At 37.8% G+C, this 49,574-nt stretch carries 47 protein-coding genes; 37 read left to right on the plus strand and 10 right to left on the minus strand.

From position 1 onward, the window contains the following. The first annotated feature begins 369 nt into the window (after positions 1-369). The 15 genes from HYG93_RS14925 (at position 370) to HYG93_RS14995 (ending at position 22,045) form a co-directional block, all read left to right on the plus strand. Positions 370-738 carry a hypothetical protein gene (locus tag HYG93_RS14925; RefSeq protein ID WP_117008174.1) on the plus strand — a complete coding sequence of 123 codons (369 nt, stop codon included), beginning with the start codon at positions 370-372 and terminating at the stop codon, positions 736-738. Between the two features lie 71 nt (positions 739-809). Continuing rightward, a complete protein-coding gene (locus HYG93_RS14930; protein ID WP_178962590.1) occupies positions 810-1,856 on the plus strand; it encodes a DUF932 domain-containing protein in 1,047 nt (348 codons plus the stop codon). A gap of 151 nt (positions 1,857-2,007) precedes the next feature. Beyond that, entirely contained in the window at positions 2,008-3,051 is a 1,044-nt protein-coding gene (locus HYG93_RS14935; RefSeq protein WP_178962591.1) for a YqaJ viral recombinase family protein, read from the plus strand. 112 nt (positions 3,052-3,163) lie between these two features. Beyond that, positions 3,164-4,057, plus strand: coding sequence for a hydrolase or metal-binding protein (locus HYG93_RS14940; RefSeq protein WP_117008171.1), 894 nt, complete (start codon positions 3,164-3,166; stop codon positions 4,055-4,057). 92 nt (positions 4,058-4,149) lie between these two features. Continuing rightward, the gene (locus HYG93_RS14945; RefSeq protein ID WP_117008170.1) at positions 4,150-4,380 is read left to right on the plus strand and encodes an AlpA family transcriptional regulator; all 231 of its coding nucleotides are present in this window, start codon (positions 4,150-4,152) and stop codon (positions 4,378-4,380) included. Between the two features lie 227 nt (positions 4,381-4,607). Then, positions 4,608-6,974, plus strand: coding sequence for a class I SAM-dependent DNA methyltransferase (locus tag HYG93_RS14950; RefSeq protein ID WP_178962592.1), 2,367 nt, complete (start codon positions 4,608-4,610; stop codon positions 6,972-6,974). Between the two features lie 8 nt (positions 6,975-6,982). Next, a complete protein-coding gene (locus tag HYG93_RS14955; protein WP_178962593.1) occupies positions 6,983-8,338 on the plus strand; it encodes a restriction endonuclease subunit S in 1,356 nt (451 codons plus the stop codon). 56 nt (positions 8,339-8,394) lie between these two features. Continuing rightward, entirely contained in the window at positions 8,395-9,573 is a 1,179-nt protein-coding gene (locus HYG93_RS14960; RefSeq protein WP_178962594.1) for a DUF4268 domain-containing protein, read from the plus strand. Between the two features lie 39 nt (positions 9,574-9,612). Then, complete coding sequence (locus HYG93_RS14965) at positions 9,613-11,010, plus strand: DUF262 domain-containing protein (RefSeq protein ID WP_178962595.1); 1,398 nt, start codon at positions 9,613-9,615, stop codon at positions 11,008-11,010. A 3-nt stretch (positions 11,011-11,013) separates the two neighbouring features. Beyond that, positions 11,014-13,056, plus strand: a complete 2,043-nt coding sequence (locus HYG93_RS14970) for a DUF262 domain-containing protein (protein ID WP_178962596.1) — start codon at positions 11,014-11,016, stop codon at positions 13,054-13,056. After that, on the plus strand, positions 13,044-16,106 hold the full coding sequence (locus HYG93_RS14975; protein WP_178962597.1) for a type I restriction endonuclease subunit R: 3,063 nt from the start codon (positions 13,044-13,046) through the stop codon (positions 16,104-16,106). Before HYG93_RS14970 ends, HYG93_RS14975 begins: the two co-directional genes overlap by 13 nt. Positions 16,107-16,717: 611 nt before the next feature. Next, positions 16,718-16,882, plus strand: a complete 165-nt coding sequence (locus HYG93_RS14980) for a hypothetical protein (protein ID WP_178962598.1) — start codon at positions 16,718-16,720, stop codon at positions 16,880-16,882. A gap of 123 nt (positions 16,883-17,005) precedes the next feature. After that, complete coding sequence (locus HYG93_RS14985; RefSeq protein ID WP_178962599.1) at positions 17,006-17,908, plus strand: YafY family protein; 903 nt, start codon at positions 17,006-17,008, stop codon at positions 17,906-17,908. Positions 17,909-17,965: 57 nt separating this feature from the next. After that, complete coding sequence (locus HYG93_RS14990) at positions 17,966-20,341, plus strand: GTPase (protein WP_178962600.1); 2,376 nt, start codon at positions 17,966-17,968, stop codon at positions 20,339-20,341. After that, positions 20,342-22,045 carry a LeoA/HP0731 family dynamin-like GTPase gene (locus tag HYG93_RS14995; protein WP_178962601.1) on the plus strand — a complete coding sequence of 568 codons (1,704 nt, stop codon included), beginning with the start codon at positions 20,342-20,344 and terminating at the stop codon, positions 22,043-22,045. It begins immediately after the preceding gene. 612 nt (positions 22,046-22,657) lie between these two features. On the opposite strand, the gene HYG93_RS15005 is transcribed toward HYG93_RS14995, so the two are convergent. Next, the gene (locus tag HYG93_RS15005) at positions 22,658-23,389 is read right to left on the minus strand and encodes a Fic family protein (protein WP_178962602.1); all 732 of its coding nucleotides are present in this window, start codon (positions 23,387-23,389) and stop codon (positions 22,658-22,660) included. 562 nt (positions 23,390-23,951) lie between these two features. On the opposite strand from HYG93_RS15005, the gene HYG93_RS15010 reads away from it, so the two are divergent. Genes HYG93_RS15010 through HYG93_RS15020 form a run of 3 tightly spaced genes read left to right on the plus strand, consistent with a single transcriptional unit; the run spans position 23,952 to position 27,104 of the window. Then, a complete protein-coding gene (locus tag HYG93_RS15010; protein ID WP_178962608.1) occupies positions 23,952-25,178 on the plus strand; it encodes an efflux RND transporter periplasmic adaptor subunit in 1,227 nt (408 codons plus the stop codon). Continuing rightward, positions 25,175-26,398: an ABC transporter permease gene (locus tag HYG93_RS15015; protein WP_178962603.1), complete on the plus strand. Its 1,224-nt coding sequence runs from the start codon at positions 25,175-25,177 to the stop codon at positions 26,396-26,398. Before HYG93_RS15010 ends, HYG93_RS15015 begins: the two co-directional genes overlap by 4 nt. Then, positions 26,391-27,104, plus strand: coding sequence for an ABC transporter ATP-binding protein (locus HYG93_RS15020; protein WP_004984479.1), 714 nt, complete (start codon positions 26,391-26,393; stop codon positions 27,102-27,104). Before HYG93_RS15015 ends, HYG93_RS15020 begins: the two co-directional genes overlap by 8 nt. 256 nt (positions 27,105-27,360) lie before the next feature. On the opposite strand, the gene HYG93_RS15025 is transcribed toward HYG93_RS15020, so the two are convergent. Beyond that, positions 27,361-27,672 carry a metalloregulator ArsR/SmtB family transcription factor gene (locus HYG93_RS15025; RefSeq protein ID WP_004984482.1) on the minus strand — a complete coding sequence of 104 codons (312 nt, stop codon included), beginning with the start codon at positions 27,670-27,672 and terminating at the stop codon, positions 27,361-27,363. Positions 27,673-27,792: 120 nt separating this feature from the next. On the opposite strand from HYG93_RS15025, the gene HYG93_RS15030 reads away from it, so the two are divergent. The 13 genes from HYG93_RS15030 (at position 27,793) to arsH (ending at position 36,177) form a co-directional block, all read left to right on the plus strand. Beyond that, positions 27,793-28,209, plus strand: a complete 417-nt coding sequence (locus HYG93_RS15030) for a YeeE/YedE family protein (RefSeq protein ID WP_106986401.1) — start codon at positions 27,793-27,795, stop codon at positions 28,207-28,209. Position 28,210: 1 nt separating this feature from the next. Further along, positions 28,211-28,627 carry a DUF6691 family protein gene (locus HYG93_RS15035; protein ID WP_178962604.1) on the plus strand — a complete coding sequence of 139 codons (417 nt, stop codon included), beginning with the start codon at positions 28,211-28,213 and terminating at the stop codon, positions 28,625-28,627. A 2-nt stretch (positions 28,628-28,629) separates the two neighbouring features. Next, a complete protein-coding gene (locus HYG93_RS15040) occupies positions 28,630-29,502 on the plus strand; it encodes an MBL fold metallo-hydrolase (RefSeq protein ID WP_130132622.1) in 873 nt (290 codons plus the stop codon). Positions 29,503-29,567: 65 nt separating this feature from the next. Next, complete coding sequence (locus HYG93_RS15045) at positions 29,568-30,350, plus strand: sulfite exporter TauE/SafE family protein (RefSeq protein ID WP_017395158.1); 783 nt, start codon at positions 29,568-29,570, stop codon at positions 30,348-30,350. Between the two features lie 100 nt (positions 30,351-30,450). Further along, positions 30,451-30,846 carry a rhodanese-like domain-containing protein gene (locus HYG93_RS15050; protein ID WP_004988491.1) on the plus strand — a complete coding sequence of 132 codons (396 nt, stop codon included), beginning with the start codon at positions 30,451-30,453 and terminating at the stop codon, positions 30,844-30,846. Positions 30,847-30,901: 55 nt separating this feature from the next. Beyond that, complete coding sequence (locus tag HYG93_RS15055; protein WP_004988488.1) at positions 30,902-31,237, plus strand: carboxymuconolactone decarboxylase family protein; 336 nt, start codon at positions 30,902-30,904, stop codon at positions 31,235-31,237. Positions 31,238-31,646: 409 nt separating this feature from the next. Continuing rightward, a complete protein-coding gene (arsC, locus tag HYG93_RS15060; protein ID WP_004988483.1) occupies positions 31,647-32,081 on the plus strand; it encodes an arsenate reductase (glutaredoxin) in 435 nt (144 codons plus the stop codon). Positions 32,082-32,137: 56 nt separating this feature from the next. After that, positions 32,138-33,160: a permease gene (locus HYG93_RS15065; RefSeq protein ID WP_121594788.1), complete on the plus strand. Its 1,023-nt coding sequence runs from the start codon at positions 32,138-32,140 to the stop codon at positions 33,158-33,160. 18 nt (positions 33,161-33,178) lie between these two features. Then, entirely contained in the window at positions 33,179-33,418 is a 240-nt protein-coding gene (locus HYG93_RS15070) for a thioredoxin family protein (protein ID WP_004988479.1), read from the plus strand. Positions 33,419-33,613: 195 nt separating this feature from the next. Continuing rightward, positions 33,614-33,934, plus strand: coding sequence for a metalloregulator ArsR/SmtB family transcription factor (locus tag HYG93_RS15075; protein ID WP_004988477.1), 321 nt, complete (start codon positions 33,614-33,616; stop codon positions 33,932-33,934). A 6-nt stretch (positions 33,935-33,940) separates the two neighbouring features. Then, positions 33,941-34,411: an arsenate reductase ArsC gene (locus tag HYG93_RS15080; protein WP_004988474.1), complete on the plus strand. Its 471-nt coding sequence runs from the start codon at positions 33,941-33,943 to the stop codon at positions 34,409-34,411. A gap of 11 nt (positions 34,412-34,422) precedes the next feature. Further along, positions 34,423-35,463, plus strand: coding sequence for an ACR3 family arsenite efflux transporter (gene arsB, locus HYG93_RS15085; RefSeq protein WP_004988470.1), 1,041 nt, complete (start codon positions 34,423-34,425; stop codon positions 35,461-35,463). 9 nt (positions 35,464-35,472) lie between these two features. After that, positions 35,473-36,177: an arsenical resistance protein ArsH gene (gene arsH, locus HYG93_RS15090; RefSeq protein ID WP_016659428.1), complete on the plus strand. Its 705-nt coding sequence runs from the start codon at positions 35,473-35,475 to the stop codon at positions 36,175-36,177. Between the two features lie 334 nt (positions 36,178-36,511). Here arsH and HYG93_RS15095 read toward each other — a convergent pair whose 3' ends face one another. From HYG93_RS15095 to HYG93_RS15105, 3 genes are all read right to left on the minus strand, one after another. Beyond that, positions 36,512-36,754 (minus strand): hypothetical protein, encoded by a 243-nt coding sequence (locus HYG93_RS15095; protein WP_125625057.1) that lies wholly within the window; start codon positions 36,752-36,754, stop codon positions 36,512-36,514. 430 nt (positions 36,755-37,184) lie between these two features. Continuing rightward, positions 37,185-37,916, minus strand: coding sequence for a Fic family protein (locus HYG93_RS15100; protein ID WP_178962605.1), 732 nt, complete (start codon positions 37,914-37,916; stop codon positions 37,185-37,187). 375 nt (positions 37,917-38,291) lie between these two features. Continuing rightward, complete coding sequence (locus HYG93_RS15105) at positions 38,292-38,828, minus strand: serine O-acetyltransferase (RefSeq protein WP_120366216.1); 537 nt, start codon at positions 38,826-38,828, stop codon at positions 38,292-38,294. A gap of 549 nt (positions 38,829-39,377) precedes the next feature. Here HYG93_RS15105 and HYG93_RS15110 point away from each other — a divergent pair. Next, positions 39,378-39,599 (plus strand): hypothetical protein, encoded by a 222-nt coding sequence (locus HYG93_RS15110; RefSeq protein ID WP_106986391.1) that lies wholly within the window; start codon positions 39,378-39,380, stop codon positions 39,597-39,599. 85 nt (positions 39,600-39,684) lie between these two features. Here HYG93_RS15110 and HYG93_RS15115 read toward each other — a convergent pair whose 3' ends face one another. The 3 genes from HYG93_RS15115 to HYG93_RS15125 form a co-directional block, all read right to left on the minus strand. Next, on the minus strand, positions 39,685-40,035 hold the full coding sequence (locus tag HYG93_RS15115) for a hypothetical protein (protein ID WP_106986390.1): 351 nt from the start codon (positions 40,033-40,035) through the stop codon (positions 39,685-39,687). 229 nt (positions 40,036-40,264) lie between these two features. Continuing rightward, complete coding sequence (locus HYG93_RS15120; protein WP_178962606.1) at positions 40,265-40,888, minus strand: hypothetical protein; 624 nt, start codon at positions 40,886-40,888, stop codon at positions 40,265-40,267. A gap of 99 nt (positions 40,889-40,987) precedes the next feature. Continuing rightward, a complete protein-coding gene (locus tag HYG93_RS15125; RefSeq protein WP_106986412.1) occupies positions 40,988-41,686 on the minus strand; it encodes an exonuclease domain-containing protein in 699 nt (232 codons plus the stop codon). Between the two features lie 468 nt (positions 41,687-42,154). On the opposite strand from HYG93_RS15125, the gene HYG93_RS15130 reads away from it, so the two are divergent. The 3 genes from HYG93_RS15130 to rnk all read left to right on the plus strand — a co-directional run bounded on the left by HYG93_RS15130 (position 42,155) and on the right by rnk (position 45,391). Next, positions 42,155-43,411 carry a S9 family peptidase gene (locus HYG93_RS15130; protein WP_178962607.1) on the plus strand — a complete coding sequence of 419 codons (1,257 nt, stop codon included), beginning with the start codon at positions 42,155-42,157 and terminating at the stop codon, positions 43,409-43,411. A 155-nt stretch (positions 43,412-43,566) separates the two neighbouring features. Then, positions 43,567-44,823, plus strand: a complete 1,257-nt coding sequence (gene glyA / locus HYG93_RS15135; protein WP_106986388.1) for a serine hydroxymethyltransferase — start codon at positions 43,567-43,569, stop codon at positions 44,821-44,823. A gap of 163 nt (positions 44,824-44,986) precedes the next feature. Next, on the plus strand, positions 44,987-45,391 hold the full coding sequence (rnk, locus tag HYG93_RS15140) for a nucleoside diphosphate kinase regulator (RefSeq protein ID WP_106986387.1): 405 nt from the start codon (positions 44,987-44,989) through the stop codon (positions 45,389-45,391). A gap of 61 nt (positions 45,392-45,452) precedes the next feature. Here the strand turns inward: rnk and HYG93_RS15145 are convergent, their stop codons facing one another. Continuing rightward, positions 45,453-46,799, minus strand: a complete 1,347-nt coding sequence (locus HYG93_RS15145) for a hypothetical protein (protein WP_256733482.1) — start codon at positions 46,797-46,799, stop codon at positions 45,453-45,455. Continuing rightward, positions 46,766-47,056: a hypothetical protein gene (locus HYG93_RS19510; RefSeq protein ID WP_227865882.1), complete on the minus strand. Its 291-nt coding sequence runs from the start codon at positions 47,054-47,056 to the stop codon at positions 46,766-46,768. Before HYG93_RS19510 ends, HYG93_RS15145 begins: the two co-directional genes overlap by 34 nt. A gap of 295 nt (positions 47,057-47,351) precedes the next feature. Here HYG93_RS19510 and HYG93_RS15150 point away from each other — a divergent pair, with 295 nt between their 5' ends. Further along, positions 47,352-48,143 carry a tellurium resistance protein gene (locus HYG93_RS15150; protein WP_106986386.1) on the plus strand — a complete coding sequence of 264 codons (792 nt, stop codon included), beginning with the start codon at positions 47,352-47,354 and terminating at the stop codon, positions 48,141-48,143. Positions 48,144-48,158: 15 nt separating this feature from the next. Then, the gene (locus tag HYG93_RS15155; RefSeq protein WP_106986385.1) at positions 48,159-49,307 is read left to right on the plus strand and encodes a toxic anion resistance protein; all 1,149 of its coding nucleotides are present in this window, start codon (positions 48,159-48,161) and stop codon (positions 49,305-49,307) included. Positions 49,308-49,574: the final 267 nt, after the last annotated feature.

The raw sequence follows: 49,574 nt of genomic DNA on the forward strand, positions 1-49,574 counted from the left end.
TGTACACAGCGCATTGGGTTATGTATCGCCTTTTGAGTTTGAAGCAATGTACTATGATAAGATTAACCCGTTAGGTCACGTGGCCTAACTTAAATAAAAATGTCTCCGACAAACCCGGTACGGTTCATTTCCATTACATTTCAAAATGGGACAGGTATTTCGTCTTCGATTACGAGGTTGCAGTTTTGAAAATGTAGTACAAGTGGACATTGAAACGAACAAGGGTAATGGAAGTTATCAGTTCAACTAAATCTGAAACTTGAGACCCTACCTTAGTAATTAAGTACTGAATCAAAGATAAGCTCATCAAAAACCATGCCCTTTGGGGGCATGGTTTTTTTATGCCTGAAATTTTATGGAGTTATCGATATGCCTCGAATTTATTGTCCGATGTGTGCCAGCGATGAAATAGAAATTGCTGCACCACACATACCCAATCCCAACCCTTCATTGGGTCAAACCCTACTTAAACCACCGATGCAGAGCCTGATGCAATATATCGTCAATTATGCAGCAATGGGTATTTCAGGTGCCCGTCTGATCAAAGGGCAACGTCCGATGGTCTATGTGGTCGGTGCTGTTATTGGTGGAGCAGTCGGCTGTGCTGCATGTTTCCTCAATTATGTCCAAGAACAGCAACCCAATCCCATGCTGAAAGAAACCGCGCAAGCACAAATTCTGTATGAGTGTCTGGAATGTGGTCATCACTTTGCCCAGAGCTTTACAGATCGAGCTTAGCCCCCACAAAACACCTCGCAACTTTAAAACACACAAAAAACCAAAATTTACATTCAATAGGAAAAAGAACGATGGCACATCAAATTGAACAAATGGCCTATGTCGGTGAAACCCCTTGGCATGGCTTAGGTAACCAACTCACCCAAAACCAACCAATTGAAGTCTGGGCACAGCAGGCAGGCATGGACTGGCGTATAGAATCATCCAACGTCAGTTATATGTCTCAAAATCAACGTGGGCAAAACATCATCATGCCTTATGAAGAACAGAGAGTACTTTATCGTTCTGATACGCATGCCCCTTTATCTGTGGTGAGTCAGCGTTATCAGGAAGTTCAACCTAAAGAAATTCTGCATTTCTACAAAGACCTGACTGAACAATCGGGCTTTGAACTGGAAACTGCTGGGGTACTTAAAGGAGGAAAGAAATTTTGGGCATTAGCTAAAACAGGGCAGACTTCTGCATTAAAGGGTAAAGATGTCAGTAATGGTTACATTCTCTTGGCTACGGCGTGTGATGGTACATTGGCAACAACAGCACAATTCACCAGTATTCGTGTGGTGTGTAATAACACCTTAGCGATTGCCTTAAAAGGTCAGAACGCTAGTTCAGGCGTAGTTAAAGTGCCACACAGCACCAAGTTTGATGCTGAGAAAATTAAACAGCAACTCGGTATATCCGTCCGTGTATGGAATGAGCACATGTATGAAATGAAACAACTGAGTCAACGTAAAGTCACTCAACAGGAAGCGGCTACTTATTTCGATGCTGTGTTTAATAACACGAGCCTCAGTCCAACCGAACAGGATGACAGTATTATTCAGTTTTATCGTAATGTGGCAGCGCAAGGAAGCCAATCCAATAAAGCTGAAAACAAGACTGAACCTAATGGACGCGCCATGTCTAAAGTCATGAGCATGTTTAATGGACATGGTCGTGGGGCAGAACTCAGTTCAGCCAAAGATACTGCTTATGGCTTGCTATGCAGTATTACAGAATTTGCCGATCATGAACGCCGGGCTATGAGTCAAGATCACCGACTCGATTCAGCTTGGTTTGGCGCAGGTGCTGGGTTGAAGCAACGTGGACTCGAACAAGCGCTGCGTATGCTTGCTTAAGCTCAATAGTTCTCTTTTTATAAATTAGCCTAAGTATCACAGAACAAGGGCAAATATTTTTCTTCACTAATGACCCAAATACCAAGCTCTTAAAGCCGTGTCTTTAGGCACGGCTTTTTTATGCCCAAAATCTAAAATAGAGGAATTCACAATGAATCATTTATCAAATCTGTCAGTAGCTTCTGCACAGCCTAAAGTATTCAGTCCCCCTAAACTTTTCAATGCGAAACGTTTTGTGGAGACTAAGAAACTCAGTCAGGCTGAATGGCTAGAAGTGCGCAGGCAAGGCATCGGTAGCAGTGACTGTGCTGCAGCCTGTGGGCTCAACCCTTATATGTCGATGCTGGAACTCTGGATGATCAAGACTGGACGGATCAAGCAATTGATTGAAGATGAAAGTGAAGGCCATGCACCACTGTATTGGGGCAAGCGTTTGGAACCCTTGGTCGCTGAGTATTACAGCATGCATACCAACTATAAAGTCCGCCGGGTTAATGCTGTGCTGCAGCATCCTGACCCAGACAAGCATTTCATGTTAGCCAACTTAGATTATTCAGTAGTGGGTGACGTAGATGTGCAGATTCTAGAATGTAAAACCGCAGGGGAATATGGCGCTAAGCTTTGGCGGGATGGTGTGCCTCTATATGTACTGTGTCAGGTTCAGCATCAATTGGCTGTGACTGGAAAGAAGGCAGCACATATCTGTGTACTGATTTGCGGACATGAAACCCGCATATTTAAAGTGACCCGTTCAGAATCGGTGATTCAGCATATCGTGAATGCAGAGCGTTACTTCTGGGAGTGCGTGGAAAAGGATACACCACCTGATGCAGATGCCAGTGAATCGGCTGCTAAAGCCTTGCAATTACTGTATCCAGAACATGTACCGCTAAGTACGACAGATTTATCGTTAGATGAACAGGCCAATCAACAGTTTGAGCAGCTGATTCAAGCACGCAATCATATTGAAAAGCACCAAGAGCAATTCGATCTGCTAAAGCACCAGTTGCAGGCCAAGATGCAGGAGGCCGAACGTGCGACCTTTAAAGCTGGTTCGGTGACATGGAAAAAGGCCAAAGACTCGATTAGCTTGGATAGCAAAGCATTACTTAAACAGCACCCTGAATATCTGAACCAATTTCCGCAAAGTAAATCTGGTTCAAGACGCTTCAATATTTACCCAAATGATGATTGATATGAATTCATTTATCGCGATTCACAAGCAAATCAATTTAAGGCCATAACGATCCCATGCCAAACAGCATGGGATTTTTTATGCCGATTTCATTGTTAAAAAGAGGAATATCATGATTAAAGGTTTAGCAATAACACCGCCTATTTTAGGGCGAATCAGCATTGGCCGAATGGTGGAAAAGAATGGCAAGCGTCTGCCTGAAAAAGATGATCAGTTCACCATTACCAGTCAAATCCAAAGTAAAGATAGTGGTTGGGTGAAACATCCACTTGATGAACAACTTCGAGCGAAAGCGCAAAACCAAAAACTCAGAACTATACCAGTTCGGATGATTTTCAATGATCCTGAACTTAATTTGAGAGCCGAATATAGTTTATTTGATCGTCAAACTGGACGCCCCGTTTGTGTCGGCAATGGTGAAACCTGCCAGCGCTTAACTAGTCAAGGTGTGGCACAGCATCCATGTCCATCACCTGATTTATGTTCAATGGCCCAAGGCGGTAATTGCAAGCCTTATGGACGGCTACATGTCAATTTAGATGAATCGGATGAGCTTGGCACCTTCATCTTTAGAACCACTGGTTTTAACAGTATTCGAACTTTGGCGGCACGGCTGAGTTACTACCATGCTGCATCGAATGGATTACTTTCATGTTTGCCATTGCAACTTACACTTCGGGGTAAATCCACGACCCAAAGCTATCGCCAGCCTGTGTATTACGTGGATTTAACTTTACGTGAAGGCGTTGATTTAAAGCAAGCTATACAGACTGCTAAAGAAATTGAGCAACAGAGTCAATCGAGTGGTTTTAATCAGGAAGCTTTAGATCACAAGGCAAGACAGGGTTATGCAAATGCAGTTTTTGAAATGGATTCAGGTGATGGGTTAGACGTCATTGAAGAGTTTTATCCATCTGATGAAGGCATCGATGATGCTCAACAAAAGAAAACCACAAGCTTGAATTTACAGAATGAGTTACAGCGTTCTGTTCAAACTTTGAATTGAATGATTGTTGAGGGTTAAGGAGATTAAATTTTTACGGAGCTGCATATCATTTGAGCGAATAACCGCTCGCATGAATGATTAGGAGTAAACTCATGAATGCGTTTGTTGGTCAAACTTTTCAAATGAATCAACTCATCAATATTAAGCAGGTTGTAGAAATTGTAGGTGTTGCACGTTCTACGATCTATGAAATGATGGATGAAAACTCACCGTATTATGATCCGACATTTCCAAAGAAAGTTAAAATTACCCAAAACCGTATTGGCTGGTCAGCTTATGAGATCCATAAGTGGATTGAAAATAAGTTGGCGAGTCGAGAATAAGGGATGCTTTGCTCCCTTATTTTTTTGTTTTATTGATAGGTGCTTCAATTTTTGTCCGACTTTAAAATAGAACTTTATTAAATCCGCGATAAGCCTTCATTTTCTGAAGTTTTTTATACGACATAAGTCGATGTATTACCCTCAAGTAATCCATTCATACACTGCCGTAAACCTTGAAAATAGTGTTAAATACGGGCATTAAAATTTAATGCTTTATTTGGGTTCTTATGGATCATTCAGTACATAACAAATTGGTTTCATTTATCTGGTCGATTGCTGATGACTGTCTTCGAGATGTCTATGTACGTGGTAAATATCGTGATGTAATTTTGCCGATGGTGGTATTACGCCGTTTGGACACTTTATTAGAGCCGACTAAAGATGCAGTACTCGAAGAAGTTCGCTACCAACAAGTCGAAATGGAACTCACCGAGTTCGATGATGAGCCACTGAAAGAAGCATCAGGCTATGTGTTCTATAACACCTCTAAATGGACATTACGCTCACTATATACCGCCGCATCAAATAACTCTCAAATATTATTGGCAAACTTTGAAGAGTATTTAGAGGGCTTTAGCGACAACGTTAAAGAAATCATCCAATGCTTTAACCTCTATACTCAAATTCGCCATATGTCACATAAAAATGTGCTGTTAGATGTGGTAGAGAAATTCTTATCACCATACATCAATTTAACGCCTGAAGATGCAGTCGATCCAGACGGCTACCGTTTACCTGCATTGACTAACTTAGGTATGGGTTATGTCTTTGAAGAATTAATTCGTAAATTTAACGAAGAAAATAACGAAGAGGCGGGTGAGCACTTTACGCCACGTGAAGTGATTGAGTTAATGACGCATTTTGTCTTTGACTCCATCCAAGAAAAGTTACCATTAACCATTACAGTATATGACCCTGCTTGCGGTTCGGGTGGGATGCTGACAGAAGCTCAAAACTTTATTGAAGAACGTTATAGCGTGGAAAATGGCAACCGTGATGTGCTTTTGTATGGTAAAGAGATCAATGACGAGACGTATGCGATCTGTAAGTCAGACATGATGATTAAGGGCAATAACCCTGAAAATATTCGTGTTGGTTCAACACTGACAACAGATGAGTTTGTCGGCACCAAGTTTGACTTCATGCTCTCTAACCCACCGTATGGTAAGAGCTGGGCATCTGAGCAAAAGCATATTAAAGATGGTTCAGATGTCATTGATCCACGTTTCATCGTGAAATTAAAAGACTATTGGGGCAATGAAGAAAGCTGTGATGCTACACCACGTTCAAGCGATGGTCAGCTTCTGTTCCTGATGGAAATGGTCAATAAGATGAAATCGCCTGAGCATAACGGCATTGGTGGTCGTATTGCCTCAGTTCATAACGGTTCAAGCTTATTTACCGGTGATGCAGGTGGTGGTGAAAGTAATATTCGTCGTTATATCATCGAAAATGATTTACTTAATGCGATTGTGCAGTTACCAAATAACTTGTTCTATAACACGGGTATTACCACCTATATTTGGTTGTTGTCGAATAACAAACCAGTACAGCGCAAAGGCAAAGTACAACTGATTGATGCAAGTTTGATGTTCCGTAAGTTGCGTAAAAACTTGGGCAATAAAAACTGTGAATTTGCGCCTGAACATATTGCTGAAATTATGCAGACTTATCTTGCAGGTCAAGATGTAGAACGTCAGCTTGATGCAAAAAATGATCCTATAGGTATTGCAAGCAAGGTGTTTGATAACCAAGACTTTGGTTATTACAAAGTTAATATTGAGCGTCCAGACCGCCGTAGCGCACAGTTTAGTGCAGAGCGTTTGCAAGGCTTACGTTTTGATAAGTCATTGTCTGAGCCAATGGAATATATGTATAGCACTTATGGCGATGATATTTATAGCGATGCGAAGCTTGATGCGGTGAAAAAAGAAGTCTTGGCATGGTGCGAAGATCAAGAGATTACGCTGAACAATAAAGCCCAAGCCAAGCTGTTTGATGTGAAACATTGGAATGCTTTGAAAACAGCATTGGACAATGCGTTAAGCATCATGCAACAGGTGGGTACAGATGAGTTCTCAGACTTTAACCTGTTTAAGAAAAAAGTGGATGAAGCAATCAAAGCTTTAAAGATTAAGCTGTCGAATTCTGAAAAGAACAACATTTTAAATGCGGTCAGTTGGTATGACGAAAACGCAGAAAAAGTGGTGAAAAAAGTTGTGAAGTTCAATGACGCTGAGCTTGTCGATTTAGTTGAACACTTGGGTTGTACAGAAGCTGATTTAGCCGACTTTGGCTATTATGCAACGGCGAAAAAAGGCGAGTTCACCACGTATGAAAGCAATAGCGACTTACGTGATAGTGAATCTGTACCGTTAAAACAGCAGATTCATCAATATTTCTTAGATGAAGTGAAACCGCATGTGGCTGAAGCGTGGATTAATCTGGATTCTGTGAAGATTGGTTATGAGATTAGCTTTAATAAGTATTTCTACCAGCATAAGCCGTTGCGTTCTTTAGAAGATGTGGCTCAGGATATTTTAAGTCTTGAGAAACAAGCCGATGGTTTGATTGCACAGATTTTGGGTCTTTAAGGGAAAGTATGATGTTTGAAAAATATGATGCTTATAAAGATTCAGGTATGGATTGGATTGGTGAAATTCCACATGATTGGAATGTCGTAAAACTTAAGCACTTACTACAAGAACCTCTCAAATATGGAGCTAATGAATCAGGTATAGAATTTTCAGAGGATTTACCTAGATACATTAGAATCACTGATTTTAATGATGATGGAAAGTTGGATGAAAAAAACAAATTATCTTTGACTTGGAAAAAAGGTAAAGATTATTTGTTGGATGATGGCGATATTCTGTTAGCAAGAAGTGGTGCATCAGTTGGTAAAAGTTTTTTGTTTAAATTAGAAAATGCAAATGAAAAAGCTTTTTGTTTCGCAGGTTATTTAATTAAAGCTAAAGCGGACATTAACAAAATTATTCCAAAATATCTATATCTGTATTTAAATTCAGAAGTTTTCTTTGAATGGAAAAATTTGATTTTCAATAAAGCTACTATTGAAAATATCGGTGCAGATAAATACTCTGAATTTTTCATAATTTTACCTTCTTTAGATGAGCAATCTAAGATTTTAGATTTGTTAAATCCTTTTTTGATGAATATCGATCAAGCCATTGCCATTAAAGAACAGCAAATTGCTTTACTCAATGAACGTAAGCAAATTGTGATTCAAAAAGCAGTGACGCAAGGTTTAGATCCAAATGTAACGATGAAAGATTCGGGTGTGGAATGGATTGGTCAAATTCCTGAGCATTGGAATACAATTACAAAACTAAAGCACATAGCATCGCTAAAAGGTCGTCAAGGTTGGCAAGGTTTAAAAGCTGATGAATATATTGATGAAGGACCATATGTCGTTAGTAGTGCACATTTTGACGGGCTAGATATTAATTGGGATAAATGCCCACATGTGTCTATAGAGCGTTACAAGATGGATGCACATATTCAACTTAATATTGGTGACATTTTATTGATGAAAGATGGTGCCAAGATGGGGAAAATGGCATACATTTCAAATTTGCCAGATTTAGCTTGCTTAAATAGTCATTTATTACTTATTAGATCTTTAAAGACCCAAGATGAATTTTTCTTTGACTCAAAATATATGCTTTATTTTATGTTGAGTGAAAAATTTCAAGACTATGTACAGGTTAAGGGTACAGGTACTACTTTTATGGGGATATCACAAGAATCAATAGGTAATTTCCCTATAGCATTACCGTCACTTTATGAACAAATTCAAATAGCATCTTTCTTAGATAAAAGAATGTTGGAGTTAGAAAAGGGTAAAGACCTATTGCTAACTCAAATTGAAAAGTTAAAAGAATATAAGACCACACTCATTAATGATGCTGTCACAGGCAAAATTAAAGTGGCATAAAAAATTAAACCTAGCGAACTTCAGTTGGCTAGGTTTTTTAATATTTCGGGGAGAATATGAGCTTATATACAGTAGACACAGCAAAAAAAGTATTAGAACCGTTGAGTATTACGCCACTTAAAGAGCAGAATCTCACAGAGCGTTATGACTTACAAGAATGGTTAGTCAGCCACCCTGAAGCATTGGGCGAAGAACTGCTGATTATCCAAAAAGAATTTGATGGCTTTGATGGCACAGGTGAACGCTTAGACCTATTGGCATTAGACACCAAAGGACAGCTTGTACTGATTGAAAACAAACGAGATGACAGTGGACGTGACGCCGTGTGGCAGGCACTGAAATATGCCTCTTATGTTGCGCCGTTTACCTCAGATGACATCGAAGACGTCTTTGCAAAATATCTGTTTAAAAATAGACCTGAATATCCCGACTTAGAACCGAATGCATTTGATGCAGATCAAGTTAAAAACACCGCAAAAATTCTGATTGAGCGCTTTTTAGAAGAACATCAAGAAATGGGTGTGGCAATCACCACCTTAAACCCAAGGAATAGCCAGCGTATTATCTTGGTGGCAGGCGAGTTTCGTAAGGAAGTGACCAATACCGCATTGTGGTTACTTGACCGTAAGATTGATGTGAAGTGCGTGAAGGTATCGCCTTATAAACTGGACGAACAATTGTTGGTGGATATTCAACAAATTATTCCTGTACCTGAAGCATCAGAATATATGGTACGACTCACTCGAAAGGAAGATGAAGAAACCATAGCTAAAGTAAAACAAGCAGATCATACCGATATACGCTACCAATATTGGGAGCAATTGCTCGCTCATTTTGCTCAAGGCGACAATTCGCTTTATAACAATATTAGTCCTAAGTCTGATCATTGGTTGAGTTCGGCAACTGGTATATCGCAATGTACTTATCATCTTATTTTCTTACAAAAAGCGATACGAGTAGATATTGAGTTTGCTCGGAAGGACGCCGTGGAGAATAAACAGCTCTTTGATTTCTTTTATGAGCGTAAAGAAGAGATTGAGCGAAAATTTGGTCAGCCTTTAGAGTGGCTGAGATTAGATGCTAAGAAATCATCTCGGATTGAGTTTATTTTGAATACCGATGGTCATAATCAGGACTTATGGCAAAGTCATATCGCATGGCATTTGGAACATATACAAAAGCTTGAGCAAGCCTTTAAGCCATATATGAATGAAGCGTATCAAGTGATTAAGTAAGAAAACATAGATCTAAAAATTTAAAATTGAGGGTAGGTTGTGTCAGAATCACAAGCGTTGATTAAAGTAGCAGTGTGCAATGTGGCACAGTTGCTTCGTGGTGGAAATATTCAGGTTCAAGACCAAGCAGATATACAAGGTAAATTGAAGATACCTGAATATCAGCGACCATATATTTGGAATGCAGAACAACTGGATCAACTCATTACTGATATTGAAGAGCATCAGAAAAAATCGAAACGCAGTGCTTACTACTTAGGCAGTATTATCTTACATGCCAAAGATACAGAGTTGAATATTATTGATGGTCAGCAAAGGTTGACCAGTTTAACGTTATTTGGCTACTTGAATGAACAACTGCAAGATGTCACTTTAAGCTATCACTCGAGTGTGAGTGTTGAGCATATCCGACGCAATTTAGCCTATCTACACTCGATTAAAGCGGAATGGGACAAAAGTATCGATCTCGAAAAAATTGTTGTTTCATTGGTGGTCACACCATCGGAAGATGATGCTTATAAATTCTTTGAAACGCAAAATACAGGCGGTGTTCGCTTATCGGGTATCGATATTATTAAGGCATACCATCTTCGTGCGATTAATTCAGAACAACAAAAGAAACACCAAACGTTTTATGCCAAAAAATGGGAAAGCTTGGGGGAGTTTTCTGAGACGGTATGGAGATTATTATTAGGGCGATATTGGAATGTTCTCAACTTCAGAGACATCCCTTACTATAAAAACAAAGTCGCAATTAAAAATGCCATTATTGAAGAATTTTCAAAGAATACCCAAAAAGGTACAGAAGATATTGCTTATAGCCAAATCAGCACAGAGTATAACCCTGTCAATCGCTCCTCACAGATCAGCACGCCCAACAGTTACCATTTCAGACAACCATTAAATGCAGGGATTAATACCATTTCATACTTAGAATACTACAATCAGTTGTATTTAAAGTATTACCAAAACTTGGATGTAGCGTATCTAGCAGAGTATTACCAATTTACAAAGTGGTTAAAACAGCTAAAAGGATGTCATTTTTTAGCAGAGTTATATGCCATTGGCATCATGCTATATGTAAGCAAATTTGGTGAATACAAATTAGATATTTTTGCGAAAAAGTTTTTCCGTGTGGCCTATTCACCAAGAGCAACGAATAAGACTAGAGTACAAGCGGAGAGCGTACCTAAACTGCTCAAAGATAATCAACTATTAGATCATTTGGTGATGGCTTATCGACCCGAAGATTCTTTTAAACATTTAGATAGTTTGAATTTTGTGGTTACGGAGTATGATCTGGATGAGACTAAAAAGTCCCTCAAAAAAACCTTTATTCAAGAAACTATAAAGCACTTTGAACTGAATTTGAAAAACGAAGAAATACAACAGGGCTTTTTCGAACAGCTAACGCAGAAAATAAAGAATTTGGGGTAAGAAATGAATCAGTGTGTAGATACAGAATTATTGACGCTTCAACGTGTCGTAGAGCAAAAATATCAATTCATTATCCCGAGTTACCAACGCCCTTATGTTTGGACAAGCGATGAAATAAAACGACTATTAGAAGATATTCATTCAGCATATATACTTGAAGAACCTCATTATTATGTGGGAAGCACTCTGACGGCTCGAAGAAACATCGTATTAGGAAATGAAAATGTTGATGTACTCGAGTTGATTGATGGACAACAACGAACGACGACTCTGATGCTATTTTCTCTAGCTTGTATGAGCTTAACAGAAAAAATAACGCATCCAATACTAGGTGTCGCGAGTATTCAAAAACAACCAAGATTACATTTTGAAATTAGAGAAAATGTACAAGCTTTTTTGCAAGAACATTCTGGATTGGCCAAGGTTATGGCAAAGCATGTATTCAATGCCCAAGAAGATGAATATCTTGAAAAAATTGAACAAGGCTTAGTTGTTATTCGTCAGTATTTAGAATCACTGAAAAATCAAGGTGTTTTAATTGGATATCTAGATTATGTTTACCACCATGTGACTTGGGTAAACAACATCGTCCCTACTGATACAGATTTGAATAAGATATTTACCAGTATGAATACAGCAGGTGTTCAGTTAGAGCCTGTAGACTTGGTAAAAGCAAAAATCTTTAAAAAGATAAATACAGATAAAGTCCTTTATAGTGAAATATGGGATATCTGCCAAAATATGAATCAATATTTTGAACGATTACTCAAAGGGAAAATCAGCATAGAAAGTTGGCGAAAATTGAGCTTTGCTGATTTAGTTAAATATCAGCCATCAAAAATGGCTTTCCTCTGCTTGCGAATTTCATCTGAAGTAGAACAGCTAGATCTTTCAATTTCTAAGATATTTGATGATTTTAAATCAGACATCAATAATGAAAATATCAGCTTTCAAAAAGAGATTCAGCCGGTAGTAAAAAGCTTAGGAAATGAAGAAATTAATTATACTTTTCGTTCTTTTTTAAGTTTTGACTTATTGCTGATTCATGCCTTAAGAATTTATAAAATTAAAGCAAACTTAGGTACAGATATTCAGCAACGAATGACAGGTGCAAAACTTCAAGAAATCTTTGATGATTTTTTAGAAGAAGCAGATGAAGTTCATATTAAGGCATTTATACAGACCTTATGGCAAGTTCGTTATTTGTTTGATCGCTTTGCGGTAAGATGGATAGAAGATGAAGAGAGTCGATCAGAGGAGCTAGTATTAACCTATATATCAGCACTTGATAAAAATGACTCCTATCCAAGATCAAAACAGGAGTATTCGGCACTACAGCAATTGCAAAGCGTTTGTATTTTCACAACTGACCGTAATGCACATTATTGGCTGACGCCATATTTAATGGAACTAGTAAAAGTCTTTGAACAGCGTGGTGAAAAGGCTTGTGATGAGGAAGCATTGAGCATTCTTGAGAAAATTGACAATACACTTTCTTTAACAACGCAGACTCAGAAACAAGCGAGTTATTTGTTGGCCCAAGGGGTAGAAGTTGCAAAGGACTCTTTTGATAATATCCAAGCAAATTTAAATACTCCTCAAGGCACTGGATTTAAACATTATTGGTTTCAGAAACTTGAATACACATTATGGAAAGCGATCAAGTTCGATAATTTGATGCAATGTCGTGATCAAAAACAGTTTAAAGGCTATCGTATTAGCTCCAAGAATTCGATTGAACATATACATCCACAGAATGAAAAATATAGCTTAGGGTTAGACGACCAATATTTGCATGCTTTTGGCAATTTGGCATTGCTTAGCCCGAGTCAGAATTCAGAATATAGCAATAAACCTATTCGTGTCAAAAGAGCAGATTTCTATGAGAAGCCTATTTATGATTCATTGAAATTAAAGAACTTATTTGACCGTTTAGACAGCGAGAGTAAAGAGCTAGATATCCATACGATTATTGAACATCAGCAAGATATGCTGAATATATTGGAACAACATTATAAGGGTGAGGGTATGACATGGTCAGTTTAACTAACGAACGTGCTTTGGAAATGGCAATTGAAAAAGCGCTGACTGGAACATGCCTCGAAAATGTTAAAGCAGGTTTAACCGATATTTCTCTACCTCATCATGGCTTTGTATCGGGTTCACCTGCAAATTTTGACATGTTGTATGCCTTAGATACCCAATATTTCTGGCAGTTCTTAGAACAAACACAAGCTGATGAACTGGCAAAGATTCAAAAATTTAATCCACACGATTGGCAACGTAAAATCTATGAACGCTTTGATCGAATGATCCGTAAGCATGGGGTGATTCATCTACTGAAAAAAGGTCTCGCCGTAGATCAAGCGCATTTTCAGTTGATGTACCCAGCGCCGTTGGCAAGTAGTTCTCAGAAGATTAAAGACCGATTCAAGCAGAACATTTTTAGTGTAACTCGCCAATTACGTTACTCAAAAGCCAATCCACTACAAGAAATTGACATGGTGGTATTTGTAAATGGTATTCCAATTATTACTTTTGAATTAAAGAATGATTGGACAGGGCAAAATGCTCGTTATCATGGGCAAAAACAATATAAACAAGATCGAGATATCACACAGCCCTTATTGAGCTTTGCTCGTTGTATTGTACATATGGCTGTCGATACCGATGAAGTCTATATGACTACGAAGTTGGCTGGAGCGAATACCTTTTTCTTACCTTTCAACAAGGGCCATAACGCAGGTGCAGGAAATCCGCCAAATGCAGAGGGGCATAAAACAGCATACCTCTGGAATGAGCTACTTTCAAAAGAAAGTTTGGCAAATATCGTTCAGCACTTCGTACGACTAGATGGTGATGAGAAAACCTTATTAGATAAAAGGAATCTGTATTTCCCACGTTATCATCAACTCAGTGTAGTACGCCGTCTCATTCATGATGTTTCAACACGTGGCGTAGGGCAGACATATCTTATTCAACATTCCGCAGGTTCAGGTAAGTCAAACTCGATTACATGGGCAGCATTTCAGTTGATTGAAGCCTACCCAGTAGAAAAAGACATTGCAGGAAGCCGAGGGCTAGAACATCCCTTATTTGATTCAGTGATTGTGGTGACGGATCGCCGTATTCTGGATAAACAGCTTAAAGAGAACATTAAGGAGTTCTCTGAAGTTAAGAATATTATGGCACATGCCCATAAGTCATCAGAGCTGAAATCTGCTTTAGAAAATGGCAAAAAGATCATTATTACCACGATTCAAAAATTCCCTTTCATTATCGATGGGATTGCAGATTTAAGTGATAAACGTTTTGCTGTGATCATTGATGAGGCACATAGCTCTCAATCTGGTGTTGCACATGACAAAATGAATGAAGTCATGGGTAAAGCCAATGAAGACAGTGATGGTATAGATGCACAAGATAAAATCTTAAGTGCGATGTTGGCACGTAAGATGAAAGGCAATGCATCCTATTTTGCCTTTACTGCAACGCCAAAAAACACGACTTTAGAAAAGTTTGGTGAAAAGCAAGTAGATGGTTCTTTTAAACCTTTTGATCTGTATTCGATGAAACAGGCAATCGAAGAAGGGTTTATTCTAGATGTCTTGTCCAATTACACGACATATAAGAGCTTCTATGAAATTGAGAAGTCGATTCTAGACAATCCGTTATTTGATACTAAAAAAGCGCAGAAAACCTTAAGAAGTTATGTAGAGAAAACTCAACAGACCATTGATATCAAAGCTGAAGTTATGTTAGATCATTTCATTCAACATGTGGTAAATACCAAGAAATTAAAAGGCAAGGCCAAAGGGATGATTGTGACTCAAAATATTGAGTCTGCAATCCGTTATTACAAAGCGATAGATCGTCTGCTTGAGCAAGCAGGGTATCCATTTAAAGCCATCATTGCTTTCTCTGGTGAGAAGAAAGTAGATGGTATTGAATATTCAGAAGCGATTCTCAATGGATTCTCTGACAACGATACCAAAGATATGTTTGATCGTGGTTATGTGGGGGAGAAGAAGCCTGTAGGCGTGAATGAAGATCAGTATCGATTGCTTATTGTTGCGAACAAATACCTGACTGGTTTTGATCAGCCTAAGCTATGTACGATGTACGTTGATAAAAAGTTGGCCGATGTACTATGCGTACAAGCGCTGTCTCGCTTAAATCGTTCTGCACCTAAATTAGGTAAGAGAACTGAAGATCTATTTGTGCTCGATTTCTTCAATGAAATAGAAGATATCAAACATTCATTTGATCGTTTCTACACTTCGACCACATTGTCACAAGCGACTGATATTAATGTCCTCAACGAACTAAAAGATGAGTTGGATACTGTTGGAGTATATGAATCTACTGAAGTGGAAGATTTCGCTACGAAGTATTTCGATTCAGTCGATGCAGAAAAATTAAGCCCGATGATTGATATCGCCGTGGCACGTTTTGATGCTGAATTAGAACTCACTCCTGAAAATAAAGCTGATTTCAAGATCAAGGCAAAGCAATTCGTGAAGATTTATGGACAGATGGCTTCAATTTTGCCATATGAAGTTCCAGCTTGGGAAAAGTTGTATTGGTTCTTAAAGTTCTTGATTCCGAAACTCAAAATTGAAGATCCAGAAGCGGATGCCTTGGATGAGTTGTTAAACTCAGTTGATTTAAACTCTTATGGATTACAGCGTAAAAAACTGAATGAGCAAATTGAGTTAGATACTGAAGAGACAGTTCTAGATCCGACAAATTCGAATCCTCGTGGTGCTCATGGCGGTGAAACTGAAGAAGACCCATTAGATGAAATCATTAAAACGTTTAATGAACGTTGGTTTGGTGGTTGGGCTGCAACGCCTGAGGAGCAAAAAGTAAAATTTGTGAATATCTTAAAACAGATAAAAGAACATGCTGATTTTGAGAGTAAGTATTTGAATAACCCTGATCCGCATACCAAAGATTTGGCTTTTGACAAGATTATGAATGAAGTGATGTTACGTCAAAGAAAGATTGATATGGATATGTACAAGCAATATTCAAAAGATACTGCCTTTAGAATGTCATGGAAATACAGTTTGCAACAGGGTGTCATGAGATAAGGAAGATTTATGATGTGGAATTGGATACAAGAGGAGTTCTATACGTTACTGATAGTGCTAGAGCGCTATCCAAAGGTCTGGATACTTCCTTGTGTCTTTTTTATATTTTGTATCGCTGTTATCACATGGCTGAATGCTCAACTCGGTCATTATTTTGAGACACGAAGCGTGACGCAGATGATGCCTTATATAGATCAATTCATTGTTAATTTTTACGATAAAATTCGTGGGAAATTAGTGAATCGGTATTTGATATTGGGGACGTTGGTGTTGTTTGCTATTGGATATCTGAAATATCGTAAAAAGATTTATTTCTAGATCAGAGAAATCTAGCCAAAGATTGTAAGCGTACTCTTGAATGTCAAAAAATTTGTTGGGTAAAAGATGGGTCAAAACTGAATAAAAATCTCAATAAGCTTTTGTCTTAATTTGCCATTTAGGGTGAGTTAAACTTTCACCACCTCTGCTTAATAATAATTTCAAAATTAAAAATGGATGCTGAAAAATATTATAAGCTTATGACATCTCCTGTCATTTTCATGCTTTATCTTTCAATTAATTCATAGCTTTAATCAATCAAACTTAAAAAGCTATTTTGAAAGGAGATTTACATGAAAATTGGTCCTAATACATTTACCAATAAGCATAAGATGAAGGCATTAAAGCGTATTTTCAGAGCTTTTCTTTTTGGAAAAATAAATAAATTTGAGTTGAAAAAGTACTATCTAGCCATGTTGCATTTGGAGCGTTATTTAGATCGACTAAACTCTATTTAAAGAAAAATGAAACTTATATTTTTTTTGTGAATTAGTGTAACTTTTTGTATTTTTAATGTGTTATATTTCAAATATAAATCAAGTATAACTTTGATGTTACTTTTGAATAATTAGAGATAATCCATGCAACGTGATGATTCTATTCATGAGCGTTTAGCTGACAGATTGGCCAATATTTTAACGAAATTAAATATGGGATATCAGTTAAGTATAAAAGAACTCGCTGAAGAATTTGGGGTAAGTACACGTACGATTTCGAGAGATTTTGATCGTCTCAATACTTATTTGCCGTTACAGCAGGATGTTGAAAATAAAAGATATTACCTAGAGTCAAATTATTTAGGAAAAATTGCTCCGAAGGATATCCGTAATTTTGCACAGCTCTCAGGAATTAGTCATTTGTATCCGTCATTGGATATGTCCTTTCTACGTGAACTTTTAGATAGTCGAGCACAACAGATTTATTGTGCTAAAGGTTATTCTTTTGAAGATGCAAGTCAGTTTAAAGAGTTGTTCAAAGTTATTGGAAAAGCAATTCAAGAACAGCGACAAATTGGTTTTCTTTATAAAGGAGAATCTAGACTGGTTCAGCCTTATCGTTTGATACATCATCATGGTAGTTGGTATTTGGCAGCAGTAAGAAAAGATCAATTGCGTACTTATCGTCTTTCACATATTCAGCTTATGCACGCTTTGCATGAATATTCTCAATTTATTCCAGATCAAAATATTGTAAAACTTGTGGAAGATGATGACAGCATCTGGTTCGGACAGGATAAACAGGAAGTTATTTTATCTATTGATAGTCAGGTTTCTTTTTATTTTAAGCAACGTCAGATACTACCTGAGCAACAAATTGTCAAAGAGTTACATGATGGTGGATTGCTGGTTTCTTCTAAAATTAATCATGACATGCAGTTATTGCCTTTGATTCGATTCTGGATTCCTCATTTAAAAATAGTGAGTCCGAAAGGGTTACAGAGACAATTAGAAATAAGCTTAAGAGAATATTTGGTTTTAGGTTAAAAAAGTTCATTTAAAAAAACATTATTTATAATTTGGTTGGTTAGAGGGTAAGGGTACGTGAATAGTCATATTAATTTAAATCATCCTGAGAATATTTATGATGATTTAAAAGGGAAAATATCAGATTTGATTGCGACAATTGTCAAAAATGAGCAGGTTTTAGATACTAATTTAGTTGGAGAAAAACTAAATGAATCTAAGCAAATTTTAAGCTTTCAGCAAAAAGAAGTTGAAAGGAAGATAGACGAACTTAAACGTAATTCCGAATGGGATTACTTTACAATTGCTTTTTTTGGTGAAACTAATGCGGGTAAATCGACACTTATCGAAGTGTTACGTCTATTGTTTTCTGAAAAAACTAAAAATGAAATACAAGAAAAATTCAAAGCGCTTAAAGATGAATTTTCATTAGATGAAGAAGCATACGGACAGTTAAAAAACGCTGATAATGAAATTAGTCATAAAATTTTAGAAAATAATCAAAAGTTAAAGGAGATAGATCAAACCTATAATCAAAAATTAGAAGATTATCAACAAATACTTAATGCTCTTAAATATGAGTATGATGAGCAGATTGCTAATCAATCTTTATTAAATGACGAAAAGCTTGAAATTTTTAATACTCAGATTGTGTCTTTAAAAGAGACAGTTCAATATAAAAAACAAAATATGTCATGGTGGTTAAAAATTATTTATATTTTTAAACGCCTAGAAGAGGAAAAAAAAATTGGTTTAATTGAGTTAGAGTTAATTAAACAGAAAGCACTATTAGATTCTGAGCTGAAAGTATTGAAGCAAAAAATTGAAAAAGAATATGCGTTGAAAAAATCGCATCTTACAACGATACAAGATGAATTTGATTCAACCAAAAAACCAATCAACTCTATTGCTTTGCAATTAGAAAATGAAAAAAAAGCAGTTGAACAGCAGTTACAGCAATTTGAAAAAATGTTGGAGAAGCTAAGAGAGTTTGAAGATGGCCAAATTATGGGGGATGGCCGCAGTGACTTCACTCGAGAGAGTAAAGAGTTCTTATTTGATATTAATGGCACACAGGTAAAATTAATCGATGTGCCAGGAATTGAAGGTGATGAAAAACTAGTTGAGAACGAAATTTCTAAAGCTGTTAAAAAAGCACATGCTGTTTTCTATGTCACAAGTAAAGATGCTGCTCCAAATGAAGGCACACTTCAAAAAATCAAAATGCACCTAGCAGATCAGACAGAAGTTTGGACCGTTTACAATAAACCCGTTACATCGCCTAGATCATTAAAAAATGGATTGATCAGTAATGATGATGAAAGAGGTGCCTTAAATGACCTTAATAAACTGATGGAATCAGCATTAGATAAACATTATAAGAATTATACTGTGGTGGCTGGACTTGCTGCATTTTATGCAGTAGCCAATTGCTTGGTGCCATTTGGTGAAAAATATCGTAATCAGGTGAAGTTTTTAAATAATTCTGATCGAGATGAATTGAAGGAAAAGTCAGGACTGAGTGCGTTTCAAAACCACTTATCTCAAAAAGTCATTGGAGATGTACCTTATAAAATTAAGGCGAGTAATTTTAATAAAGCGAATTATGTTCTAAAACAAACAATAGAGAAGTTAAATAATATTCATAATAGCTTTACTGATCTAAAGCTGAATATTGATAAGCAAGTAGCTGTCACTAAACAAGAAATTGATAGTGAATATTTGGACCTAGTGCAAAGCCTTAAAACGATGATTGAAAAAATCATTCAAGATTTTGAGCGTAAGACTCGTCAAGAAGTCTACAAGCGGATTGAAAGTGATATTAGTAATGATGAGTTCAAAGGTATCTTGAAGCGACAGATTGATAATAATCTGGAATCAGTGAGCGAAGATTTAATTACGGGTTTTAAAACTGAAACTTCGCAGTTTGATGAAAATTTAAAGCAAAAATTACAGAAACTTTCTTCACGGTTAGCCAGTATTCAAAATAACTTTAAAGCTGATGATGTAACAGGATTGAATAATAATGTTTCATTGAAATTTGATATCAATAATGGCATTAACAAAATGGGACTGCTTGGTGTTGGTATTGGTGTAGGTGCTGCAATGTGGTGGAATCCAGTCGGCTGGGTTGCAATATCATTAACGGCTGCTGGTTTGTTATTTAGTTTTGCAAAAGCAATTTGGAGTTTTTTTGATTCAGATTTTAAAAAATCTGAGCAAAAGAAAAGTGTTGATAAAAATTTATCAAACATTGTAAAAGAGCTGAAAAAAGTTGCTAAAGAAAACCTGAGTGATGTGGAAGAAAAAATTGAGCCATCGCTATTGGATTTAAAGAAAAAGCTAAATGAGCCAAGTGATCAAATCACAGGGCTTGTAGAAGATATGCATCAATCAATCAAAATGTTTAAAACGTTATCAAATAATATTAGCAGTGCTTACGAGGTCAAATAAATGTCTGAAACTTTAAAAAATCATCAAGATAATCAGGCTAAAGTTATCAACTTATTGAGTAGATTAGAAGGTTTTATTATACAGGGTCAAGAGTTTGGTTTAGATGTATCAACAGATATTAAAGCTAAGTTAAAGAACTCATTGAATACCTTACAAGGTGATAAACTTAAAATTGCACTTATAGGTGGATTCTCTGAAGGAAAGACCTCAATTGCTGCCGCATGGCTAGGTAAAATTGACCCAGCAACTATGAATATTAGTGCTTCTGAATCATCAAATGCAGTTAAAATTTATGATATTGATGAAGAATATCAACTTATTGATACACCTGGATTATACGGTTATAAAGAGCAAGTGAATACTGATGCTCAAGAGATTGAAAAATATAAAGACATCACAAAAAAATATGTAAGTGAAGCTCATATTATTCTTTATGTCATGAACTCTAAAAATCCGATCAAAGAAAGTCATGTTGAAGATTTGAAATGGTTATTTAAAGATCTGAACTTACTTCCACGAACAGTCTTTGTTCTTAGTCGTTTTGATGAAGTTGCAGATGTAGAAGATGAATTAGACTACCAAGATAAATTTAAAATTAAAGAGCAAAATGTTAAAGAAAGATTAAGTTTGATTTTATCTCTTTCTACACAGGATACTAATAATTTACATATAGTGGCAGTTTCAGCAAATCCATTTGATGAAGGTGTTGATTATTGGATGGAAAATCGAGATGAGTTCGAAAAATTGTCTCATATCAAATTATTACAAAATTCGACTAGTGAAATTGTGAAAAAGAATGGTGGTTATACTGGTTTAATTGAAGAAACGAGAAAGTCCATTATTAGTGATATTTTGATTAAAAAACTACCTGAAATTGAAGAGCAACAATCTCTGCTATCGAAAGAAATGGAAAAGCTTAATCAAGTTTATGAAATTGAAACTGGTGCACTGAATGTAATATCCAAAAAAATTGCCAATGCAAAAACAAATTTAAGATCTAGTTTTAATGGATATTTCCAAGACTTAGTAATGCAGGTTCAAGGAACTAGTCTAGAAACAATTGGTGAGTTCGTAGTGAGAGAAGTTGGTGATAAAGGATCAATTATCTCAAGTAAGATTAATGAATATTTTCAAAATGAAACCAATCAAATCAATATTGCATTAAATACACAAGCAGTTAATTTTAACGCAGAAATTGATAATATTGACACAGCTGTTGGGTCCTTGACTAAAAAAGGCCTTAATCATTTAGCGAAAAATATTAAATTGGATAATACAACTATTTTAGCTGCAAGGGATGGCCTAGTTGCGGGTGGGCAATTTATTGGGCTTAATTTAAAAGAAGCGTTAAAGTTCCAACCGTGGGGAGCTGTTAACCTAGCGAGCAACATTAACACAGCATTACCACTTATTGGTATTGCGGTAGAAGCTTGGGATACTTGGAATCAAGCGAAGAAACAAGAAGAGTTTCAGTTGGCAAGAAAGAGTTTAGTAGCGAATTTACAAAACCAGCAAAGAGAGATTTTAGAGTTAATTGATAAAGATGAATTTATTTTAAAATTTTTCCCTATTTACAAAGAACTTAAAGATAAAGTTGAAGAGATAAAATCGATGCATATGGATCATGAATCAAAGACTAAATCTTTTGTGTCTTGGAGAAAAGAGGGTGGGATTATTGAAGGTGAGTTTAGAAGCATCTCATAGACTTTATCTTTGCTAATTACCTTAAAAATAATGCTGTGTTATTTAGAATCTCCTTCTAATTTAAAAGGAGATTCTACTATTTTTATATAGAGGCTATCTTGAAGAATTTTTTTTTAAATCATTTAGTTTATACATCGAGTAATCTAAAAAAGATTCTAATACTGCTTGTTATTAATATTTTGGGAATAAGTACAATACTTGGTATTCCAGTAGTAGTTATTTTTGATTTAGCATTTATTTACTATAATTTGAATAGGATTTTCAAAAATCAAGGAGGGGTTGGATTTTTATTGAAAATAAATGATATTTTATGGTTGTTTTTGTTATTAGCAATAGTTTTTTTTATTGTGCGAGCAATTGTTTAATAAGTGATAATTTTTAAGTATTTTGTATAAGTAATAAATTATTGGTTTTAAGAATATTTTATTATAAGAGGTTAGTCATTGCTTTAGTTTAATTTAGCTGAAGAACTTCAGAATGTTTCTAGAGCATGTAAAATGATGGGTGTCTCTAGAGATACTTTAGTGTCTGAATGATATTTATTTCATTGTTCTGTAGGGTAATACCTCCTAAAAATAATTGAAGTTTCAAGTAGAGGCCTAGTAGATATACTTAAATTCCCAATACAACCTGATACGGTTTAAACCCTTCAAGTACAGCTTCGGAAACTAACTGAATAAAAGCTTCAGTCTTTCTATATGCCATCCATTGATCTAATGCTTCATAGTAGGCTAAGCGATTTTCCACTGTAATAACGCAAGGAGGATATCCAGCTTTAAGTAATTCGAGATTCATCAATAGACGTGATGTACGACCATTACCATCAATGAATGGATGGATTCCTACAAAGTCCGCGTGTACTTTAGTTGCACGTTCAATAGGATGTAGCTTATGCGCCTCAGTATTATACCAATTAACAAGCTGAGCCATCTTGTCATTCAACAGCGTGTAGTCAGGCGGGGTAGTCGTAGCACCTGAAATCAAGACATTTTGCTGGCGATAACGTCCAGCATTGTCATCATCAATATTTTTTAGAATAAGCTGGTGAATATTTCGAATTTGCCATTCAGAAAAAGGCTCTTCTTTGCGAATAATGTCTTCAACGTAGTAGATAGCATTTCTATGGTTGATTGCCTCGAAATGTTCTCGTAATGCTTTACCGCCAACAGTTATACCTTCTAAAACAACTTTTGTTTCTAGCAATGTTAGAGTATTACCTTCGATTGCATTTGAATGGTATGTCCAGCGAACAATGAGATCTTCTTGTAGATTTTTTACAATTGCAGGAGGAAGAGGGCGATGCTGATCTAATTTTGTTTTTAAAGCATCAATATTTTCAAACATAACTTTATCCCTACAGTTGTATTCTTAAATGATACATGAAAAACAGAAATATAAGAAAGTAATGATATAACATTTCATTTTATGTTCAATTTACATGTGTTAATCTCCGTACACAAGTTCAAATCCTAAAGCGACATTGAACAAAATTAATTTTAGGATTCAATACACTAAATCTAATTTGGGTAAAAATTGGGTAAAAAATTTCCAGATTATACAAATTAATATTTAAAATCATTGATTTATGGTCTGAGTTCAATTGACGCCATCACAGCTACTTTACTAAATATGGCTATGTATTACGTTATTGATAGCTGGAATGTTAAAGTCTAAAACGTGTTATTATTTTATATAAAATTATGAAATATATAGAAATATAGGTTTATTTTTTGTTTGTTTTTTTAATCAAAATTATGAAAAAACTATAACAGTAAGAGAAAATAATTTAATAAAAATGGTGTGCTTTTTTAATTTGGTGTGTTGTAACTAAATTTTCATATATATTTAACTAGACATTAATTATTCAATTCAAAAACTTTTCTTAAATCTGGCTTGGAGAATGGAATTGCTTGTTACCCGTTATAAGCCTTGGATCATGATCATACTACTGGTTTTGCTCGTCAGTTTTGCTATATATCGCTGGTGGCAAGGACCATTGTTACCTAGTTATGAAGTCGTATCTAGTCCATTGATTCAGACAGTTGTTGCTTCAGGACGGGTAGAGAAAGTATCTCGGACTCAGATTGGTAGTGAAATTACAGGGGTTGTTCTTGAGCGCTTGGTTCAAGAGGGAGATCGGGTCTCTCGAGGGGATGTTCTTTTAGTACTGAAATCTGATGAAATTTCAGCGCAGGTGCGGCAGGCAGAAGCTGAATTAAAGGAACTCGCAACCACTAGACGTCCGCAAGCAGAATTCGATTTAGCGAATGCCAAAGTGCAATTAGAACAGGCTCAAAGAGAGGCGGTACGCAGACGAAATACCGAATTAGGAATATTATCAGCAGAGGAAAGGGAGAAATCGATAGAGGCAGAAAAACTCGCCCGTAATAATTTGGAATCAGCTCGATTAAAAGTTGCTTCACTTGCCCCAGATAAAGTTGAAGAGACAAAATTACGTGAACGACTCGCTGCACTTCAAGCGCAACTCGCCAAGACCAAAATTCGCGCAGAAGTTTCAGGTATTATTTTAACCCGTAATGTTGAGCCAGGGGATTTGGTACAACCGAGTCAGACTCTCTTCACTATTGCACTGGATGGCGCGACTGAAATACGAGTGCCATTTGATGAGCGAAATTTACCACTGCTGGCTTTACAACAAAAAGCATCAGTGATTACGGATGCCTATCCAGATCAACCTTTTCCTGCCCATATTAATTTTATTGCCCCAAGTATTGATGCTCAACGTGGCACAATAGACGTTCGATTAACAGTTGATCCAGTCCCTGATTTTTTGCGTCAAGACATGACGGTATCGGTAAATGTTGAAACCAACAAGCGCGAGCGAACCCTGGTCATTCCAAATGATGCTTTAAGCAGTATAAGTGGAAACAAGGCTATGGTTATTTTAGTAAGAGATAGAAAAATTCAACGTCATCCCATCACACTGGGTTTACGTGGTTTGGTTATGTCTGAAGTTGTAGCTGGAGTGAAAGAAGGTGATCACGTCCTTACCGATGCAGAATCAGTGCTTAAAGATGGAACTCGTGTCCGAATAGAGAAAACTAAACGTGTTTTCCAGAGTCAAACGGATCAGAAAAATAGCAAAAATGAATTACCGGTGAAATTCGATTGAAAAACTTTTTTAGGCGACTTTGGACCGAGTGGACCATCGCAATCAGTTTTTTGCGAGAGGGTCGCACACAGTCGATGATGATTACCATTGGCGTCGCGGTGGGGGTAGCGGTCATTGTGTTCATTAGCGCCTTAATTCAGGGTTTACAATCGAATATTGTAGAAAGGACTTTAGGGACACAAGCGCATATTCGTTTGCTCTCACCAGATGAGGTGAATCATATTGTGCCACCAGCAGCAGGAACACTTCAGTTGTTACTAGAAGATCAGCGTGCACAACGCTTACGCTCTATTAATAATTGGCAGCAGATTACTGAGACTTTAGATCAGTTGCCCGTGTTGACGGCGGTTTCTCCTGTGATCTCTGGTCCTGCATTTGTACAGCGTGGAGAGGCAATTCAATCGGTTGCTTTGGTTGGTATCAATCTTGAACGTTATCAACAGATTATTCCGTTAAAGCAATATATGGTGAGTGGTGAATTACGGGTCAGTGCGGATAATGTATTAATTGGGCGTCAATTAGCCAAAGATTTGGGTGTGCAAGTCGGGAGCAAATTAAGATTAGATACTGGGCAACAGAAAAATGCAGTGGTGAACATCTCTGGAATATTTGAACTGGGGGTGCGTGAATTGGATGCGCGCTATGTCTATCTGGATTTGAAACAGGCGCAATCTTTACTTAATTTGCCGGGTGGGGTCACCGTGATTGATCTGACGATCCAAGATATTTTTCAGGCGGATCAAGTTGCCTCACAAGTTGGACGCCTGACTGGATTAAAAGCAGAAAGCTGGATTGAAACCAATGCTCAGTTAATGAATGCGATTACTGCTCAGAGCCTTTCGACCAACATGATTATTATTTTTGTAGGGATTTCAGTCGCTTTTGGCATTGCCAGTGTGATGTCGGTGAGTGTGGTGCAACGGACTCGGGAAATCGGTATTTTACGTGCAACTGGAGCTACACAAGCGCAAATTTTAAGAGTTTTCTTATTTCAGGGAGCAATTTTTGGTCTGCTTGGTTCGATGCTTGGTAGTGTTGTCAGTTATGGTCTAATCTGGGGGTTTAATCAGTTTGGTCCCGGCTTGTTTTATATTTCGATTTCAATCAAGCTTATCTTGTCGGCATTATTCTTGGCGACAGTGACAGGTATTTTGGCTGCTGCAATACCATCTCGTCGGGCTGCTGCACTTGATCCTGTGGAGGCAATTCGTCATGTTTGATCCATCTCAGGAAGTACTGCGTTTAGAAGCATTGCGAAAGTCTTACAATGTTGGGCAACCTAATGAAGTGGAGGTATTACATGGAATTGACCTGTGTATTCAACGGAATGACTTTGCTGCATTAATTGGTCCTTCTGGTTCAGGCAAAAGTACTTTACTGAATATTCTCGGCTTATTAGATCAGCCTAGTCGTGGTGAGTTGTACTTGTTGGGGCAGGCTACAAGCCGTATGGATGATACGGCTCGGACAGCATTACGAGGCAATAGTATAGGTTTTGTGTTTCAGTTCCATCATCTTATACAGGCTTTTACTGCCTTACATAATGTACTCATGCCATTAATGCTGAAGCAAGGTAAGCCAGATCAATCTGCGTTGCAATATGCCCATGAATTATTGGCCGCTGTAGGGTTAGATAAGTTCGCTGACCGTAAACCCAATGAGCTTTCTGGAGGGCAGCAGCAACGCGTAGCGATTGCACGTGCACTGATTACTCAGCCTGCACTATTGTTGGCCGATGAACCGACAGGTAATCTGGATACTCAAACTGCTGCGGAAATGTTTGAATTATTTCGTAAAGTACATCGCGAACATGACTGTGCAGTCTTATTGGTGACTCATGATCCTAGATTATCGGCGACCTGTGATCGAACCATTAATTTGGTGGATGGGAGAATTCAGAGTGATTCCAAACACGAGATGGAATGAGCCGGAATGTAGATCACTCTTCTGGTAAAAGCAGTTCAAAACATTGAGTAGACCTCAAAATTCTAGCACGATATAAGAACAAACTTGTAAATCGATAAATTATAACCCTGTGTAATTTGAATAAAATATTTTTCAGATTTAGTTCACTAAATCTAATCTAGAGAAAAAATGAGTACAAGATTTTTCCATATTAAGAGTATTAAAAAAACAAAGGTTTACTGCTTCTGATCATTTCTTTTTGGCTGTACTAAGCGGATTAATTCGCACAATACAGCTCGTACAGCTTTTGCATCAAACTTAAGACCTTGGGATCACTCAGACGATAGAAAATCTGTTTACCCTCACGTCGTGTGCTGACCATGTCAGCCTTACGTAGGACAGTCAGTTGTTGTGAAAGTGTAGGTTGATGAATGTCAGTGGATTCTTCAATTTCCTGAACATTCATTTCCCCATCCACCAGGACACATAAGATTTTCAGGCGATCAGGATTGGCCAAAACTTTCAGGCATTGGCTGACGAAATCGACTTGAGAAAAATCAATTTTGGCATTTTCAGCAATCATATCCATAAATGTCCTCACAACTTTTGATGTAGCCCGTGCAGTTTACATAATTTACCATAAAACTGCTTGATTAATATTTTTAATTATATAATATAAAAAAGTATATTATGTAGGGATTAATTCATCATGCATGACTTCCTCATCGCATTTATTGGCGGCTTAATGCTCGGGCTTTCCGTGGTTGGCTATCTTTACGTCAATGGCCGTATTGCAGGAATCAGTGGTTTGATTGGGCAAGTATTAAACTCAAAAACCATGTTTAAAACACCTGCAATCTGGTTTTTATCAGGCTTGATTCTCACACCGTTTATTTATGGTCTGTTTGTACAATCTGAAATCGAATTGAATGCCAGCCCACTGATGATGATTGTGGCAGGTCTGCTGGTGGGTTTTGGGACGCGCTTAGGTTCGGGCTGTACCAGTGGTCACGGAATTTGTGGCATCAGTCGCATGTCTAAACGTTCTTTCATCGCGACCATGACTTTCATGTTTGCAGGTTTTGTCGCTGTTTATATTATCCGTCATATCACAGGAGCATTCTAAAATGAAAAATCTGTTTGCCTTTTTATTTGGTGCACTGTTCTCTGTGGGGTTGATGGTATCGGGTATGTCCAATCCGGAAAAAGTACTCGATTTCTTGGATCTGTTTGGTGACTGGGATGCTAGTCTGGCCTTTGTCATGATGGGTGCGATTGCGGTGGCCTTTATTCCTTTCCAGAAAGTATTACGTACGGCACAACCGAAAACAGTATTTAATGAACCTATTGATTTACCTAAAAATAATCAGATAGATAAGAAGCTGATCATGGGTGCGGTTTTATTTGGTGCAGGTTGGGGCATTGCCGGCATCTGTCCGGCACCAAGTTTTACCTTGATCGGTTTGGGCCACTATCAAGTGCTCTATTTTATTGTAGCAATGTTGGTGGGTGTATGGATTCACCGTAAATGGTCAGGAGCTTAACGATGTCAAACTTACCTATAGTAAAAGATTTTTTTCACGAAGATACCAATACCTTCAGTTATGTTGTACGTGATCCTGCGACTAAAGCCTGCGCCATTATTGATAGCGTTCTGGATTATGATCCGGCATCAGCAAGTACATCAACTATTCATGCCGATAAAATTATTGCCTATATTAAAGAGCAGGGTTTAACGGTTGAGTGGATTCTCGAAACCCATGTACATGCTGATCATCTGACTGCTGCACAATATCTCAAAGCTGAGTTAAGTGGCAAAATTACCATGAGCCAGAAAATTGGCATTGTACAGGAAACCTTTGGTGCGATTTATCATCTGGATATTAAACAATGGAATGCCCAGCAGCTCTTTGATTATTTATTTGAAGATCATGAGTCGTTCCAAATCGGAACATTGAATGCCTATAACATTCCAACACCGGGACATACGCCTGCTTGCCTGAGTTATGTCATCGGTGATGCCGTGTTTGTGGGTGATACCTTATTCATGCCAGATTATGGAACAGCGCGCTGTGATTTCCCGAAGGGAAGCGCATCAATCCTTTTTGATTCAATACAAAGTTTGTATCAACTGCCTGAGAAAACACGTGTATTTCTCTGCCATGATTATTTGCCAGAAAAGCGCGATACCTATATGTGTGAAACGGATATTCAGACTCAAAAAAATCAGAATATCCATATTCACGACGGCACGACCAAAGATGATTTTGTTGAAATGCGTAATAAGCGCGATGCGGGTTTAAGTATGCCCAAACTGATTTTACCTTCGATACAGATCAATATGAAAGCAGGACAATTCCCTGAACCCGAAGAGAATGGTGTTTCTTATTTAAAACTTCCACTGAATTACTTCAAATAGGCAAATTTTAAGATTAAACAACAAGTTTTGTTTAATTGGTTTGGTAATAGAGGGGGGCAGTAGCGATGTGGATGCTAATACTTGAAGGACTGGCCATCGGTGGTTTGCTTGGGTTAACCGGTGCTGGTGGTGGCATTCTGGCCGTACCCGCACTGATGGCAAGTCAAGGATGGACGGTCGCACAAGCTGCACCTGTTGGCTTGCTTGCAGTCACTTTATCTGCCTTGGTTGGAACATTTGAAGGCTTATTTAAGAAGATAGTACGCTATCGGGCTGCGCTTTGGATTGCACTGATTAGCATTCCTTCAGCACGTTATGGTGTGCATCTGGGAGGAATAATTTCTCCTGTATGGCTTACCTTAGCATTCAGTTTAGTCATGCTCGTGGTTGCTTACCGGATTTTTTTTAAAAAAGTGAATGACCATACAGGTGTGCTGTGTAAAGTTAACCAAACAACTGGTCGTCTGATTTGGAACATGAAAACTGCATTGTCTCTCGGTGCCATTGGTGTCGTGGCAGGTTTATTGACTGGTTTGCTTGGGGTAGGTGGGGGATTCGTGATTGTTCCAGCACTGAGTAAAGTAACTGATCTTGATATGCGCAGTATTGTTGCGACCTCGTTGATGATTATTTTCCTGATAGGTGGTGTCAGCATTTCAGCTCATATTTTAGATGGTTTTCAATACCCCGTTTCGGTCACGCTGACTTTCGTTTTAGCTTGCATGGCTGGGATGTTGATTGGTCGAAGTTTGATGCCTTTAGTTAAGAATAGTCAAATCCAAAAGGTTTTTGCCATAACTGTCATAAGCGTAGCATTTTATTTAATTTCTACAGTCATCATAACTTAATACAAGCAAGAGATTAGAGCCAAATTTAAAAACTGCATTTTAAAGACATGAATATTTAATCAGAGACCAGATTTCTAAAGATCGGAAGAGGTAAAGAGTAATGAAAACAGCAGAACAATTAATTTCAATGGCAAAAAACCGAATTCAAGAAGTGACGGTAGACGGCTTACTTGAAGCCATGAAAAACCATAAAACCATTCTGATTGATGTTCGGGAACCGGATGAATTTCAGGCGGCAGCGATAGACCGAGCCGTGAATTATCCTCGTGGTGTTTTAGAAATGAGAATTCACCAGCATCCTGTGGCGAGCCATCATTGCGATACCTTGCAAGCACTAGAATATCTTAAAGATCAGCCGATTTATTTGATTTGTGGGACGGGTGGCCGATCAGCTCTGGCTACAGATACTTTACAGAATATGGGATTTACTCAGGTGAAATCTGTTCAGGGTGGATTCCAAGCATGGCTAGAGCAGGGTTATCCAGTAGAGAAATAACTAGATTTCTATTTTAAGTCTAACTTAAGTTTATGGACATTCAAGTGAGAAAATCATGAAGTACAAAGAATTAACTCAAAATATTTCAGGCAGTTTAAAGACATTAGCGCAGGATTCTCCTGATTTAATGAAAAGTTTTAATCAATTGTCACAAGTTGCAATGCGAGATGGTGTTATTGATCCTAAAACAAAAGAACTGATTGCCTTAGCGATTGGTGTTGCAGCACGATGTGATGGATGTATCGGTTTTCATGTCAGAACCCTAGTCAAAATGGGAATGACATTGCAAGAATTAGAGGAAGTGCTTGGTGTTGCAGTTTATATGGGGGGCGGTCCTTCATTGATGTATGCCGCTAATGCATTGGAAGCATTTAAAGAATTCACAGCTTAATTTTTTCAATCATTGGGAAACGATATGAATCAGCACTGGGATAATCTTTATTCGCAAACACAGGATCTGTATGGCATTTCGCCCAATCATTTTATTCAACAGATAGCAGATCAGGTTCCAATTGTGGGAAAAACTCTTGCTATAGCAGAGGGTGAGGGGAGGAATATCCTTTATTTGACTAGGAGCAGTTTGTTAGATGAGGGATGTTCCTAATGTGAGTTGAGAATCCGAAAAGAAGCTTTAGCTTCTTAATTTAATTGACACCGTTTCAGAAATACCTAAATGGGAGGTTTTTGATTGATTCAGGAGCTTTTCTTATTTATTAGTACTTGTAGTTAATCATATATTCCATATTGCGTATATTCGAATATTCATATATAAAAGGCTGTCTGTTTAAGAGATTATACTCATGGATCAAATGCCAAAAGTTCAAATTTACCATAATCCTGCCTGTGGCACGTCTCGTAACACTTTGGCGCTTATTCGCAACACGGGGATCGAACCAGAAGTAATTGAATATCTGATTACGCCACCATCAAAAGATCAGCTGATTAAAATGATTCAGGACTCTGGTTTAAGTGTTCGTGATGTGTTACGCAAAAATGTAGATGCTTATACTGAACTTAATTTAGACGATGCGAACTGGACAAATGAGCAATTGCTTGATGCTATGCTTGAACATCCCATCCTGATTAACCGTCCTTTGGTCGTGACAGATTTGGGCACTCGTTTATGTCGCCCATCTGAAGTAGTGCTAGATATTCTACCTTTGCCGCAATTAAAAGCTTTCGCTAAAGAAGATGGTGAAGTCATCATTGATGAGCAAGGCAGACGCTTAAAATAAAAGGTGAAACCCCTAACGCTGTTGGACTTTGTATCAGTGTAAAGCAGGAGATCTAAATGGAGAACATTGTCGCAATTTTTGCTTGGTTAAATGATGTTCTACTTAAAATGACCTGGCTCTCGGATGGGGTGCGCTGGTTCGTTGAAAATGTATTTGGTTTATCCGTTGCAACCCGGTTGGGTGGTAGTGTCCATTTCTTTATTTATGATGTATTCAAGATCTTTATTCTGCTTTCAGTGTTGATCTATACACTATCTTATATTCAAAGCTATTTCCCTCCAGAACGTACTCGGCTGATTTTAGGTCGGATGACAGGAATCAAAGCCAATATCATGGGGGCATTACTCGGTACTATTACGCCATTTTGTTCATGTTCTTCCATTCCGTTGTTTATTGGTTTTACCCGTGCAGGACTTCCGGTAGGCGTCACTTTTTCCTTTCTGATTTCATCACCACTTGTTGACTTGGCTTCAATTATTTTATTGGCGAGTATCTTTAACTGGAAAATTGCATTGGTCTATGTGTTACTTGGATTAGTGCTGGCAGTCATCGGCGGGTCATTAATCAGCTACTTGAAAATGGAAAAGTATGTGGCTGAATTTGTGACTCATCATCAAACAATCTCAGGTGACGATGAAGATTTCAGCATGACTGCAAAAGAGCGGCGTACATTTGCTTGGGAACAGGTGACAGACATTTTTAGTAAGGTCTGGCTTTATGTCTTGATAGGTGTCGGGATTGGTGCGGCAATTCATAACTGGATTCCTGAGCAGTGGATTACCGCCTTACTTGGTCAGGAACACTGGTATTCCGTAATGATTGCCACGATTGTCGGAATGCCAATGTATGCGGATATCTTTGGCACCTTGCCGATTGCAGAAGCACTTGTGACTAAAGGCGTTGGCTTGGGGACGGTTTTAGCGTTTATGATGGCGGTCACCGCACTTTCTCTGCCATCGCTAATCTTGTTAAAACAAGTGATGAAAACCCGTTTATTGAGCCTGTTTGTAGGGATTGTTTTTGTGGGAATCTTGATTGTTGGTTATAGCCTGAATACTTTGGGTTATTGGTTTTTATAAAAAGTGTGGAGAATAAAGATGCAAATTAAAGTTTTAGGAACAGGTTGTCGTAAATGCAAAGCCTTATTGGCTGCAACTGAAGAAGCTGTAAAAAGTACGGGTGTTCAGGCAGAAATTGAATATGTAACTGATATGATGCAAATTGCTGAAACAGGGTTGTTAAGTACGCCAGGTCTGATCATAGATAATCAAATCGTTTCAAGTGGCAAAGTTTTGGAACCACAAGCCATTGTGGAGTTGATTGAAAAAAATAAATAAGTGTATGTGGAAAACTGTAAAAAAGACCTGTGGCATAAGCCACGGGTCTTTTTTATTTGTGTCTTGAGATGTTAAGAAGTTTTAAATTTTTCCCTTTCTGGCAAGCATATACGGATATGAGTATACTTTTATAATGAGTACTCTTTACTGAATATATGGATATGTGTATATTTGCATAATAGAATGGGAGCAGTTATGGACCACGTTCAGTTTTTTAAATGTTTATCTGATGAAACACGTCTCAGTATTGTCATGCTTATCGCAGAAAACGAAGAGCAATGTGTTTGTGATTTGACAGATAAACTCCAGTTAAGCCAACCAAAAATTTCACGGCATTTAGCTCTGTTAAGATCAAGTGGTTTGCTGAATGACCGTCGGCAAAAGCAGTGGGTGTATTACAGTCTTAACCCACAACTACCTGAATGGTGCTTTGAAATTCTGAATACACTTAAACGTAGCAATGTTCCCGTGTTATTTGATCCCTCAGCTCTATCGATTCAGAGCCATTGCGAGTAAGTTTTTATGAAATTTTTGTTTCTGTGCACGGGTAACAGTTGTCGCAGTATTCTTTCTGAAGTTCTGTTTAATAGTCGAGCGCCTGAAGGTTGGGTAGCTTATAGCGCTGGAAGTAAACCTTCTGGCCAAGTTCATCCGTTAACCATTCAGACTTTACAGAACCTGGGTTTGTCTACCGAAGGTTTGTCGAGTAAAACGATTGATGCTTGTGAACAGTATCAGCCCGATGTCGTCATCACCGTGTGTGATGCGGCAGCACAAGAAGCTTGTCCATTGTATTTAGGAGGAGCAATCAAAGCACATTGGGGTCTATCAGATCCATCACATTTAGATTTGCCTGAACAAGAAAAATTACAGGCATTTTTAAGTACTGTAGAACATATCAACAAACGCTTAGATGCACTTTTTGCATTAGATACCCATCACATGAGCCGTCCTCAGCTTATTGCTGAAATTAATCAAATTTCCCATCTTTAAGCGAGCAGATCATGTCTAAACCAGGATTATCCTTTTTGGATCGCAACCTGACGCTATGGATTTTTGTGGCCATGGCACTGGGTGTTGCGATTGGGGTGGTATTTCCACAAGCATCCGTCGCATTGGACGCAATGAGTGTAAATTCAGTCAACTTGCCAATTGCGATTGGTTTGATTTTGATGATGTATCCACCATTAGCCAAAGTAGATTATGCAGCTTTGCCCAAAGTATTTCAGGATAAAAAAACATTAGCGCTCTCTCTGATTCAGAACTGGCTGATTGCGCCAGTGCTGATGTTTGTATTGGCGATAGTCTTCTTGAGTGATTACCCAGAATACATGACAGGTCTGATTCTGATTGGCTTGGCGCGTTGTATTGCCATGGTACTGATCTGGAATGGACTGGCATGCGGGGACAATCAATACGGTGCTGCATTGGTCGCATTTAACAGCATTTTTCAGATTCTGTTCTTTAGCAGTTATGCCTGGTTCTTCCTGACCTATCTGCCGCCATTTTTTGGGATAGAAGGGAATGTCATCAATGTTGATTTCTGGACCATTGCCAATGCTGTCCTTATCTACTTGGGGATTCCATTCCTGATGGGCTTCCTGACGCGTCTATCTTTAGTGAAAGCCAAAGGTCTGGACTGGTATCAGAATCAGTTTCTACCCAAAATTGGTCCACTCAGCTTATTGGCCTTGTTATTCACCATTGTAGCCATGTTTAGCTTGAAAGGCGGTGATGTAGTGAGTTTGCCAATGGATGTGTTGCGGATTGCAATTCCATTGACGCTTTACTTTGTCGTGATGTTCTTTGTCAGCTTTTTCATGAGTAAGTGGATGGGGAATGACTATCCCAAAACCACCGCAATTTCATTTACCGCAGCAGGTAACAATTTTGAGTTAGCGTTGGCCGTTGCGATTGCTACCTTTGGTTTGGCTTCACCAATTGCCTTTACTACGATTATTGGCCCATTGGTTGAAGTGCCCGTGCTGATTGCACTGGTTAGCGTATCCTTGTGGCTGAAGAAAAAATATTATCCAAATTCTTAAGAGGCAAAGATGACACTCCCTAATCTTGAATCTGATCTTTTACCGACACCAACTTTTGCGGAAGTGCAGGCTAAAGAACTAAGTCACCCACCACGTATCTTATTGCTATATGGCTCAAACAGAGAGCGTTCATATAGCCGCCTAGCTGTGATGGAAGCTGGGCGAATTCTTGAGCGTTTTGGTTGTGAGGTTAAAATCTTTCATCCCAAAGGTTTACCTTTACCTGAAGATGGTGATCTGGAACATCCAAAGGTTAAAGAGCTGCATGAATTGTTGGCTTGGTCTGAAGGCATGGTTTGGTGTTCGCCTGAGCGGCATGGTTCGATGAGCTCAATCTTCAAAGCACAGATTGATTGGATTCCACTTGCTGGAGGAGCAATTCGTGCTACGCAGGGTAAAACACTGGCTTTGATGCAGGTGAGCGGTGGATCACAGTCTTTTAACAGTGTAAACCAGATGCGAATTCTTGGGCGCTGGATGCGGATGATCACGATTCCAAATCAGTCTTCTGTTCCTAAAGCCTTTTTGGAGTTTGATGAGGAAGGACGGATGAAGCCTTCATCGCTATATGATCGTATTGTTGATGTAATGGAAGAGCTATACAAGTTTACTTTGCTGACTCGCGGTCAGAGTGCCTATTTGACCAACCGTTATTCGGAGCGAAAAGAATCGGCTGAAGAACTGTCTAAACGAGTCAATCAGCGTAATCTTTAAAGCTGATTCGTCATGGTGTGAGCAGGGTAACGGATGGCTCGATCGTTTGTTTAATCGTAAGCATCCGCTGAGCCCCACTTTTCTAACTCATTAATACCACGATAGTGTCCAATAAATTTTAAGAGGACACTATCGGAGTGCTATTTGGTCAGAAAACAGGAGTTCACAGGATACGTGAAACGTTATTTTGATTGTATCAGATGATGTTGAATTGGCGGGTAACGATCTTAAGTACAACAGGTCATCTAATGTCTAGATTGTCTTTTTTGATGCTTTAATCATAATGGCTGTCAATAAATAAAGAGTTTAAACCTGGGAATTAGAGCAATCCTGCTTATTTTTCCTTAAATTTTAAATCAATTTGATATTCGTCCTGAGTCACTTTGATTTTATAGTTTTTATATTTACGTTTACTTGGTGAAAGGGCAGAGTTAGTGACTTCTTTATGGAATTCGCTGTCAGACATAAAAAAATAATACGCCTTATAGCCTAATAAGATCTTGTCAATTTTTTTATCTTTTTTCTCAGCATTACGAATGAGTTCATTTAAATAGTCTAAGCTGATTTTGTCTGACATTTATAAACTCGCAAATAAAAGTTGCATTATCACACGAGATATAATCGATTTTTATTACAAATTGATGACAGTTGCATTTCGGGTACTTTGGGTAGATGCTGCGTTGAGTATTATTGAACTAAATGTTGTAGATCAAATCTTATTGGATAGATTTGGAGGAAAAACTATTAAAAAAGCTTTTAATGCTGAGTCTAAAGGTTTTTGATTTACAGCCTATAGTGTCGTACAACTCAGTATAGACAGAATCTGTTCGCTCATCAGATTGAAATTGATTGAGTAAATCACCACGGATTTATGAGTCACTAGCGATATTCTTTGTACCGCTCATATCTTCAGTGTTACAGCATCTAATGAGTTTATTTTACAAATGATTTTAGATGCAATTGTGGATGGTATCTAGTACTAGGGATCAATACACCGATCAAGCCGATTAAATGCCCAATACAACTTGATAAGGTTTAAATCCTTCAAGTACAGCTTCAGAAACCAACTGGATAAATGCTTCAGTTTTTCCATAAGCCATCCATTGATCTAGGGCCTCATAGTAGGCCAATCGGTTTTCAACTGTTATTACACAAGGGGGATAACCAGCTTTAAGCAATTCAAGATTCATCAATAGACGTGATGTACGGCCATTGCCATCAATGAATGGATGAATACCTACAAAATCAGCATGTACTTTGGCTGCACGTTCGATAGGATGAAATTTATGTGCGTCATTACTATACCAATCAACTAGCTGAGCCATCTTGTCATTTAATAATGTGTAATCAGGCGGGGTAGACGTGGCACCAGAGATTAGGACATTTTGTTGGCGATAGCGGCCAGCATTATCATCATCAATATTTTTTAAAATGAGTTGATGGATATTGCGAATTTGCCATTCAGAAAATGGTTCTTCTTTTCGAATAATATCTTCAACGTAATAAATAGCGTTTCTATGGTTAATTGCCTCGAAGTGTTCTCTTAATGCCTTCCCACCGACAGTTATGCCTTCTAACACGACTTTTGTTTCTAGCAATGTAAGTGTATTGCCTTCAATTGCATTCGAATGATAGGTCCATCGTACAATAAGATCTTCTTGTAAATTTTTTTCTATAGCTGGTGATAGGGGGCGATGCTGATCTAATTTATTTTTTAAATCATCAATAATTTCAAACATTACCTTGTCCCTGGATGTGTCTAAAAGAATGATACATCAAAAAAGAATATTGAAGAAATGATATGTTATATCATTCCTATTTATGGTGCTTTTAATATTGATATAATCAGTACATCATTTCAAATCCTGAATTAGGATTTGAACAAGATTTCTAAGTGATTCAATACACTAAATCTGATTTGGATCAAAATTTGGTCAATAAATTTCAAATTAGCAATATGAAAAAAGTAAATAATATTTATACGGTATTTTTTACGGTAAAGCTCAATGGACTTTTGTTTTTATCAATATAAAACAATATGATAGCAGCAGATTCCGGTGCGCGCTGAGCGCACCAAATTTAAAAAAGAGCCAATATTGGCTCTTTTCTTATTTCTAAATATCCCAGCGCCGATTTACAGATGTTCCAGCATTATTATAATGAATGACTTTGGCATAGTTACCCACGGCTGTTGCATTTTCAGGAATATCTTTAGTGACGACACTGCCTGCGCCAATGGTTGCATTATTGCCAATATGGACATCATCGATGATGCAGACATTGGGACCTATATAGACATTGTCTCCAATGATTGCTGCTTGTTTGCCACCATTGGCGCCAATAGTCGTAAATTGAGAAAGATTGACATTGTTACCAATAATGGTTGTCGGGTTGACGACCAGCGGGCCGCCGTGTCCGATATACAGCCCATAGCCAATTTGAGTCGTACAGTGGATATCTATACTGTATTTCTTCTTTTTATAATAAAAAACAGGGTAGGCCACTTTGCGCCAAGGCGATTGAGGACTGGCAAGACGCAACCAAACACTAAAATTAAAACCACGGTTAAACAAATAATTTTTAATAAACGACTTCCAACTGGTGTTACCACAGTAGCGATAGAGGTCACTTAAAATAAGTTTGGATAACATGGTTAAATTCACTACACAATATTAGAGATAGGGCTGTCAATATACAGTTTGCAAATTGATTATAGTTAAAAATAAGCAAGCAATTGTTCTCTTAAAATGAAAATAAAACAATTGCTGTTTATTTGTACAAATGTATGGAAGTGTCACAGCTACTTGCGGGCAATCTGTTACAGGCATATATTGATTTTACAGTAGGTCGAAACATAAAGTAGACGCTACAAAGTAGTTGGACGGATCAATGACAGCTCGTTTTGAGTTTGCTAGTTCAAACAATACAATCAGCACTAGCCTTCCAACATAAAGCCCGCCAATGTGCGGGCTTTTTTAATATATGAATGTATATAAAGTGAAAACTGATGGGTCAGATTTATATAAGAATTGTCATACAATATTAATTTATTCAAACTATGTCATTGATATATCATTTTTAAAATTAAGAAAAGTTACATTGCCATGAAATCTAACATTTTCTTTGTGGTTGATTTTTTGTCATGTGATATAAACCTAAATAGCTAGACGACGTTAATAATTGAAGAAGGAAGTAGGGAAATGATAAAAATGATTGATATTAAAGTGAAAGATCAATATAGCCAAATTCTTGATGCAAAAGCAGTTTTGAGTACGCGTCTAATGGAGCAAGCTGAGGCTGGCACACCTGTATTTCAACATATTGATCATATTTTTGTGAATGGTGAAATGATTCAACCCAGCATTGAATTTTTGTATGAAAGCCAAAACTCATCCAGTATTTATAAAGTGATTGAAGCTTAAATTGATTCAATCATCAGTGGAATGAATATTAAAAAGCTCCCTATGTAGGGAGCTTTTTAATATTTATAGGTGTTGCCAGTTTGGTTTATTCATTGATGAGCTGTAGTTGGACATCATAACGTGCAAATTCTTGAATAACTGTATCTAAGACTTGTTGTGCTTCAGGCGTTGTTGGTAACAAATCAAGTTCAGTATTTTGAGCACTGTCAAAGCATTCAATTTTTTCAATAAGCCAGCGTTGTTCATTGGCCGTGCTATTGATAATAATACGACGTGCCTGTAATTGATCATTGGCTTGTCGTGGCAAAACATACGTAATAGCCAGTTGAATGTCTTGCTGTTCATCAGCAGGGCTTAAAAAGGTAATCACCCAATTACCAATTTTACTCAATTGAGTCGGATGGTCAAAAGGGTCAAACTCAAATAAAACGGCCATGCGTCATGCTCTTAAAAAACTATGCTATCTATGCCAAATATTAAAATAAAACCCCATTAGCATTAAGTCGTAGCATGAAATGCCACTTTCGCTTATTTGCATAGAATTAATCCTATTTTAGCCAAATTAAAAGTTTTCAGCAGTCACAAGTATAAAAAATGAGAGCTTTTATAAATAAGAAATAATATAAAAGCTCTAACAGTGAAGTGCTAAAGTTAAATTGATTGGCTCAATTCGAAGCTAAGGTATACATACTGGAATTCACATATTTTAAGGCCATATTGAGCTGTGCAGGCTGAATGCGTGATTCTTGTAAATGCGTCATCCACTGCATTTGGCACGTTTTTAATTCATTTGGATGTTGTGTATTGTGAATTTTTTCAATTAATCGTTTCGCCATCAGTCCGCAGTATTGTTGAAGCTGTTGAGTCATAAACTCTTTTAGTTCATTTAAGCTTGAAGCATGCATACGTACCAGATTACTGTCATTTGAGTTAGATCGTCTCAGTGGCATAGTGTCCGTTATTACGCAAGTTTGATCATTATATATGACTGGTTCATGCAGTTGGCTTGGAAGCTCTGAAGTTGGTATTGGTGTTTCAGTTGACGTATTTTGAATTGTCGGTGGCGTATCTGTCGCGGTGTGTAATGATCCTTTAGTATGTATTAGACCTAATTCTAATAGTTGTTGGATTAATTCAGGCTTGGCAATTCGATGTTGCATTGATGGATTCATTGCATTGAAGTCATCTGATCCAATAAGTAGCAAGAGTTGACGTTGTTTGGCATTTAATGCTAAATCACGTAATTTGATGGTGCGAAAACCAAATTCGGTTTTATAAAAACGAGACATACCTTAATTTATTCCCCCAATAAATTAAGGCATATCCTATTGTGTGAAAATTACACTAAAATGACAGTTTGATGAATGGTTATTTGATTTTTAACAATTTTATAGTGTGCTTACTGAGGAATTTTCCAAAGCTTTACGTAAGTACGGGTCTAAATCCTCTTGACGCATGAGCCACTGTACATAGTCTGCCGGAAGTTCAGAAATTGCAGTACCTCGGTGTTTACCAAAATTAATACTACGTGGAATGCGGGCATCTTCTGAAATGGTATAAAGCGATTCCAAATCATTAATTTTGAGTTGGTGCACAATATGCATCAAAATATTTGCTGTTAAAATAATATCCATATCCGCACGGTGTGCTTTGCGAATCATTTCACGTGCTTTTTCACTACCTTTACTAATCATATAAATGAGTGCAGAAATATTATGTGCTTCTGCATCTGGCCACACACGACGTGCTAGGGCAAGTGTACAAATGGCTTTAAGATTTGAAGTATCTACACCACACTTTTCTAAAGCGCGAAGATCATAATCAATGTTATGGCCAATAATATAGTTGGTTTCTTTCGGTAGCTGAAAACTACTGTAATGAGGCATACCAACCAAGTCTGATTCTAAAATATGATGCACAGCCATTGCCGCAAATGAAATTGGCTCATCAACTGAATAGAGTTGATCAAAAACTTTTGTTTTGTCTAAGCTGAGTTTGCCATTTTGGATTTCAATTGGAGCGTATGCAATTTCAATGGGCTGACCATTTAATGTATGTGTTTCTGTATCAAGAATAATGGCTTGCATGCCCAAATCCAAAAGCAAAATGAATATGCTCAATCTATCATTTGCAGAGAATACTGACAAACCAAACTGCACTGAATGACCTGATATTGCCCAGTATTTGCTGAAAATATAACTCAATCTCTGCGCATTTTTGAGCATAATGTAGCTGAGTACATTGAATTAAAAGAAGATCGAACAAAAAAATTAGAAAAATGTGATGCTAAATACAACATATAGGTGCTAGTGATCAGCGCGGTAAAGATGGCTCTGGAATGGAATTTATTCAGATCTTTAGTCAAACATGATTTTATCAGCTCATCTGATCAATGAGCATTTTAAATGCGAGCAGATTATTTTGATGATTTTGATAAGGCGCGTGGATCTATAACAGCCAAGCTGTCATTGATCTTAAATACTCTTGTGTTGGTGAGCACTGACAGGGTATATATAAAATCAGAAGATGAAAACAACAACAAGGAAGGGCTCAAAATGAAAAAACATGTTTTAGCTGTGTTAATCGGCAGTTCTATTTTATTAACGGCATGTGGTGGCGGTGATGGTGGTGAGTCCACTTATGTCATTGATGATGGAGTCCCTAAAAATAATATTGTAGCTCCAGTGGTTAAAACAACAGGCTATACCGATGCTAGTCAAACAGCAGATAATCTTTTAGCGTCTGTTAGTTCAGACAAGTTATTGATGACGTATAAAATGTTAGGTGTAAATGGAAAAGAGACGCAAGCAACAGCTCTAGTTTTCACGCCAAAGACAGTTAAACCTGCAGGGGGATGGCCGATTGTTGCTTGGGCACATGGAACTACGGGTGTGGCAGATATGTGTGCACCGAGTCAACAGGGCTTAAAAGGCAATGAATATTTAATACAAGGTCTTTTGGCTGCAGGTTATGCAGTGGTTGCGCCTGATTATGAAGGACTTGGTGAGCCGAGTGGCCGTGAACCGCATCCATTTTTAAATTTAAAAAGTGAAGCATTTTCAATTACAGATGCGGTGGTTGCTGCGCGTAATTATCTGGGCAATACCACAGAAAATAGATGGCTGGTCGTTGGACATTCCCAAGGAGGGCAAGCGGCCTTAGGTGCAGCACAATATGCATCACGTGCACAACTCAATTATAAAGGGGCAATTGCTGTGGCACCAGCATCGTTCCTTGGTTCTGTACTAACCTTAGGGGAAGGTTCTACTAAAAATATGACAGATCCAACAGAAATAATTAAAACGCTCGCTTCTTTAGATACTTTTACATCTTTGATTACAGCAGGGCTAAAAAATCAGTATCCGAATTTGCAATATAACCAAGTCTTTAAATCACCCACAGATTTAATTGTTGCAAAAGCAGAATCACTATGCTCTGATAAATTGGGGGATGCTTTAGGTGGGGCAATGGGGCAATATTTTCAACTCAATATGAATCTGACAAATTACCCACGAACACAGACAGATTTCATGACGAATGTTCCTGAAGTAAAGGACTTTTTGGTCAATGGTTCACAGCCACTAAAAACCGTTATTAAAACCCCGATTATTATTTACCAAGGAACACTGGATCCAACTGTACCACGCCAAGTGACGGACACTTTGGTGAAGTCAGCACCTGCAGGTACAACGATTAGTTATAAAACGGATGATGCTCTTCCAGAGACAAGTAAGTGGGATCACATTACAGCCTATTCTTTAAATTTGGGTAATATTGTGAAAGATGTGCAATCTCTAATGCCAATTCAATAAGTTAATTTAACTGAAATGCTCATTTTTAGAATAAAGATGAGCATTTTTTATTGCAAACAGTACGAAGTTCATTCTCTACTTTATAAAACTTCATGCTACAATACGCGCCAATCTTAGCACGGCTTAAAAGCCCTACATTTCATAGGACCTCGCTAATGTTTGCCAATACTTCAATTGCTCAATTTGACCCAGAATTAGCTCAAGCCATCACGAACGAAGATGCGCGCCAAGAAGCTCACATTGAGCTGATCGCTTCTGAAAACTATTGCTCACCAGCTGTAATGGAAGCACAAGGTTCAAAACTTACAAACAAATATGCTGAAGGCTACCCAGGCAAACGCTACTATGGCGGTTGTGAATATGTAGACGTGATTGAACAGTTAGCGATTGATCGTGCTAAAGAACTTTTCGGCGCTGACTATGCAAACGTTCAGCCACATGCTGGTTCACAAGCAAACTCTGCTGTTTACTTAGCACTTCTTAACCCAGGCGATACAGTATTGGGTATGAGCTTGGCTCACGGTGGTCACTTGACTCACGGTGCAAAAGTTAGCTTCTCTGGCAAAACATACAATGCAATTCAATACGGTTTAAACCCTGAAACTGGCGAAATCGACTATGAAGAAGTTGAACGTCTAGCTGAAGAACACAAACCAAAAATGATCGTTGCTGGTTTCTCTGCATACAGCCAAATTGTTGACTGGCAGCGTTTCCGTGACATCGCGGACAAAGTTGGCGCTTACCTATTTGTAGATATGGCTCACGTTGCTGGTCTTGTTGCTGCTGGCGTTTACCCAAGCCCAGTACAAATTGCTGACGTAACGACTACGACTACGCACAAAACACTTCGTGGCCCACGTTCTGGCTTAATCCTTGCGAAAGCAAACGAAGAAATTGAGAAAAAATTACAATCAGCTGTATTCCCAGGCAACCAAGGTGGTCCATTGGTTCACGCTGTAGCGGCTAAAGCGATCTGCTTTAAAGAAGCAATGGCGCCTGAATACAAAACTTACCAACAACAAGTGGTTAAAAACGCGAAAGCAATGGCTGAAGTGTTGATCGCTCGCGGTTACGATGTTGTTTCTGGTGGTACTGAAAACCACTTGTTCTTATTGTCTTTAATCAAACAAGGCGATATTACAGGTAAAGAAGCGGATGCTTGGTTAGGTGCTGCTCACATTACTGTGAACAAAAACTCTGTACCAAACGACCCACGTTCTCCATTCGTAACTTCTGGTATCCGTATTGGTACACCAGCTGTAACAACTCGTGGTTTCGGCGAAGCTGAAGTACGTGAGCTTGCTGGTTGGATTGCTGACATCTTAGATAGCAAAGGTGATGAAGCGGTAATTGCTGCAGTGAAAGAAAAAGTGGCTGCAGTTTGCGCTAAATTCCCTGTTTACGCGAAATAAGTCATACTTGAGAAAAGCCCCCTCAAGGGGGCTTTTTTTATGGCATGAAAAAACTCGAATGTTATCTAAACCTTTATATTTCTGTTATAAATGAATGAGTGATAACAAGAACATGAAGACCACTGCCTTGGCGTGGTCTAATAAAACTGAAGGAACTTCATAGATGAATAAACCTAATATTATTCTTTCTGAACAAGATCTACATCGTTTAGAAACAATGTTAGAGCATCAGTCTGAACTAACATTGACAATGAAACATCTTGAAGATGAATTAGCACGTGCAGATGTAGTTGCACCACAGGATGTACCACCTAATGTGGTTAGCATGAATGCAAAAGTTTTAATTACGATAGCACCATCAATAGAAGCAACCGAAATAACATTGGTATATCCACATGACTTTAAAGCTGAAAAAGGGCAGGTGAATGTCATTGCTCCCATTGGCGCTGCAATTTTAGGTTTAGCGGAAGGTCAAGAAATAGAGTGGCCACAACCAGACGGTCACATTATGAAAGTAAAAATTGAAAAGGTGCTATACCAGCCAGAACGGGAAGGCAACTATTTATAAGCTGCTTGTATGGCCTAGGTGAAAACTAAAACTCCAGATTTATGATCTGGAGTTTTTTTATTTAGTTTTGAGCAAAACCTTGCGGATATGGGTGTAATTGTGGTTGATAATACTTGGCCCAAACTTTTCGTTCTGTAGGGAGGGGTGCTTCAAAGCCCTCTATACCATCAAATAAGGCTTGCATTGCAGATAAAATATTTGGCATTGCACTGTCAGTAATGGCGTCGCAGGCATTTAAATAAGGCTGGATAATAGAAAAGCCACGATAATCAAATACAGAAAAATAAGGAATCACCAATTGTAAGTTCATTGCATGTGCGCCGTATTGGCGTATGTGGATAGCAAAAGCATCTGTACGAATATGAGGTAAACATGCATACATTTCATAGGCAAGTACATTAAATGGGTAATTTTGAGGATTCTGTTCCAATTGTTTTAAGCCTTGATCTGGGCCATCCATGTGCTTAATAAATGTATGACCTGGCGGAAAACTGGTTGGCGTCATGTTGTCATCAGGGTTTGTTCTTGGCATAACACCATGAATAAATTGAAAAACGTAAGCGATTAATTCCCCAGCTTGGTATAAAGCATCATGATAAGGCGAGTTTTTATATGCAATTTCAGTAGATGGCTGGGCGAGGTACATGGGGTTACGTATGTTTAAAATCTCGTTAATAATCTGTTGTGCATATTGTGTTGAACTGGTTTGAATCATCGGTGCAAAAAGAAAATCACAAATATGGCCCGTGGTAAAAAATACGCGATTATGAATATGAGCAATACGTGCAGTAGGTAATTGAGCTTGAATCTCTTGTCCTATGAGTTGGCTTGCTTGTGCTGGATTGAGCCAGCGTAAAGACGTTCCTGCATGTTGAGCAATAACTCGGCCTAAATAACCACTTAAATATAAAATGAAGTAATAATTGCTTTCTTCAGTTAAAAATTTTTCTGCAGAAATAATATAGTTTTGACGCATTTCACGCATTAAATCATCTAAGCGTTCAAGGCTTTTAAGGGAATAGTCGAGTTGTGATATTTCTACTAGTTTTAAATAAGGGCTTCCATTGGGTAGAGGATATTGGTTTTGATACATCTTTTGTAGCGCATGCATTTCTTCGGCAATTTTTAGCCGACTTTCACCACTGATGATGGTGTGATTAAGTAATTCTATTTCAACATGCTGACTCAAACTGAGCGCAATGTCATCTTGTTTAAAATACTGATGTATCACAAGAAGTGGAAACACAATTTTATGAGATAAAACCAATGCAAAGTCGTATAAATATGATTTAGGTAAAGATACATCGCTTTGAGGAAGATTTTGATTGAGTTCTTCACGACTGAACCATTGCTCTGTGCTTGCAGTGCGCTCAGCTAAAAATTGACCCAAATGGCTGGCCAGTAACATAAGGCTGTGTTTAACTGGCTAGCTTCAGCATTATGTTGAATATCCAATGTTCCCACTTGTTTTTTAAAGGCTGTAAATAATTGATCAAGACGCTGAAAGCTAGTAAAGCTTTGATCTAAATTGACCGTATTAAAAGCATTTGCAATATAAAATTCATGCTGATTTTGAGTATCCTGAAAATGCCTGCGGATGTGTTGCATGCGTTTGGTTGCAGATAAAGTAGAATCTACTGGATTGTTGAAGTGGTTTGTTATCATGATGATTCTTTTAGTGTTATTTTAATATGAGTATAAAAGAGTGTTTTTAAAATAGGTGCACGATTGGAATATTTTTTATTAAATTAAATCGATGCTAAGTCGATAAATAATCGAAAAATCTAAACACATGCTGAGCTTGAATTAAGACAGTATTATGTGTGCTTAAATGTAGGGGTGAAGGGCAAAATAGTGGAACAGCATAGCTCAAATGAAGGTTAGAAGTTTTGCAAAAAACTACATCAAAAGCCTGTTAAAAGCCTTAGTATAAAAATGATTTTGTTGAGTTTAATGATTTATGTCTCAAGTCGATGTGTTGGTCCCTTTAACAGAGATAGCCGTATCTTCTGAGGAAGCGCTGTCGGTCAAATGTAACGAGCTGGTCCCCATATTAAATGATCAATATCGTTTGAATCATTATGCCGATGCAATTATTCAAGCTCAGTCAGTGCTCTTAAATGGTGTAGATCCACATTTGACACAAAAATTGAGTCAACAGATTGAAACATTAATCCAATTATTATCTGACTCAAAAAAATACTTTAAAAAACGTAAATTTAACGGTTTACAAAAATGGTTAGGTATTGATTTAGAGTTTGGTTCCAATCAGGTTGATTATTATAAAACGCTAGATCAGACCTTAAGCGATGCTAATCAGCTCAGTCAGCATTTACAAATTGAAATTCAAAAGTCGCAATCACGTTTGAGTCAGTTACAAGGTTTACGTGAGCAAATGGCAAAATATATTCAGGCGGCTGAGGAATTTGCACAAGAGTATCCTAGTTTTGCACATCATCAACAGCCATTGGACAGTTTTGCTGAACGCTTAGCAAAAAAGATTCAAACCTTAAGAACCTTGCAGGCCAGTAATGATATTGCGATTATGCAAATGCACTTGTCACAGCAATTATCCTTTAGTTTGTTGGATCGTTTTAAAGAGGCGCAGCAGGTGCTGATTCCAGCATGGCAGTATCATGTGAAACAAAGCCAGCAGAATAACTCGACAAGTTCACTGGAAAAACTTGATAATAGCCGAGAAGCCCTCATTAAAAATTTAAGAAAATCATTAGAGAAATCCTCTAAATCATAATCAGTAAGGTGCGCTATGACACATCCAGAAAACCTCCAATTGCTTGTAAATGAAGATAACCCAACAACTGCTGTAACCGTGGTAGAAGAAAAATTTAAACAGCTCGATTTACAAGGGATGGGTTTAAAGCCGGCTGATTTTCAGGAAGTCATGACTGCACATAAAGAGCTGGCAGAGATAAACCATAATGCAGTTGCAGAATATGGTAAAAATATTGCGACCAAAACATCTACCTATACTGATGAGCTCTTGAGTTTGGTACAAAATAAAGACCTTGATGCAACGGGTCAAAAGCTGAATCAAGTGGTGCAAGTAGCACAGCAACTTAATACCAGTAGTATTTTAAATAAATCAAAAAACTCAGGTTTTTTGGGTGGCTTATTAAATAAGTTTAAGGGTGCGAAGCAAAGTTTTGATCAGCACTTTAATACCACCAAAGAGCAAATTGACGCATTGGTTAAAGAAATTGAAAGTTCGCAGAACGGTTTGAAAGCGCGTGTAGATACCTTAGATCGCATGTTTAATAGCGTACAAGATGAATATAAGCAGTTGGGTGTCTATGTTGCGGCAGGTAAATTAAAGCAACAAGATATTCAGCAAGAAATTGCCAGCTTAACTGCGTTAGAGCAAGATCAGAACACTACGCAAAAAATTTATGATTTAAACCATTTGGCCAATAATTTGGAAAAACGCGTGAGTGATTTGCAAGTGTTGCAACAATCAGCCATGCAAACTTTACCGATGATTCGTATTATTCAGTCGAATAATTTGATGTTGGTTGATAAGTTTTATGCGATTAAAAACATTACTTTACCTGCATGGAAAAACCAAATTAGCCTAGCGATTTCTTTGCAAGAACAAAAGAATAGTGTGCAACTGGCTAATACGATTGATGATGCGACCAATGATCTATTAAAACGTAATGCAGACTTGCTACATCAAAATTCGGTAGATACCGCCAAAGCCAATCAGCGCTCAGTAATTGATATTGAAACCCTTGAACATGTACAAAATACCCTCATTAAAACAGTTAATGATGTAATTGTGATTCAAAAAGAAGGCATGCAAAAACGTGATGAAGCGACAATCCGTTTACGTGCTTTACAGGATAATTTGAATCATTTGGTGCTTGAAACTAGCTCAAATGGCTCGAAGAGTTCTTAAGAGCATTCTATAAATGGCATAAGGGTCATGCCATTTTACTGCTTAGGAAGGCAATATTGTCAGATACTTAGGAGAATATATGCCTCCCTTAGATGAATATGCAGTACGTCCGCAACAGATAGAAACGGGCTTAGTGACGCGAGACTGTAAATAAAACTGTGTAAACGCTTAGACTATCCCTCAACGCTGTTAGGGGCAACACAGGTGTTTACCATGAAAGATGAAGCAATGCTGGCATTAGCCAAAGAATTTGCCAAGAACTTAAAG

Source organism: Acinetobacter sp. SwsAc6 (genome assembly GCF_013391565.1).
GTDB classification, from domain to species: domain Bacteria; phylum Pseudomonadota; class Gammaproteobacteria; order Pseudomonadales; family Moraxellaceae; genus Acinetobacter; species Acinetobacter cumulans.

Excerpts from the sequence above, each read along its gene's own strand:
- arsC (WP_004988483.1), top strand. The coding sequence starts at position 31,647 with ATGGATCAAATGCCAAAAGTTCAAATTTACCATAATCCTGCCTGTGGC.
- HYG93_RS14930 (WP_178962590.1), top strand. The coding sequence starts at position 810 with ATGGCACATCAAATTGAACAAATGGCCTATGTCGGTGAAACCCCTTGG.
- HYG93_RS15125 (WP_106986412.1), bottom strand. The coding sequence starts at position 41,686 with ATGCAAGCCATTATTCTTGATACAGAAACACATACATTAAATGGTCAG.
- HYG93_RS14975 (WP_178962597.1), top strand. The coding sequence starts at position 13,044 with ATGGTCAGTTTAACTAACGAACGTGCTTTGGAAATGGCAATTGAAAAA.
- HYG93_RS15070 (WP_004988479.1), top strand. The coding sequence starts at position 33,179 with ATGCAAATTAAAGTTTTAGGAACAGGTTGTCGTAAATGCAAAGCCTTA.
- HYG93_RS15105 (WP_120366216.1), bottom strand. The coding sequence starts at position 38,828 with ATGTTATCCAAACTTATTTTAAGTGACCTCTATCGCTACTGTGGTAAC.
- HYG93_RS15130 (WP_178962607.1), top strand. The coding sequence starts at position 42,155 with ATGAAAAAACATGTTTTAGCTGTGTTAATCGGCAGTTCTATTTTATTA.
- HYG93_RS19510 (WP_227865882.1), bottom strand. The coding sequence starts at position 47,056 with ATGATAACAAACCACTTCAACAATCCAGTAGATTCTACTTTATCTGCA.
- HYG93_RS15005 (WP_178962602.1), bottom strand. The coding sequence starts at position 23,389 with ATGTTTGAAAATATTGATGCTTTAAAAACAAAATTAGATCAGCATCGC.
- HYG93_RS15100 (WP_178962605.1), bottom strand. The coding sequence starts at position 37,916 with ATGTTTGAAATTATTGATGATTTAAAAAATAAATTAGATCAGCATCGC.
- HYG93_RS15110 (WP_106986391.1), top strand. The coding sequence starts at position 39,378 with ATGATAAAAATGATTGATATTAAAGTGAAAGATCAATATAGCCAAATT.
- HYG93_RS14985 (WP_178962599.1), top strand. The coding sequence starts at position 17,006 with ATGCAACGTGATGATTCTATTCATGAGCGTTTAGCTGACAGATTGGCC.
- HYG93_RS14970 (WP_178962596.1), top strand. The coding sequence starts at position 11,014 with ATGAATCAGTGTGTAGATACAGAATTATTGACGCTTCAACGTGTCGTA.
- HYG93_RS14925 (WP_117008174.1), top strand. The coding sequence starts at position 370 with ATGCCTCGAATTTATTGTCCGATGTGTGCCAGCGATGAAATAGAAATT.
- HYG93_RS15120 (WP_178962606.1), bottom strand. The coding sequence starts at position 40,888 with ATGTCTCGTTTTTATAAAACCGAATTTGGTTTTCGCACCATCAAATTA.
- HYG93_RS15080 (WP_004988474.1), top strand. The coding sequence starts at position 33,941 with ATGAAATTTTTGTTTCTGTGCACGGGTAACAGTTGTCGCAGTATTCTT.
- HYG93_RS15030 (WP_106986401.1), top strand. The coding sequence starts at position 27,793 with ATGCATGACTTCCTCATCGCATTTATTGGCGGCTTAATGCTCGGGCTT.
- rnk (WP_106986387.1), top strand. The coding sequence starts at position 44,987 with ATGAATAAACCTAATATTATTCTTTCTGAACAAGATCTACATCGTTTA.
- HYG93_RS15055 (WP_004988488.1), top strand. The coding sequence starts at position 30,902 with ATGAAGTACAAAGAATTAACTCAAAATATTTCAGGCAGTTTAAAGACA.
- HYG93_RS15045 (WP_017395158.1), top strand. The coding sequence starts at position 29,568 with ATGTGGATGCTAATACTTGAAGGACTGGCCATCGGTGGTTTGCTTGGG.
- HYG93_RS15025 (WP_004984482.1), bottom strand. The coding sequence starts at position 27,672 with ATGGATATGATTGCTGAAAATGCCAAAATTGATTTTTCTCAAGTCGAT.
- glyA (WP_106986388.1), top strand. The coding sequence starts at position 43,567 with ATGTTTGCCAATACTTCAATTGCTCAATTTGACCCAGAATTAGCTCAA.
- HYG93_RS14960 (WP_178962594.1), top strand. The coding sequence starts at position 8,395 with ATGAGCTTATATACAGTAGACACAGCAAAAAAAGTATTAGAACCGTTG.
- HYG93_RS14945 (WP_117008170.1), top strand. The coding sequence starts at position 4,150 with ATGAATGCGTTTGTTGGTCAAACTTTTCAAATGAATCAACTCATCAAT.
- HYG93_RS15150 (WP_106986386.1), top strand. The coding sequence starts at position 47,352 with ATGTCTCAAGTCGATGTGTTGGTCCCTTTAACAGAGATAGCCGTATCT.
- HYG93_RS14935 (WP_178962591.1), top strand. The coding sequence starts at position 2,008 with ATGAATCATTTATCAAATCTGTCAGTAGCTTCTGCACAGCCTAAAGTA.
- HYG93_RS14995 (WP_178962601.1), top strand. The coding sequence starts at position 20,342 with ATGTCTGAAACTTTAAAAAATCATCAAGATAATCAGGCTAAAGTTATC.
- HYG93_RS15145 (WP_256733482.1), bottom strand. The coding sequence starts at position 46,799 with ATGTTACTGGCCAGCCATTTGGGTCAATTTTTAGCTGAGCGCACTGCA.
- HYG93_RS15095 (WP_125625057.1), bottom strand. The coding sequence starts at position 36,754 with ATGTCAGACAAAATCAGCTTAGACTATTTAAATGAACTCATTCGTAAT.
- HYG93_RS14980 (WP_178962598.1), top strand. The coding sequence starts at position 16,718 with ATGAAAATTGGTCCTAATACATTTACCAATAAGCATAAGATGAAGGCA.
- HYG93_RS15065 (WP_121594788.1), top strand. The coding sequence starts at position 32,138 with ATGGAGAACATTGTCGCAATTTTTGCTTGGTTAAATGATGTTCTACTT.
- arsH (WP_016659428.1), top strand. The coding sequence starts at position 35,473 with ATGACACTCCCTAATCTTGAATCTGATCTTTTACCGACACCAACTTTT.
- HYG93_RS14955 (WP_178962593.1), top strand. The coding sequence starts at position 6,983 with ATGATGTTTGAAAAATATGATGCTTATAAAGATTCAGGTATGGATTGG.
- HYG93_RS14950 (WP_178962592.1), top strand. The coding sequence starts at position 4,608 with ATGGATCATTCAGTACATAACAAATTGGTTTCATTTATCTGGTCGATT.
- HYG93_RS15115 (WP_106986390.1), bottom strand. The coding sequence starts at position 40,035 with ATGGCCGTTTTATTTGAGTTTGACCCTTTTGACCATCCGACTCAATTG.
- HYG93_RS15075 (WP_004988477.1), top strand. The coding sequence starts at position 33,614 with ATGGACCACGTTCAGTTTTTTAAATGTTTATCTGATGAAACACGTCTC.
- HYG93_RS15020 (WP_004984479.1), top strand. The coding sequence starts at position 26,391 with ATGTTTGATCCATCTCAGGAAGTACTGCGTTTAGAAGCATTGCGAAAG.
- arsB (WP_004988470.1), top strand. The coding sequence starts at position 34,423 with ATGTCTAAACCAGGATTATCCTTTTTGGATCGCAACCTGACGCTATGG.
- HYG93_RS15040 (WP_130132622.1), top strand. The coding sequence starts at position 28,630 with ATGTCAAACTTACCTATAGTAAAAGATTTTTTTCACGAAGATACCAAT.
- HYG93_RS15155 (WP_106986385.1), top strand. The coding sequence starts at position 48,159 with ATGACACATCCAGAAAACCTCCAATTGCTTGTAAATGAAGATAACCCA.
- HYG93_RS15035 (WP_178962604.1), top strand. The coding sequence starts at position 28,211 with ATGAAAAATCTGTTTGCCTTTTTATTTGGTGCACTGTTCTCTGTGGGG.
- HYG93_RS15050 (WP_004988491.1), top strand. The coding sequence starts at position 30,451 with ATGAAAACAGCAGAACAATTAATTTCAATGGCAAAAAACCGAATTCAA.
- HYG93_RS14940 (WP_117008171.1), top strand. The coding sequence starts at position 3,164 with ATGATTAAAGGTTTAGCAATAACACCGCCTATTTTAGGGCGAATCAGC.